The 55,926-nt window shown below is 67.5% G+C and carries 59 protein-coding genes, 2 tRNA genes and 1 pseudogene (2 of these 62 cut by a window edge); 15 read left to right on the top strand and 47 right to left on the bottom strand.

The window, feature by feature from the left end; genetic code table 11:
• Nucleotides 1-565 carry the 3' portion of a TetR/AcrR family transcriptional regulator gene (locus ASF96_RS16455; RefSeq protein ID WP_327037377.1) on the top strand. It extends 173 nt beyond the left edge of the window, so 565 of the gene's 738 nt are visible here — the last part of the coding sequence; its start codon lies beyond the left edge, outside the window; it ends in the stop codon at nucleotides 563-565.
• Nucleotides 566-580: 15 nt separating this feature from the next.
• Here the strand turns inward: ASF96_RS16455 and ASF96_RS06785 are convergent, their stop codons facing one another.
• Genes ASF96_RS06785 through ASF96_RS06775 form a run of 3 tightly spaced genes read right to left on the bottom strand, consistent with a single transcriptional unit; the run spans nucleotide 581 to nucleotide 3,593 of the window.
• A complete protein-coding gene (locus ASF96_RS06785; RefSeq protein ID WP_082509333.1) occupies nucleotides 581-1,450 on the bottom strand; it encodes a carbohydrate ABC transporter permease in 870 nt (289 codons plus the stop codon).
• Nucleotides 1,447-2,334, bottom strand: a complete 888-nt coding sequence (locus ASF96_RS06780) for a carbohydrate ABC transporter permease (RefSeq protein ID WP_055937220.1) — start codon at nucleotides 2,332-2,334, stop codon at nucleotides 1,447-1,449. Before ASF96_RS06780 ends, ASF96_RS06785 begins: the two co-directional genes overlap by 4 nt.
• Complete coding sequence (locus tag ASF96_RS06775) at nucleotides 2,331-3,593, bottom strand: sugar ABC transporter substrate-binding protein (RefSeq protein ID WP_162239409.1); 1,263 nt, start codon at nucleotides 3,591-3,593, stop codon at nucleotides 2,331-2,333. The genes ASF96_RS06780 and ASF96_RS06775 overlap by 4 nt, the downstream gene beginning before the upstream one ends.
• A gap of 203 nt (nucleotides 3,594-3,796) precedes the next feature.
• On the opposite strand from ASF96_RS06775, the gene arfA reads away from it, so the two are divergent.
• Complete coding sequence (gene arfA / locus ASF96_RS06770) at nucleotides 3,797-5,335, top strand: arabinosylfuranosidase ArfA (protein WP_235560538.1); 1,539 nt, start codon at nucleotides 3,797-3,799, stop codon at nucleotides 5,333-5,335.
• 20 nt (nucleotides 5,336-5,355) lie between these two features.
• The gene (locus ASF96_RS06765; RefSeq protein ID WP_055937215.1) at nucleotides 5,356-6,378 is read left to right on the top strand and encodes a LacI family DNA-binding transcriptional regulator; all 1,023 of its coding nucleotides are present in this window, start codon (nucleotides 5,356-5,358) and stop codon (nucleotides 6,376-6,378) included.
• A 44-nt stretch (nucleotides 6,379-6,422) separates the two neighbouring features.
• Here the strand turns inward: ASF96_RS06765 and ASF96_RS06760 are convergent, their stop codons facing one another.
• Nucleotides 6,423-6,914 (bottom strand): VOC family protein, encoded by a 492-nt coding sequence (locus tag ASF96_RS06760; RefSeq protein ID WP_055937213.1) that lies wholly within the window; start codon nucleotides 6,912-6,914, stop codon nucleotides 6,423-6,425.
• Entirely contained in the window at nucleotides 6,853-7,290 is a 438-nt protein-coding gene (locus tag ASF96_RS16450) for a MerR family transcriptional regulator (protein WP_082509329.1), read from the bottom strand. The genes ASF96_RS06760 and ASF96_RS16450 overlap by 62 nt, the downstream gene beginning before the upstream one ends.
• A 71-nt stretch (nucleotides 7,291-7,361) precedes the next feature.
• Here ASF96_RS16450 and ASF96_RS06750 point away from each other — a divergent pair, with 71 nt between their 5' ends.
• Complete coding sequence (locus ASF96_RS06750; protein WP_235560537.1) at nucleotides 7,362-7,742, top strand: tyrosine-type recombinase/integrase; 381 nt, start codon at nucleotides 7,362-7,364, stop codon at nucleotides 7,740-7,742.
• Nucleotides 7,743-7,933: 191 nt separating this feature from the next.
• On the opposite strand, the gene ASF96_RS16830 is transcribed toward ASF96_RS06750, so the two are convergent.
• From ASF96_RS16830 to ASF96_RS06735, 8 genes are all read right to left on the bottom strand, one after another.
• Nucleotides 7,934-8,032: transfer RNA gene (locus tag ASF96_RS16830), tRNA-Leu, on the bottom strand.
• A gap of 140 nt (nucleotides 8,033-8,172) precedes the next feature.
• Nucleotides 8,173-8,808, bottom strand: coding sequence for a TIR domain-containing protein (locus tag ASF96_RS16445; protein ID WP_082509327.1), 636 nt, complete (start codon nucleotides 8,806-8,808; stop codon nucleotides 8,173-8,175).
• 8 nt (nucleotides 8,809-8,816) lie between these two features.
• Entirely contained in the window at nucleotides 8,817-10,760 is a 1,944-nt protein-coding gene (locus ASF96_RS16825; protein ID WP_156458753.1) for a TRAFs-binding domain-containing protein, read from the bottom strand.
• 370 nt (nucleotides 10,761-11,130) lie between these two features.
• A complete protein-coding gene (locus tag ASF96_RS06740) occupies nucleotides 11,131-11,715 on the bottom strand; it encodes a TIR domain-containing protein (RefSeq protein ID WP_055937208.1) in 585 nt (194 codons plus the stop codon).
• Nucleotides 11,716-11,731: 16 nt separating this feature from the next.
• Nucleotides 11,732-12,637: a DUF4231 domain-containing protein gene (locus ASF96_RS16440; RefSeq protein WP_162239407.1), complete on the bottom strand. Its 906-nt coding sequence runs from the start codon at nucleotides 12,635-12,637 to the stop codon at nucleotides 11,732-11,734.
• A 17-nt stretch (nucleotides 12,638-12,654) separates the two neighbouring features.
• Entirely contained in the window at nucleotides 12,655-13,104 is a 450-nt protein-coding gene (locus ASF96_RS16435) for a TIR domain-containing protein (protein ID WP_200934076.1), read from the bottom strand.
• Between the two features lie 8 nt (nucleotides 13,105-13,112).
• Entirely contained in the window at nucleotides 13,113-13,922 is an 810-nt protein-coding gene (locus ASF96_RS17145; protein WP_162239406.1) for a hypothetical protein, read from the bottom strand.
• A 534-nt stretch (nucleotides 13,923-14,456) separates the two neighbouring features.
• Entirely contained in the window at nucleotides 14,457-14,945 is a 489-nt protein-coding gene (locus tag ASF96_RS06735) for a MarR family winged helix-turn-helix transcriptional regulator (RefSeq protein WP_055937205.1), read from the bottom strand.
• 123 nt (nucleotides 14,946-15,068) lie between these two features.
• Here ASF96_RS06735 and ASF96_RS06730 point away from each other — a divergent pair, with 123 nt between their 5' ends.
• The 3 genes from ASF96_RS06730 (at nucleotide 15,069) to ASF96_RS06720 (ending at nucleotide 17,053) form a co-directional block, all read left to right on the top strand.
• Complete coding sequence (locus ASF96_RS06730; protein WP_327037376.1) at nucleotides 15,069-15,647, top strand: NADPH-dependent F420 reductase; 579 nt, start codon at nucleotides 15,069-15,071, stop codon at nucleotides 15,645-15,647.
• A 40-nt stretch (nucleotides 15,648-15,687) separates the two neighbouring features.
• Nucleotides 15,688-16,053: a DoxX family protein gene (locus tag ASF96_RS06725; RefSeq protein ID WP_055937202.1), complete on the top strand. Its 366-nt coding sequence runs from the start codon at nucleotides 15,688-15,690 to the stop codon at nucleotides 16,051-16,053.
• 85 nt (nucleotides 16,054-16,138) lie between these two features.
• Entirely contained in the window at nucleotides 16,139-17,053 is a 915-nt protein-coding gene (locus tag ASF96_RS06720) for a VOC family protein (protein WP_055937199.1), read from the top strand.
• Between the two features lie 53 nt (nucleotides 17,054-17,106).
• Here the strand turns inward: ASF96_RS06720 and ASF96_RS17370 are convergent.
• Nucleotides 17,107-17,281, bottom strand: a pseudogene (locus ASF96_RS17370) (IS481 family transposase); the annotation flags it as partial.
• 558 nt (nucleotides 17,282-17,839) lie between these two features.
• Here ASF96_RS17370 and ASF96_RS16430 point away from each other — a divergent pair.
• Nucleotides 17,840-18,121, top strand: a complete 282-nt coding sequence (locus tag ASF96_RS16430) for a tyrosine-type recombinase/integrase (protein WP_327037383.1) — start codon at nucleotides 17,840-17,842, stop codon at nucleotides 18,119-18,121.
• A gap of 206 nt (nucleotides 18,122-18,327) precedes the next feature.
• Here ASF96_RS16430 and ASF96_RS06715 read toward each other — a convergent pair.
• A tRNA-Pro gene (locus ASF96_RS06715) sits at nucleotides 18,328-18,401 on the bottom strand.
• 236 nt (nucleotides 18,402-18,637) lie between these two features.
• On the opposite strand from ASF96_RS06715, the gene ASF96_RS06710 reads away from it, so the two are divergent.
• Nucleotides 18,638-19,216 (top strand): GNAT family N-acetyltransferase, encoded by a 579-nt coding sequence (locus ASF96_RS06710; protein WP_055937196.1) that lies wholly within the window; start codon nucleotides 18,638-18,640, stop codon nucleotides 19,214-19,216.
• Between the two features lie 164 nt (nucleotides 19,217-19,380).
• Nucleotides 19,381-19,764, top strand: a complete 384-nt coding sequence (locus ASF96_RS06705) for an RNA-binding S4 domain-containing protein (protein WP_055937193.1) — start codon at nucleotides 19,381-19,383, stop codon at nucleotides 19,762-19,764.
• A 178-nt stretch (nucleotides 19,765-19,942) separates the two neighbouring features.
• On the opposite strand, the gene ASF96_RS06700 is transcribed toward ASF96_RS06705, so the two are convergent.
• The 20 genes from ASF96_RS06700 to argC all read right to left on the bottom strand — a co-directional run bounded on the left by ASF96_RS06700 (nucleotide 19,943) and on the right by argC (nucleotide 40,035).
• Entirely contained in the window at nucleotides 19,943-20,845 is a 903-nt protein-coding gene (locus ASF96_RS06700; protein WP_055937190.1) for an NUDIX domain-containing protein, read from the bottom strand.
• Nucleotides 20,846-20,979: 134 nt separating this feature from the next.
• Nucleotides 20,980-21,426, bottom strand: coding sequence for a DUF805 domain-containing protein (locus ASF96_RS06695; RefSeq protein ID WP_055937187.1), 447 nt, complete (start codon nucleotides 21,424-21,426; stop codon nucleotides 20,980-20,982).
• A 196-nt stretch (nucleotides 21,427-21,622) separates the two neighbouring features.
• Entirely contained in the window at nucleotides 21,623-23,146 is a 1,524-nt protein-coding gene (der, locus tag ASF96_RS06690; protein ID WP_055835296.1) for a ribosome biogenesis GTPase Der, read from the bottom strand.
• A complete protein-coding gene (cmk, locus tag ASF96_RS06685; protein ID WP_055937184.1) occupies nucleotides 23,136-23,861 on the bottom strand; it encodes a (d)CMP kinase in 726 nt (241 codons plus the stop codon). Before cmk ends, der begins: the two co-directional genes overlap by 11 nt.
• Nucleotides 23,854-24,987, bottom strand: a complete 1,134-nt coding sequence (locus tag ASF96_RS06680; protein WP_055937181.1) for a prephenate dehydrogenase — start codon at nucleotides 24,985-24,987, stop codon at nucleotides 23,854-23,856. The genes cmk and ASF96_RS06680 overlap by 8 nt, the downstream gene beginning before the upstream one ends.
• A 54-nt stretch (nucleotides 24,988-25,041) precedes the next feature.
• On the bottom strand, nucleotides 25,042-25,848 hold the full coding sequence (locus ASF96_RS06675; protein ID WP_055937178.1) for a pseudouridine synthase: 807 nt from the start codon (nucleotides 25,846-25,848) through the stop codon (nucleotides 25,042-25,044).
• Entirely contained in the window at nucleotides 25,845-26,510 is a 666-nt protein-coding gene (scpB, locus tag ASF96_RS06670; RefSeq protein ID WP_055937175.1) for an SMC-Scp complex subunit ScpB, read from the bottom strand. Before scpB ends, ASF96_RS06675 begins: the two co-directional genes overlap by 4 nt.
• Nucleotides 26,500-27,327: a segregation and condensation protein A gene (locus ASF96_RS06665; RefSeq protein ID WP_055937760.1), complete on the bottom strand. Its 828-nt coding sequence runs from the start codon at nucleotides 27,325-27,327 to the stop codon at nucleotides 26,500-26,502. The genes scpB and ASF96_RS06665 overlap by 11 nt, the downstream gene beginning before the upstream one ends.
• Nucleotides 27,328-27,409: 82 nt before the next feature.
• Nucleotides 27,410-28,312 (bottom strand): ParA family protein, encoded by a 903-nt coding sequence (locus tag ASF96_RS06660; protein WP_082509317.1) that lies wholly within the window; start codon nucleotides 28,310-28,312, stop codon nucleotides 27,410-27,412.
• Between the two features lie 296 nt (nucleotides 28,313-28,608).
• On the bottom strand, nucleotides 28,609-29,397 hold the full coding sequence (locus tag ASF96_RS06655) for a DUF4184 family protein (protein WP_055937172.1): 789 nt from the start codon (nucleotides 29,395-29,397) through the stop codon (nucleotides 28,609-28,611).
• A 1-nt stretch (nucleotide 29,398) separates the two neighbouring features.
• Nucleotides 29,399-30,712 carry a tyrosine--tRNA ligase gene (tyrS, locus tag ASF96_RS06650; RefSeq protein ID WP_055937169.1) on the bottom strand — a complete coding sequence of 438 codons (1,314 nt, stop codon included), beginning with the start codon at nucleotides 30,710-30,712 and terminating at the stop codon, nucleotides 29,399-29,401.
• Between the two features lie 124 nt (nucleotides 30,713-30,836).
• Nucleotides 30,837-31,547, bottom strand: coding sequence for a hypothetical protein (locus ASF96_RS06645; protein WP_055937166.1), 711 nt, complete (start codon nucleotides 31,545-31,547; stop codon nucleotides 30,837-30,839).
• Entirely contained in the window at nucleotides 31,544-32,191 is a 648-nt protein-coding gene (locus ASF96_RS06640) for a SatD family protein (protein WP_055937163.1), read from the bottom strand. The genes ASF96_RS06645 and ASF96_RS06640 overlap by 4 nt, the downstream gene beginning before the upstream one ends.
• Before the next feature lie 51 nt (nucleotides 32,192-32,242).
• Nucleotides 32,243-33,673: an argininosuccinate lyase gene (gene argH / locus ASF96_RS06635; RefSeq protein ID WP_055937160.1), complete on the bottom strand. Its 1,431-nt coding sequence runs from the start codon at nucleotides 33,671-33,673 to the stop codon at nucleotides 32,243-32,245.
• 22 nt (nucleotides 33,674-33,695) lie between these two features.
• Nucleotides 33,696-34,820: a heparan-alpha-glucosaminide N-acetyltransferase domain-containing protein gene (locus tag ASF96_RS06630; protein ID WP_082509315.1), complete on the bottom strand. Its 1,125-nt coding sequence runs from the start codon at nucleotides 34,818-34,820 to the stop codon at nucleotides 33,696-33,698.
• Nucleotides 34,799-35,722 (bottom strand): ornithine carbamoyltransferase, encoded by a 924-nt coding sequence (gene argF / locus ASF96_RS06625; RefSeq protein ID WP_055835270.1) that lies wholly within the window; start codon nucleotides 35,720-35,722, stop codon nucleotides 34,799-34,801. The genes ASF96_RS06630 and argF overlap by 22 nt, the downstream gene beginning before the upstream one ends.
• Complete coding sequence (locus tag ASF96_RS06620; RefSeq protein ID WP_055937157.1) at nucleotides 35,719-36,936, bottom strand: acetylornithine transaminase; 1,218 nt, start codon at nucleotides 36,934-36,936, stop codon at nucleotides 35,719-35,721. Before ASF96_RS06620 ends, argF begins: the two co-directional genes overlap by 4 nt.
• On the bottom strand, nucleotides 36,933-37,835 hold the full coding sequence (gene argB / locus ASF96_RS06615) for an acetylglutamate kinase (RefSeq protein WP_055937154.1): 903 nt from the start codon (nucleotides 37,833-37,835) through the stop codon (nucleotides 36,933-36,935). Before argB ends, ASF96_RS06620 begins: the two co-directional genes overlap by 4 nt.
• On the bottom strand, nucleotides 37,832-38,989 hold the full coding sequence (gene argJ / locus ASF96_RS06610) for a bifunctional glutamate N-acetyltransferase/amino-acid acetyltransferase ArgJ (RefSeq protein WP_055937151.1): 1,158 nt from the start codon (nucleotides 38,987-38,989) through the stop codon (nucleotides 37,832-37,834). Before argJ ends, argB begins: the two co-directional genes overlap by 4 nt.
• Nucleotides 38,986-40,035, bottom strand: a complete 1,050-nt coding sequence (gene argC / locus ASF96_RS06605) for an N-acetyl-gamma-glutamyl-phosphate reductase (RefSeq protein WP_055937147.1) — start codon at nucleotides 40,033-40,035, stop codon at nucleotides 38,986-38,988. Before argC ends, argJ begins: the two co-directional genes overlap by 4 nt.
• A gap of 1,514 nt (nucleotides 40,036-41,549) precedes the next feature.
• Between argC and ASF96_RS17360 the strand changes: the two genes are divergently transcribed.
• The 4 genes from ASF96_RS17360 to ASF96_RS06580 form a co-directional block, all read left to right on the top strand.
• On the top strand, nucleotides 41,550-41,996 hold a 447-nt coding region (locus tag ASF96_RS17360), incomplete at its 5' end, for a hypothetical protein (protein WP_235560536.1).
• The gene (locus ASF96_RS16805; protein WP_055937142.1) at nucleotides 41,971-42,843 is read left to right on the top strand and encodes an LPXTG cell wall anchor domain-containing protein; all 873 of its coding nucleotides are present in this window, start codon (nucleotides 41,971-41,973) and stop codon (nucleotides 42,841-42,843) included. The genes ASF96_RS17360 and ASF96_RS16805, both read left to right, overlap by 26 nt.
• 1 nt (nucleotide 42,844) lies before the next feature.
• Nucleotides 42,845-43,678, top strand: a complete 834-nt coding sequence (locus ASF96_RS06585; RefSeq protein ID WP_055937139.1) for a DUF5819 family protein — start codon at nucleotides 42,845-42,847, stop codon at nucleotides 43,676-43,678.
• On the top strand, nucleotides 43,675-44,745 hold the full coding sequence (locus ASF96_RS06580) for an HTTM domain-containing protein (protein WP_055937135.1): 1,071 nt from the start codon (nucleotides 43,675-43,677) through the stop codon (nucleotides 44,743-44,745). Before ASF96_RS06585 ends, ASF96_RS06580 begins: the two co-directional genes overlap by 4 nt.
• Nucleotides 44,746-44,773: 28 nt before the next feature.
• Here the strand turns inward: ASF96_RS06580 and pheT are convergent, their stop codons facing one another.
• From pheT to infC, 10 genes are all read right to left on the bottom strand, one after another.
• Nucleotides 44,774-47,284 (bottom strand): phenylalanine--tRNA ligase subunit beta, encoded by a 2,511-nt coding sequence (gene pheT / locus ASF96_RS06575; RefSeq protein WP_055937132.1) that lies wholly within the window; start codon nucleotides 47,282-47,284, stop codon nucleotides 44,774-44,776.
• Nucleotides 47,284-48,324, bottom strand: coding sequence for a phenylalanine--tRNA ligase subunit alpha (gene pheS, locus ASF96_RS06570; RefSeq protein ID WP_055835237.1), 1,041 nt, complete (start codon nucleotides 48,322-48,324; stop codon nucleotides 47,284-47,286). The genes pheT and pheS overlap by 1 nt, the downstream gene beginning before the upstream one ends.
• Before the next feature lie 55 nt (nucleotides 48,325-48,379).
• A complete protein-coding gene (locus ASF96_RS06565; RefSeq protein ID WP_055937753.1) occupies nucleotides 48,380-49,279 on the bottom strand; it encodes an amino acid ABC transporter permease in 900 nt (299 codons plus the stop codon).
• Nucleotides 49,276-49,932: an amino acid ABC transporter permease gene (locus ASF96_RS06560; protein WP_055835234.1), complete on the bottom strand. Its 657-nt coding sequence runs from the start codon at nucleotides 49,930-49,932 to the stop codon at nucleotides 49,276-49,278. Before ASF96_RS06560 ends, ASF96_RS06565 begins: the two co-directional genes overlap by 4 nt.
• A 60-nt stretch (nucleotides 49,933-49,992) precedes the next feature.
• Complete coding sequence (locus ASF96_RS06555) at nucleotides 49,993-50,892, bottom strand: glutamate ABC transporter substrate-binding protein (protein WP_055937129.1); 900 nt, start codon at nucleotides 50,890-50,892, stop codon at nucleotides 49,993-49,995.
• A gap of 134 nt (nucleotides 50,893-51,026) precedes the next feature.
• Nucleotides 51,027-51,785: an amino acid ABC transporter ATP-binding protein gene (locus ASF96_RS06550; RefSeq protein WP_055835228.1), complete on the bottom strand. Its 759-nt coding sequence runs from the start codon at nucleotides 51,783-51,785 to the stop codon at nucleotides 51,027-51,029.
• Nucleotides 51,786-51,861: 76 nt separating this feature from the next.
• Nucleotides 51,862-52,659, bottom strand: coding sequence for a TrmH family RNA methyltransferase (locus ASF96_RS06545; RefSeq protein WP_055835225.1), 798 nt, complete (start codon nucleotides 52,657-52,659; stop codon nucleotides 51,862-51,864).
• 102 nt (nucleotides 52,660-52,761) lie between these two features.
• A complete protein-coding gene (rplT, locus tag ASF96_RS06540) occupies nucleotides 52,762-53,145 on the bottom strand; it encodes a 50S ribosomal protein L20 (RefSeq protein ID WP_055835222.1) in 384 nt (127 codons plus the stop codon).
• Nucleotides 53,146-53,174: 29 nt separating this feature from the next.
• Nucleotides 53,175-53,369, bottom strand: a complete 195-nt coding sequence (rpmI, locus tag ASF96_RS06535; protein WP_055835219.1) for a 50S ribosomal protein L35 — start codon at nucleotides 53,367-53,369, stop codon at nucleotides 53,175-53,177.
• A 47-nt stretch (nucleotides 53,370-53,416) separates the two neighbouring features.
• On the bottom strand, nucleotides 53,417-54,067 hold the full coding sequence (gene infC / locus ASF96_RS06530) for a translation initiation factor IF-3 (protein WP_374754282.1): 651 nt from the start codon (nucleotides 54,065-54,067) through the stop codon (nucleotides 53,417-53,419).
• 245 nt (nucleotides 54,068-54,312) lie between these two features.
• On the opposite strand from infC, the gene ASF96_RS06525 reads away from it, so the two are divergent.
• On the top strand, nucleotides 54,313-54,738 hold the full coding sequence (locus ASF96_RS06525; RefSeq protein ID WP_374754276.1) for a DUF1844 domain-containing protein: 426 nt from the start codon (nucleotides 54,313-54,315) through the stop codon (nucleotides 54,736-54,738).
• A 312-nt stretch (nucleotides 54,739-55,050) separates the two neighbouring features.
• Here the strand turns inward: ASF96_RS06525 and ASF96_RS06520 are convergent, their stop codons facing one another.
• Entirely contained in the window at nucleotides 55,051-55,905 is an 855-nt protein-coding gene (locus ASF96_RS06520; RefSeq protein ID WP_055937126.1) for an SseB family protein, read from the bottom strand.
• Nucleotides 55,889-55,926 carry the 3' end of a bifunctional 1-(5-phosphoribosyl)-5-((5-phosphoribosylamino)methylideneamino)imidazole-4-carboxamide isomerase/phosphoribosylanthranilate isomerase PriA gene (gene priA / locus ASF96_RS06515; protein WP_055835208.1) on the bottom strand. Its footprint extends 709 nt past the window's final position, so 38 of the gene's 747 nt are visible here — the last part of the coding sequence; the start codon falls outside the window, past its right edge; its stop codon occupies nucleotides 55,889-55,891. Before priA ends, ASF96_RS06520 begins: the two co-directional genes overlap by 17 nt.

Below are 55,926 nucleotides of genomic sequence, written 5' to 3'. Positions count from 1 at the left end.
ACTGCTTGATGCCATAGCGGAGCACCACCTAGAGATGTTCTTCGCTGAAAAGGGTGCTTCAACCGAGCCGAACGAAGACCCACTTCTGGCCTTTCGGCGCAGCTGGGATGCTCAGATACAGTTTGGGCTGGCAAACCCGGAAGTCTTCAGCCTTCTGTCCGATCCGACTCGAGCCGCGGGTGAATCGGCTCGTGAAGTGGGCACACGCGCACTGACTAAGCGCGTTCGCTATCTGGCTCAATCAGGTTACCTGCGGGTACCGGAACAACGTGCCATCGGACTCATCCTCGCCGCAGGGACAGGGGTCGTCACCACGCTCCTCTCAGCCACGCCTGAATTGCGTGACACCGGCCTCGCCACCGCAGCCCTGGACGGACTGCTCCAGCAAATCCTGGTCGACCAAGCCCCGCCTGCCGAAGACAGTCCTCTACCGGCGCTCATCGCACTCCGCGCGTCAATACCCCGCCTCACAGACCTTACTCCGACCGAGCGAGCCCTCCTTCACGACTGGATAGACCGGGTGATCGCAGGCGGCGTGAATCTGGCCCCACCAGACGGAAAGTAGCTCCGTCCTTGCCCCTCACTTGACCGATCCGACGGTCAGTCCTTCCCGGAGGAGCCGGAAGGAGAAGACGTAGACGACCAGGAGCGGCACGCTCGAGATCACGGCGAACGACATCAGTGCGGGCCAATCGACTCCGTAGCCCGAGGTCTGCTGCGCGATCAGCGCGCTCATCGGGTAGTTCACGGGCGACACGAACAGGTTGATGGCGTAGAGGAACTCGCCCCACGCGACGAGGAAGATGAGGGAACCCACGGTGGCGATGCCGTTGCGGACGATCGGGAGGATGACGGCGAGGAAGGTGCGGATCCGTCCGGCGCCGTCGATCGCCGCGGCCTCTTCGATCGCGTCCGGCACCGCGGCGAAGAACGGCCGCAGCAGCAGCGTCGCCCAGGGCAGGAGCATCGCCGTGTCGGCGAGCACCAGGCTGACGGTGCTGTCGAGCAGGTGCAGGCGGCTGAAGACAGTGAACAGCGGGATGATGTTCGAGGTCTGCGGCACCATCTGCAGGAAGATGAGCACCCCGAGCACGATGCCCGCGGTCCAGCCGTTCACCCGGGCGAGCGCGTAGGCGAACGGGGTGGCCAGCAAAAGCACCAGCAGGGTCGTGCCGATGGCGATCTGCGCGGACTGGAGAAGCGCCGTCGGCAGCTGAGGGTTGGCCAGAGCATCCTGGTACGCGGCCAGGGTCGGTGTGAACAGCAAACCGTCGCCGCCGAGCACGTCGCCCTGCTGCTTGATCGAGGTGAGCAGGATCCAGAGCAGCGGCAGACCGTAGATGACGTACAGGGCGATGCGGATGCCCGCCGCCACCGGTTCACGGCGACGGCCGCGCCGGGGCGGCCGACCGCTCCGGAGCCTGGGCGGGACGACTGCGGTGGAGGTCATGCCTCCTCCTTCCGGGTGGAGCGCACGTACACAACGGCGAGCACCGCGACGATGAGAAGCGAGAGGGCGCCGGTCGCGGAGCCGATTCCGTAGTCGTGCTGCACGAATGCCTGCGAGTAGCTGAGGAAAGGCAGCGTGGTGGTGGAGCTGCCGGGGCCGCCGGAGGTCATCACGTAGATGAAGTCGAAGCTGCGGAACGCGTACACGACGGTGAGGATCGCGAGCACGACGGCGGTCGGTCGAGCGCTCGGGATGAGGATCGAGCGGATCTCCTGGAACCTCGACGCGCCGTCCATGGACGCCGCCTCGAGCACCTCGGGATCGATGGCGAGCAGCGCGGAGCGGAAGACCAGGGCATTGAACGGGATGACGGCCCAGGAGTTCACGAGGGCGACCGAGATCAGCGCGAAATGGCTGTCGTAGAGGAAGGGCAGCCCGTCGCCGAGACCCAGTGCCCGGATGCCCGAATTGAGCAGGCCCTGGTCGGCGAGGAGGAATTTCCAGATGCTGCCGTTCACGACGGGCGGCAGGGCCCAGATGAAGACCATCATGCCGAGGAGGAACGCGCTGCCGATCGTGGAGGAGCGCAGCACGATGGCCACGCCCAGACCACCGACGACGCCGACGACGGTGACGACGGCGACGAAGACGACGGTGTTCAGCGTGGCGTTGCCGAGGTCGCTGCCCGTCCAGAGCGCGGCGAAGTTGTCGAGCCCGACGAAGGGCCACGGCTTGTTGAGCGTGCCGGAGCTGACCTCGCTCACGCTCATCGACACCAGCAGGTAGATCGGGTAGAGCGACAGGAGGGCGAGGAACGCGCCCCCGGGCAGGGCGAAGCCGAGTCGGCTGCGCCCTGCCCGATGGTGCCGGATGCTCGAGGTCACTTGCTCGCCAGCAGCGGGTCGAGCTGCGTCATGAGGTCGGAGCTGATCTCCTCCGGGGTGCCGGTGCCGGCCACCGCCGAGCTCCAATGCTCGCCGACGACCTGGAGCACCTTCGCCACGCTCGCCGACGGGATGGCCCGGTCGGGCGAGGCGTGGCCGTTCTTGGCGACGATGTCGGCGAACTGCGAGAGGATCGGGTTGCCGCTGACCTTCTCGTCGGCGGCCGCGTCGGCGCGGGCCGGGATGGAACCGAAGGCGTCGAGGAGGGTCAGCTCGCCCGCCTTCGAGAAGAACTCCTGCTCCAGGTACTCCTGGGCGAGCTCCTTGTTCTTGGAGAAGGCTCCGATGTTCTGGGCCTCGCCGCCGAGGTAGACCGAGCCCTTGTCGCCGACGGGGATCGGCACGACGCCGTAGTCAAACTTCGCGTCGTTCGCCGCCGAGGTGATCTGCCAGTTGCCGTTCACCGCGAAGGCGGTGTTGCCCGCCTCCCACTGCTGGAACGGGACGGTCTGGTCCCAGGTCGAGGCCTCCTTCGTCAGGTACCCCTTCGCGGTCCAGTCCTGCACCATGGCGAAAGCGTCCGTCAGCGGCTGCTGCTCGGGCTTCGCGTAGTCCCAGCCCGCACGCGAGAGCCAGGGGAAGGCCTGCCACTCGCCCTCGGAGTTGGGCTTGCCGGTGAGGGTGATGCCGTCCTTGCCGGCCGCCTTGGCTGCGGCCATGGTGCTCTCGAGCTCGTCGAAGGTGGTCGGGGGCTGGACCCCGAGGCCGTCGAGGATGTCCTTGTTGTACCAGAGGCCGATCAGGTTGACGAAGCCCTGCACGCCGAGCACGTCGTCCCCGACCTTCTGCACGACCGCGTCGGGGAACTGGTCCTTGTCGGCGTACGCGTCCCACCAGTCGTTCATCGGCTCGATCGCGCCGGCCTGCTGCAGCGTGTACGTGTCGGCGGCGTTGAAGACGACGACGTCGGGCCCGGTCTGCGTGCCGGCCGACTGCACGAGCTTGTTGGTGAGCTGGTCGAACGGAACGTAGACGTTCGTGACCGTCACGCCGTCATGGGTCGATTCGAAGTCCTTGCCCAGAGCGTCGAGACCGGCGGTCTGGCCGTCGACGGAGTAGTAGTGCCAGACGGTGAGCTCCTTGGAGCCGGACGAGTCGCCCTGGCCCGCGGTGCCGGCGGACGGGGTGCAGCCGGCCAGCAGGGCCGCGACGGCGGCCACTGCCGCGATGGTGATGATTCGGGTCTTGCTACGCCTCACGACGCGCCTCGCTTTCGGGATGTCTTCGTTGACTGCCTGACCTTCATCTACAGTTCATCGATGAAATGCCGAGGCGGATTGCTGAACAGAAGCGATAGTACGCACGAATTCGCTTAGCGGTCAAGCAGATGAGGCGAGGACGGCGCGAGTTGACCGTAAGCCGTTTCCCAGCTAGTTTCATCGATGAACTGATTGGACGTAGAATGACAACTGGACACCTGCGCAGAGCCGCGATCGTGGTGCACCCCGCCTACACCGTCGCCGACATCGATCGGAGGCTCTTCGGCTCGTTCGTCGAGCACCTGGGCCGAGGCGTCTACGGCGGGATCTTCGACCCCCACCACCCCCTGTCGGACGGGAACGGGTTCCGGCGGGACGTGCTCGATCTGGTTCAGGAACTCGGCGTCACCACGGTTCGCTATCCCGGCGGCAACTTCGTCTCCGCCTACGACTGGCGCGACGGTGTCGGCCCGCGCGCGGAGCGACCGACCCGCCTCGACCCCGCCTGGCACAGCGTCGAGACGAACGCCTTCGGGCTCGACGAGTTCGTCGCCTGGTGTCGCGCTGCGCACGTCGAGCCCATGCTCGCCGTGAACCTCGGCACCGCGGGCATCCGCTCGGCCCTACAGCAGCTCGAGTACGCGAACCACCCGTCCGGAACCACCCTCTCCGACGAGCGTCGCGCCAACGGGGCGGACGAGCCCCACGACATCACCCTGTGGTGCCTCGGCAACGAGATGGACGGCCCCTGGCAGATCGGGCACATGGACGCCATCGCCTACGGCAAGCTCGCCGCGGCCACCGGGGCCGCAATGCGGGCGATCGATCCCCGCCTAGAGCTGGTCGTCTGCGGCAGCTCGAATGATCGGATGGACACCTTCGCCACCTGGGAACGCGAGGTGCTGACGCAGACCATCGATCTCGTCGACTACATCTCCTGCCACCAGTACTTCCGGAACGACGGCGACCTCGACGCCTTCCTCGCCTCCGGTGTGGCGATGGACCGCTTCATCGACACCGTCTCCGCAACCATCGCGCACGTGAAGGCGGCCACCGGATCGACCCGCGACGTCGCGATCTCGTTCGATGAGTGGAACGTCTGGGACTACGTCGCGCACGACGAGATCGCCGCCCGGGGTCTCGCGTGGGACACCGCCCCTGCTCTCCTCGAGGACCGATACACCGTGGCCGACGCGGTCGTCGTGGGCGACATGCTGATCAGTCTCCTGAACCACTCCGACGTCGTGCGCGCCGCCAGCCTCGCTCAGCTGGTCAACGTGATCGGCCCCATCGTCGCCCCGGAGGAGGGCGACGCCTGGCGCCAGACCACCTTCTGGCCCTTCGCCGACGCCCGGGTCGCCGCCGGCCGAACCGCACTCCGGGTCGCTGTCGAAGCCGACGGCTGCACCAGCGCGATCGGAGCCGGCGAGCCCGTGCCCGTCGTCGCGGCGGCGGCCGCCTGGGACGAGCGCACCGGAAAGCTCTCGGTGTTCCTGGTGAACCGCTCCATCGACGCACCCACGACCGTTCGAGTCGATCTGTCCGCCTTCGTTGGCGTCGCGCTGGTCGCCGCTCGCACGCTCACCCACGACGACCCGCTTGCCGGCAACACCGACGACCAGCCGAACCGGGTGGCGCCGGCCGAGCTGCCCGCGGCCGTCGTCGATGGAGTGCTCGAGCTGCTCGCCCCTGCGGTGTCGTGGTGCGTCGTTCACCTTATGGTGGACGTGCACGGTCGATGAGCACCTTCAGGAGTCAGCGGATGGGACGACAGAACAACCGGCCCGTCACCATGGCCGACGTCGGGGCGGCCGCGGGAGTGACCGCCCGAACGGTCTCGAACGTGCTGAGCGGCAACGCGAACGTCCGCCCGGAGACCCGGGACAGCGTCATGCGCGCCGTTCACGAGCTCGGCTACCAGCTCAACGTGTCGGCCAGAGGGCTCCGCACCGGCCAGACCGGTCTGATCACCCTCGCCATCCCCGACCTCGGCATCGAGTACTTCGGCGAGCTGGCGACCTCCATCATGAACGAGGCCGACCGACACGGCTGGACCGTCATCATCCAGCAGACCGGCGCCCGGCGGGACGTCGAGCTCGCCGTGCTCTCCGGAGCGAGCCGCCAGCTCTCCGACGGCCTCATCTTCCAACCCCACGCCCTCGGGCAGGGCGACGAGCGAGCGCTGGTGGGCGATCGCCCGCTCGTGCTGCTCGGCGACCGCATCTTCGACGGCCCGGTCGATCACGTCACCATGGCCAACACCGCGGCCGCGGCCGCGGCCACCCAGTACCTGATCGACCGGCAGCGGCGTCACATCGCGGTGATCGGCGCGAACCCCTCGGGCGGTTCGATCAGCGCCGCGGCCCTGCGCCTCGACGGCTACCTCGGCACCCTCGAGGCGAACGGCATCCCCTTCGACGAACGCCGCGTCGCCATCGCCACCGAGTGGCACCAATCCGACGGCGCCGTGGCGATGAGCCAGCTCCTCGACTCGCGAGTCCCCCTCGACGCCGTCTTCTGCTTCAACGACACCCTCGCCCTCGGAGCACTCCACGTGCTCGCCAACCGCGGCATGCGGGTCCCCGAGGACATCGCCGTCATCGGCTTCGACGACGTGACGGCCGCCGCCTACGCCGTCCCCTCACTCACCACAATCGACCCGGGGCGCCGCCAGATTGCGAAGACCGCCGTCGACCTGCTCGCGCGGCGCGTCAAGAGCGGGCCGGCAGAGCATCCCAGTGAGATCGTCGCCGACTTCGCGCTCATCGCCCGACGCAGTGCCTGAGGGACTCCGACTGCACAACCCAGCACTCGCATGCCCCGCCGGCGTCACACGGGCGGCCTGGGAACATCGCTTTCGCGCGAGCGCCGGTCGTCCGTCTCGAAGCCCTCGCGGGACTGCCGAAGCTCCAGCGTCTCGAGCTCTTGGAAGAAGGTGATCTGCCACCCGGCCGGACCCTGGACCCGGGCATTGATCGTCCGGAACGGCGTCTCCGTCGGACTCGCCACGACGGCGGCACCTGTTTCCGCAGCGACCGCGACCGCTTCGTCGGTATCGGCCACCTCCAGCGCCAGGCGGAGAGTCGGCCCTTCCGGCGTGGGGGCGTTCTCTATCGCGTCGATCGCGCGCACATGGGTTCGCGTGGCCAACTCGATCGTCGCGATCCCGGCATGCAGGATCGACACCCGATCATCGCCGGTCGTGGCGAAAGCCGGCTGCTCGGGCATTCCCAGCACGTCGCGGTAGAACCGCACCGCCTCATCGAAGTCGTCTGTCTCGATGATCAAACGGAGCTGGCGCGGTGGCTGCTGAAGAGTCATGGGCACCACCCTGCACGCTGACATGGGTGTCAGGTGCAAGCCCCAACCGTGACCGGAGGGAGTGCAGCGCCGACAGCTCAGCCTCGATCGACTCCTTCTCGCTGATCAGCCTGGCCGCCGCCGCAGCGAAGGCCTCGTCGAGGGCTTCGCGATCCGGCTCGGGCGAGCCGAGTGCCGGCAGCAGCTGCTGGATCACCGAGCTGCAGAAGCCCGCCTGGAACAACTCCTGGATCTGGACGACGAGAGCCAGGTGTTGCGGTGAGTACACGCGCTGGCCTCCCGCCGTTCGCGTCGGCGCGAGGAGCCTCTGCGCTTCGTAGTAACGAAGCGACCGGGCGCTGACTCCGCTTCGCGCCGCGAGCTCACCGATCCTCATCCCTCGATTCTCACCCATCCGGTGCTCACGGAAGGCTCCGACGCGTCCCCATCCTGCAAGCGCTCACCCCCGTGCTTGAGCGCCTCACCGCAGGCCGTGAGCCTGACGAACGGCTACTGACCGGACCCCGCGGCGGCGTGCTCACTACCGCCTCCGTCAGGGACGCGACGAAATGGGATCAGCTCGTCACCGATCTTGAACTGACGAGCCTCACCCGGCACGGGCTCCGCCACACCGGAGCAACCTGGCTCGCCGACGCCGGCATCCCCCTCCATGTCCTCCAAGGCATCCTCGGGCACAAGTCCATCGAAACCACCCGCGGCTACCTACACCCCGACACCCGACACCTCACCGACGCCGCCGCCCGCGCGAACGCGTTCCTCGACGGACAAGAAACCCCCACCCAGGAGGCTCTTATCAAGACACGTCGGGCAGCAGCACCCGGGCGATGAAAACGGACGCAGATCGCAGTGAAAACGGGCTCCAGGTCCCGGCCAGGTCCCGACTCGTCGTAACGTCCGCAGTTGAAGCATCTCGATGGACATCGGCAGCCACGGTGGGATGCTTCCATAAACCCCTCCAAAGGGGATCACGGAAACGACGAAGCCCAGGCGAGAAAAATGCTCTCACCTGGGCTTTTCTGTCGGGATGACAGGATTTGAACCTGCGACCCCCTGACCCCCAGGCGTCCAAACGGCTCGAATCAAGCTAGGAACCGCGTAGTTCCGCGGATCACATCACGCAGGACACGTCACGCGATGCATGGTTTGCATGATTCTGGTCCCCTTCTGGTCCCCCCTGGAAGCAAGTTCCAGTTATGCGCTGAAGTCAGCACACAGTCGTGTCACCATGAGGCACCACACCCGTGGTGTGCAACGACATTCACTGCGGTTCGCACGGCGAGTTTCGCTCGCGCAACTTGCCACCGACCTTGAGCAGGGACGAACGAGAGGTCCGTCCATCGAAGGCGCGCTGAATCCAGTTTCTCAGGGAATTTTGACTCGCGGGCGGGACGTAGTAATTCGCATAACCAGTCTCGTTCTTCGGCGCAAGATTGGTGGACAGCCGCGCTAAGATGCTGGGGCTGGACCCGGCCACGGACGGCAGCTGAACGGCTAGCAGACCGTTCGGCGTGGGGTCGGAACGCAGGCTCGTGTATATCTCCCAATCCACATACTTTCGAGCCCAGGTGCATTCACCAATCGCAACGAGAGTCACAGTCGAGTCTCGCAGGTACTTGGTCTTGATCGTCTGACGGATGTACCCGACGTTTGTCGAATCTATGATGTCAGAGCCGTCTTCTTCCAGGCCGACAGCGCGAGGTATGAAAACATCCGTGTTCTCCTCGATAAAATCCAGGACCTCCACCGCATCCACTGCGTGATAGCTTACGAACACCTTGTGACGACTCGGCGACGAGGTGGTCTTGCGATCTCCTTCCGCAACGCCTTGGTACTGCCGTGTTATCGCAGCCAGTTCCCGCAATGCGCCCTGAGTGCGCGAGCTATACGTGACCATAGTTTCCCCTAACGAGCTTGATCTAACACTGAATTGAGTCGTTCGATCACGTCTTGTGGGTCGCCGTACCTAGCCAAGAACCTCAACTGGTACTTCGTGGATCGAACCTGATCGGCGTTGCCATACCGAGCCGCCTCTGCATACTGCTCCGCAGCCACGTCAACAGGCTGACCGTTCTCAAGACACTCGTGCAGCGTCAGCTCAGCACGTGTTGCAAGGGCCCAATAGTCGGTGGGCTCGTCCGCGATCGCCAGCCTGTTGAGGAAACGGGAAACAGTCAGGAACTCGTTAAACTCCTCACGGAAGGACTCGTCCTTTTCCCGTCCGCTGAGGCGGAGTGCCATAAGCAAGTTGACTCCGGTGTAGTAACTGGGATCGCTTTCGAACCCAGCACGATACTTCTCTGCCATCTCACGGAAAAGGCTCGCCGCAACGGCTGGGTCTCCGCTGTCGAGCTGGTTCTCCAGTTCTCGTTTAATGAGCCCGCCCCAGCTGCCGTATGTCTCAGAGTCCGCGTAGCCCGCAATCTCGGCATCTTTGAGATACTGACGAGCCGTCCGCCAGAGTTCCTGCCGGGTTACAGGGTTTTGCGCGTCCTCCCCTAGGCGTCGATAGACCATGACGCTCTCCTGTAGCCAGATCCGATGTAGCGGATCATCAAGGCTTGGTTGAGCGAGTTCTAGTAGGGCTCGCGCGTCCTCGTAGGCTTCCTCCGCGTGCAATCCAATAGCGACTTCGATCCGGAGGCTGCGACGCAGCCCTTCATGAACCTCGGTCGTGGAGCCCACCCACTCCGCAGCGGCGTTCATCTCGGCAGCGTCGGATGACTTGATTGCCGCACTGATCCTGTCGCGTGCCCTGTTCTGAGCTGTAAGCGCGTCGGCGACCTCTGATAGCTGGGCGTAGGGCCTCTTCACTGCGGCCAAGTCGAACCAACTATGCGCTGGGCTATCGACTTCGAGTTCACTGGTTACCCGTTGGACGACAGGACGAAGTGCTCGTATTGCTTCCTCGGCTTGCACATCCGAAATCGTCTGCCCACGAGTGAATGAATGAATACGAATCATGTTGATATCGAAGGGTGGTGCATGGCGTGCATGTCCCTCGATGTGTGGGTTGATCAGAACTGTGGCTCGGTCTGCGAATATGTGCCTGACACCGAGTTCATACGCAACATTAAAGTTGGTTGCGGTGAGGTCAACTAAAGCGAGATCAGAGTTCGCTAAAGCCGCAAGCATTCCCGAGTGTATGATTCCGCTGTCTGTCTCCAGGTCTGCCCTTTTCCAGCTGATATCTGCGTCTTCTAACAGCGGACGATAGACCCTATGGAAGGCCGGATCGCAGTCCACCTTCTTACCGGTTCGAACGTCCTTCTTAACTCCACCAGGCATGACGATGAACGCCGAGACTTGTTCATGAGTAGGGGCTAGGTCGAATGTAAAATGGCCCCTCTCCTCAGCTCGTAGTATAAGGTTGTCGGTGACTGTTGGCGCACAGGGGTCGGGCATCGGCCGGATGGCTACGACCCACACGCGTTCGTCCGTGCCTTCGACTAATGCGCGCGCGTCGTCGAGCATCGCGAGGTTGTGTACGTTGAACGCCTCCGCGGTCTCTTGGACGGGGCAATCCCTTTCAACCAAATCGACGGCCGCGTCGCCAACTATCCGATCAAAATGTGCGAGCCAACGTTCTCCTCGTGCCTCGACACTGGTTCTCCTGAACTCGCCCTTCGCGAAGGGAAGGACGACCCGTAGAGGGATGCCCTCTAGCAGGGCCGCGCGCGCAAAGAGAATGTCCGAGCCCGAGGCGAGCGCTCCGACCAAGCGCCTTGGTTGGAGCGATTGGAAGAGCCCTCTGAGTCGTGTCAGAAGCTCGTTCTCGGAGCTTTCAGGCAACCGTGCTGGTGCTCGCCCGACCTCATCGGCTTGCACCCCGGCGTAGAGAATGAGCACTCAACCACCTCACTTTTGGGCTGCAACGATATGCGCGCCTGCTGAGCTACCGCTCCAATCACCCAGACCTACTCGACATTTTAGTCAACATACTCTCGGCCCGATCACTGGCAGCCATCGCTGGTTCGAACTGGTTCACGCCAGACGGTTCGTCCCGGTCGAGAAACCTTGCGTCGCATCCCGTCAAGCAGGCCCGAGCTGCGGCACCCGGGCCGATTCTCATGCAAACCGTTCCCCTGCTCTGATGCCTTCTCCGCTGGACCTCTTGTGACCCGCTCGGTTCGGGCGGTTCCCTCTCCGACTCGCACGACCAGATTACTGAGCTTGCTCCCTCCCTACTCCAAGAGATACCCCGTCCAGGCGGAGATTCTTAAGGCCGAACCCTCGTCTTGGCAGCGATCGGTTCGGCACGCTTCGCAAATGCGCGCTCAATTGCGGCCTCCGGATCGTGTCTGAAGTCATCCCACGTCGTCAGGACGCAGTACCGATCTTCCTCTGTATGCGCGCACTTTCCATTGGGGATGTAGTAGTTGTAGCTGAACTCCTTGACAACTGTGCTGTCGTTGATCGAGACGAGGTTGTGGCTGCCTCCGCAGTTCGAACAGCTGTATGTTCCACCAAAAACCCGATCGGTTGAGCCCGGAAGGACGATACCTAAAATTCCATTCTTGGAATGAGCCGCCGAGCTGTACAACGATGCTTGAAGTTCGCGCTTGATGAACCTCTGTTCGTAGCTACCAGCGTCTTCAGCACTGAAATTACCGATGAGGAAAATGGTGACCGTCGAGTCATACAGGTAGTCAGATCTGATCTTCTGCATGATGTAGTCCTCATCGACAGAATTGATCGGATCATTCAACGACTTGTCGACATAGTCGAGGTTCTCCATCGTCTGAATTGCCGTTTTGTAGTCGGCGTCCTCGGTCTTGAACGAGATATAGATTTTTCTACCCAATATTTTCTCTCTTCATTTAGGTCTTCGCGAGGGGTTCTTCGCCGCGGGAGGCGAGCCACATTGTGTGTTCGCGACTGATCGCTTCCTCTGCGTCGGCAACCGCTTGGGGCCACTTCTTCTCTTCGACAGATTCGAGGAGGCTCTCTTGGATCGCGAGTTCTGCAGCGGCAACTCGATAGGCGGAGGTAATTTGTGAGTGCTGTTTTATCGCCAGCCAGGCGGCACCGGAGGCAACGAGTGCAGCTACTATTCCCGCGAAGTCAAAGGGGTTTCCTCGGCCAAGGGTCAGCGCGGCGGCGACCACGGCGAGGATCTCGCCCGAGAGCAAGACGTATCTCCAGGTTCGAGCACGAACCCTGTTCTTCTTCGCGTTCGTTGAGTACCACTGCCGTTGGTCGCTGGTACGGAACGTGAGATAGGTAGCTCGTCGTTGCTCCAAATCGGCTGCTCTGAGAAGACGCATTGACTCAGTAACAACGGCTGGTCCAGTTCCCACGTCAAGACGATCTTTGCCTTTCGCGAGCACTTCACTGATCCGTTGTCTCAATAGAGACTCTGCCTGATCTAAGGTCAAATTCGGTCCGAATGGTTTGCCTTGTACTGCGAACCTCCATGCGATTGTTTTCGTCGATTCAGCAACAGCGCGCCCTGAATACCAGTCACGCTCCGGCTGGAAAATAATCAGAGAAAGCTCTGAAACAGCAGCCACAACAAAGGCGGCGAGCAGAATCAGCCCGAACACATCGAATCCCAGTGTGATGAATCCAAGTGCGCCAGCGATGGCGGCTATGAGCAACGAGATCAGTCTCATCGCACTTAGCAGGAGGTAAACCTTTTGCCCGCGCCCCGATCCCTCGTTGGCTGTGTCATGCACTACCGGGAGATCGATATTCGTAGGCGACCACGGGGTAACGCCAGCCATAGCCTGATCGTCCGAACTCATCGTGTACAGGTGCTGTAGGTGTTTGTTGGCATGTTGCGAGCACGAGACGTCGCGGCAATTGCCCGTTCGATCGCGTCGTCGAACTGCTGGACGTCGTCTGGTTTGAACCAATCTAGGATTTCCGCACCGCAGTCGACCAGCGCGTCAGGAACGGATGCGTCTGGATCGATACGGATTCCTATGACGCCTTTACCAGCTTCACGACTCCATTCGATCTCTTTGTCCACCCAGGCGCTGTCGGCTTTCTGCGCCCCGATAAGCACGATCGTGGCGGAGCTCCCTTTGATTTTCTCCTTGATCTTCTGGCCGATGTAGTCAGGATTATGGCTCTTGACGGGATCAAGGAGATGGCGCCCGGTGAAGTCGACGTTGACGTTCTTGTTGTAAGTCATGAGATTCAGGCCGTGGGCTTTCATAAGATCCGCGTGTTGGTAGCTGATGAACACGCGCCGAGTCATGCTGCGACCTCTGTGTCGGGGACGAGGGTCGCTGCCTTCTTACACAAGGGACACTTTTTGAGGAGTGCACCACTTTTGATGACAAAGCCGCATTCACGGCAGCGCCATTTTTTGTTCTTCGAGCTATTGGGCACCTTCGAGAGGTCATCGTCGGTCTGGTAATACTCGGGGGCATCGGCCCAAGTGAAGCCGCCGTCTCTACCCCATGATGGATACGAAAGCTCGGTCTGTGAATATGCGAAGCGCTCGACTCTTGAGACTTCCGAGAGGTACTCTTCGGTTCGGTCTTCGGCGCTGTCGCAGATGGCTCGAAGTGCGCGTGTCGCGTCAACGTCGGTTGGTCTGATCTGTCTGAACGGCACCGAACAGAATGCGGCGAGCGGTTCTGGAAGTGAACCAACTGGTATGGGTTCGATGAATCGCATTAAGTCTGCCGCAAGGGCGAAATCTCGGTTGACTGCGCCTTGGGTGCCCTCCGTGAAGTGGCCGACGTGATAGTAGCCGGACAGCACCCGACCGTTTCCAGGTTTATGCGTCGTGATGAAGAAAATCGTTGCTGCGCCATCTTGAACGATGCGATTGCGCATGCTCGGCTCACAGGTAGAGAAGAGCCCATAGGTCCCCGTCTCGATGTTGGGATCGCTCTTATTGTCCCCACGGCGGGTGATCTCCCGAACCGGCCACCTTGCCATCTGTTCGCTGAAGTAGACAGACAAGTAGCCTCGCCCAGTATCCGTCAGGGGACGCCACGGCTCACCCGGCGGGCGCGTGCTCGCGCCTCCGCTGGTTTCGTCGTTTTCTACCATACGTTGAGACTAGCTGCGACCACCGACACCGCCGGGGACAACGCGCAGCGCGCAAGGGGGCACGTCGTGAAAAACTCTCAGTTGACACTTAGTCAAGGAAGTACGGTCGTCTTCGAAGGCTTGGACCGAACCGGGAAGTCCACACAGCTACAGATGCTCGCGGGTGTGTTGGACGGCTCGCAAACTGTCTTCGCTCACATGCCCTCTGGGTTCACCCCCTTCACGAACCGTGTCTACCAAGCATCAACCACCATCCGAGATTCTCATGCGTCGAATCCACATCTTAGAACACAAGTGACAGTGAGCACGCTGATGTTGACCGCCAGGCCAGCAGCGGGCTGACAACTCAAAACCGTCACCCAGACGCACTCTTCTAGGCACTCAAATGACCATTCGCAACCCCGAGCGGGAATATACACGAATCAGCGCTTCGAGAATTCGGAGACAATCCTTGGCTTATCGGAGGACGCTCATCCCATGACCCTGTCGGATGGCATCCCGCCCGCGGTCCTGGGGAGCCCACGGCCTGTTCCGCTAACCGATTCTGTCGGCGCAGGCACCGTCTGTTCCGATTGTGGCTGACAGCTTGGTTACGATCGCGCCGAGTTGGTCTACTTCGGTTGGCGTGAGCTGGTCGAAGATCAGTTCCCTCACGCGCTCGACGTGCCCGGGCGCTGCCGCGACGACCTTCTCCCAACCTGCCTCAGTCAGGGTGGCAAGGGTACTGCGGCCATCTTCAGGATCAGGGTGTCTCTCAACCCAACCCTGAGTCGAGAGGCGATTGACCACCTTGGAAAGGCGAGAAAGGGTGCTGTTAGCGAATCGGGCGAGTTCGCTGAGTCGCCTCGTGCGACCCTCGCCCATCGAGAGCGCGGACAAAACCCCGTACTCGTAGTGGCTGATGCCGGCATCGCGAAGGAGTTGGGTATCCAGAGCTGAGGGCAACCACATCATCGTCGTTACCAGCGGCACCCACGCTGCCGCTTCTGCCTCGTTCAACCAACGGACCTCACTATCGCTCATGGCATGATTCTAGACCACTTCGCTTGACATGGAAAGCTTTCCACGGCATGCTCTTACTTGCCGCGGCAATTGAGTGCTGGCGGCGTCGGCAGATGGCACCGTCCTGGTGTCAGGAGAAAGGGCATGATCATGACAAAGGCAACGATTTTCGGCAAGGGCAACATGGGTGGCGCTATCGCAGGCATCCTCGCTGCGGGTGGCACCGACGTGGAGCACATCAACACGTCGAGCGAGAACGCCATCGTGAACGGCGACCTCGTGATCCTCGCCGTCCCCTACACGGCCTTGTCGGACATCGCGGGTAAGTACGGTGACCAGCTCGCCGGCAAAATCGTGGTCGACATCACCAACCCGGTCGACTTCACCACCTTTCAACTCGCCGTCCCGGCAGATCGCTCTGCCGCGTCCGAGCTTGCCGCTGCGCTGCCAGCGTCGATCGTGCTGAAGGCGTTCAACACCAACTTCGCCGGTTCCCTCGTGAGCAAGAGCGTCGGCCAGAACCCCACCACCGTGCTGATTGCCGGTGACGACGAGGCCGCCAAGGCGACCCTGGCTGCCGTGGTCACCGCAGGTGGAATCGACGCCATCGACGCCGGGTCCCTCGCCGTGGCTCGTGAACTCGAAGCGATCGGGTACCTCCAGCTTCAGCTCGCGGTCGCTCAGAAGATCAGCTTCACCGGCGGCTTCACCGTCACCAAGTAACCCGAGACAGAACGACACGCGTAACGACCAGGAGCTCTCCGTGATCATCGCTTTCTCTATCGCCGCTGGCCTCGCCGCGCTCGTGTTCCTCGGCGCCGGCTTGATGAAAGTCGCCCGCCCCAAGCCCGCTCTGAAACAGAACGGGATGGGTTGGGTCGAGGACTTCTCCGCCCCGACCGTGAAGCTCATCGGCCTCGCTGAAGCCCTGGGTGGTCTTGGCTTGATTCTCCCGGTGCTCACCGGGATCGTCCCGGTCCTGTCCCCGATCGCCGGCATCGCACTGGCCGTGATCATGATCGGAGCGATCGTGGTCCACGTACGACGCAAGGAACCCGTCGTGCCCCCACTGGTGCTGGCTGTGCTCGCGATCGCCGCAACCATCCTCGGGTTCATCGTCATCTCCTAAGCGCCGTGGTCCGGCCACCCACACAGGTGGCCGGACCACGGCACCCCCGACTTCCCCTATCCGCAATGCCTCGAAGGAGGACCCCATGTCCCTCGAATCTTCCACCGCGGGCGTTGTGCCCGCGGTCACTGACCCCCGTGCCCGCGAGGTTGCGACCTTTGGCGCCGTTCACCTCGAGGTCACCGATCTCGGCCGCTCCACCGCATTCTGGCAAGAGATCGTCGGCCTCGCCATCCGCTCCGAACAGCCCCACGAAGTGCAGCTCGGCACAGTCACCGATACCCTCGTTACCCTCCACCCCGGTGCGGAAACGGGTTTCCTCAACCGTCACAGCGGCCTGTACCACCTCGCGATCCACCCGCCCACGGCCGCCGACTTCGCCCGTATCCTGCTGCGCATGATCCGCGCCGGCTGGGAAATCTCACCCACCGACCACATCATGTCCAAAGCGATCTACCTCCTGGACCCGGACGGCATCACCATCGAGATCACCCTCGAGACCCCGGAGCGGATGCTCGAAACGATTCTCGACGACGACGTGCCCTACATCATCCGCCGAGACGGCACCCGCTCCAACGGCCGCGAACCCCTCGACATCCGACGAGCCCTCGACGCCCTCCCAGACGACGACACAACCATCCCGGTTCCTGTGGGTACGAAGATCGGGCACGTGCACCTCTACGTCGGCGACCTCGACGCCGCCTACACCTTCTACAAAGCTCTCGGCTTCAACCAGGCCGTCTGGGCACCCCGCTACCACTTTGGTGACCTGGGCGGCGGCGGCGCATTCAACCACCGTATCGCCGTCAACACCTGGCAAGGCGTGAACGCCCCCCAATCGCCGGCCGGCACGGCCCGGATGCGAAACTTCACCCTCCACCTGGACACCACCGAACGCCTCGACCACGTCCTCGGCACCCTCTCCCACCCCGTCACCGAAACCGAAAACGGGTTCCTGCTCCGCGACCCCTCGCTGAACACCCTCATCCTCAGCGCCTAAGACGCCCATCTCTAGAAAAACAGAGAAAAATAGGGTCTAGGTGCACTGAGCCATCAGGTTGGTGACACTCGGGCTGCGGGCGTGAACTCGTGGCTAATGTGGATGCACTCATTGTTGTAGCGAGCGAGCCAGCCAGGGGGCAAGGGCTTCGTTGCTGGCAAATGGTTGTCGGGAGGCCCACGCGGCTCCGAGGGTCCGGTTAAAGCGTTCGCCTTTGCCTTTCTGCCAGGAGAGTAGCTACTGAAGCGGTCACACGCTACCTCGTAGCTCGCAACTCCCACTCAGTAGCACCGGCGTAGATGCCTCGTGATACCTCTCATTAGCGTCGAGGGTCCTCCACGAACATGACAACCGCGCCAAGTTGAGCCTTCATTATCACGTGGGAGTGCACACCAGCCGATGAACGGTCGGTGGCCGCAGAGCAGTGACTACAGGTAGTCCCGCGCGGCGTAGATCGCACTCTGTAACGACCTTATTGTGAAGTCGAGGTGAGCGTAGGACAGTCGACGCACTCTATGCCGCCGCATTAGTTGGTCGCGTCGTCGAAAACGCGCTCTAGCACTCGTCGGATAGTCGGCTCTGCCCATTCATCCCTGGGCCGGCGAGTCGTTGTTGTGAACCGTGGAACTAGGTGGCGTGCTTTTGACGGTGGTATCTGTCGCGGTGTTGTGCCGACCCGCGCTCGGAGGGTGTAGCTCTGCGCTCCTAGCGCTTCAGTGAGATGTCGCAAGGACGGCGCGCAAGGAACGGAGCGTGGCGGTGTGCTCACCACGGCGACTGTCCGGGATGCCACCAATTAGGACACGATCGTCGCAGGACTCGGCATGCCCGATCTCACCCGTCACGGACTCCGCCACACGGGTAGCAACGTGGATGGCTGACGCTGGCGTGCCTGTGCACGTGCTTCAGGAGATTCTTGAGCACGCGTCCATGGAAACCACTCGCGGGTATGTGCATCCCGATGACTGGCACCTAGCCTCTGCGGCGGAGCAGGCCAACGCGTTCCTCTCCGCCTCCGGGCAGAGGCGCCAGGCCTCACGAGGCAGCGCTTCAACGCGAGGCCTCTGATGCCTTGTCAGATGCCGACGGATCGGCTGGGAGCAGTTTTGGTCCCCTTTTGGTCCCCTTATCCACAGGGAGGGCATCGCGCGGCGTTCCGTTATCCACAGCCTCATCCCGCCAAGAGGTCGAGGGGGACCAGAAAGGGACCAAAAAATCCGGCGTCCGGAACAACAAAACCCTGATGAAAATAAATCCTCATCAGGGTTTTTCTGTCGGGCTGACAGGATTTGAACCTGCGACCCCCTGACCCCCAGTCAGGTGCGCTACCAAGCTGCGCCACAGCCCGTGGCATTCAATTTTCAGTTATTCGGGCCGTCCGGGAGGGGTGAACCCCTTGACCCCCAGTCAAGTGCGCTACCAAGCTGCGCCACATCCCGTTACCCGCGAGCGGGCAACTCCCCTATATTAGCCCCTCCCCGACCCTGCCGCGAACCAGCGCACGCCCCGGGCGTGTGGGGCTCGGCGGCCCATTCTTGCGCGCGAAGGATTGTCGATGTCGGAGCCCCTCGCTACCGTCGCGTCATGACCATCGAGATCCTCCCCGCGGCCGGCGACCGCTTCGACGACGCCGAGACGGCACTCGACAGCGGTGACGGCCCCGAGTGCCAATGCCAGTGGTGGCTGCTGCCGAACGGCCCCTGGAAGGAAGCCTCCGTCGATCAGCGCACCGACCTGTTCCGCGCCGAGCTCGACGGTCCCCGTCCGCCAGGCCTCATCGCCTACGTCGACGGCGAGCCCGCCGGATGGGTGCGCGTCGGCCCCCGTGTCGCGCAGGCCCGTCTGCTGCGCACACGCGACGTGACCTCGTCGACCGCCGAGAGCCTCGACGCCGATGATGTCTGGGCGGTCTCGTGCTTCGTCGTGCGCACGCAGCACCGCGGGCGGGGCCTCGCGGCGAAGCTGCTGGATGCCGCGATCTCCACCGCCCGAGAAGCCGGCGCCCGGGTGGTCGAGGGGTATCCCCTCGACCCGAAAGCGGCGAAGCGCTCGTCGAACCAGCTCTTCCGCGGCACGGTGTCGGTGTTCGAAGATGCGGGGTTCACCGTCGTCGACCGGCCGAAGCCCGACCGCGCGCTCGTCTCACTCACCCTGCGGGACTGACCCACGCGCGCCCTCGGTCACGCCAGCGCCCGTGCCCGTGCCCGTGCCCGTATGAGCCCCCGCGCCGTACGCCAGCAGCACCGACCCGTGTCGGTAACGGCGCCCGAGACGCCCACCCGCAGCACCCCACTTACGATGGGAGTTCCCCCGACGAGAGACCTGACATGACCGACGCCCCCACTAGCGCCCGCGTCGACGCGTGGCTGTGGGCGGTGCGCGTCTACAAGACCCGGTCGGCCGCGACGACCGCCTGCCGCGCGGGTCACGTGCGCGTCAACGGCGACCGGGCCAAGGCGGCGCAGCCGGTGCGTCCGGGCGACGAGTTGCGGGTGCGCGTTCAGGGCTTCGACCGAATCCTGGTGGTGAAGAAGACCATCGCCAAGCGCGTGGGAGCAGCCCTCGTCGCTGAGTCGGTCGATGACCGCACTCCCCCACCGCCCCCGCGCGGGAGCGTGCCGTTCGTTCCCGTCCGCGACCGGGGAGCCGGTCGGCCGACCAAGCGTGATCGCCGCGACATCGAGAAACTGCGCGGCCGAGACGGCGAGTGAGGCATCAGCCGCCACGACCCGGCGGTCGCAACCCCGCGCACAACCTCCGCGATGCGCACAACCTCAGCCACCCACCCCTGAATCGAACAGAGGTTGCGCGCATCGCTGAGCGTGCGCCGCGCCACGACCCCAGCGACAACCCCGCAGCGCCGAAAACGAGCCCGACGCACGCGCGAGCTCAGTCCAACTGCTCCTGCAGCCACCGCGTGCCCTGTACGACGGCGCCAATCTCCTGCACTCGCGCCGCGAGGCCCCGATCGCTCGTCACGACGATCACCGGGCTGTGCAGCGCGACCAGCTCGCGTGTGACGGCGACGATCTCATCGTCTCCGGAACCCTCCGCGATGCGCACCGAGACGCCGGCCCCGTCGACGGCGGCGGAGCGCGCCTGGCCCTCCAGCACCGCGGTGACCGGCGGGAACCAGCGCGTCGCCGAGAGGCCGAGGGTGTCGGCATCCATTCCCGCCTCAGCCCTCGCCGAGACACGCGCGAGCAGTCGCGATGCTGCTCCCGCGCGATCCTTCCACCAGCCGTCGGGCACCGACCCGACGACGTTGGCGACGTCGACGACCACCGCGGGGCGCGTCGACAGCTCGGTGCGCAGCGCGGGCCACGCCGAGGCGAAGCCCGGATGCAGGGGCAGAGCGTCGACCCGGTCGACGGCGACCCACTCGAGGGCCACGCTCTCGGGGTCGCTGATCACGGGCTCGAACGGCACCGTGACGTCGGCGACGAGGGTCGAGTACGACCAGATCCCGAGGTCGAGGACGCTCTCGAAACGTGCCCGCACGGCATCCGCCGGCACTCCGGCCTCTTCGCCCGACTCGCGCAGGGCGCCGTCGAGGGCCGATTCGTTCTCGTGGCGCGCACCCCCGGGCAGAGCCCAGGTGTCGCCGAAGTGACTCCACGAGACCCGGTGCTGCAGCAGCACGCCCCGCCGCGGATCGAGCGCGAGCAGACCCGCCGCGCCGAAACGACCCCAGTACTTCTCGCCCGTCGGGGCGACCACCCAGGCATCGCCGGGGTCGCGGGGCCCATGCGGGCGCCGCGGTTCGCCCGGGGCGGGAGGCTGGATCGTCATCCTCCCCAGCCTGACACACCCCGGCCGCGCGTGGACCCTCGGTCGTCATACGGCGCCGTCATCGGCCGGCTTTCCTCCGCAAACGCCACGCGCCCCGGCTCCACGAGGGAACCGGGGCGCGATGAGAGCGAGGATCAGCGGTCGAAACGCGCACCCTCGGGCTTCGGGCCCATCAGCATGAACACCAAGAGCACGATGCCACCGACCAACGGGACCAGACCGATGAAGATCCAGAAGCCGCTCTTGTCGGAGTCGTGCAGGCGACGCACGACCAGGGCCAGGTACGGCACGATCGTCGCGAGCGACCAGATGATGTAGACGATGTAGAAGACGAGGCCGACGCCCGAGGGAGTGGCCATCATTCCGTACTCGTCGACCGTGCCGGCGCCGCCGGTGGCCGCGGCGAGCACGTTCAGGACGCCGCCGACGATGAACATGACCAGCACCCACCACCAGAACTCGCTGCGGCTGGCGCGGCCCGAGAAGGTGGCGTACTTCTTGAAGAAGCGCTTGACGGCGGCGCCGATCGGCGCCCCGTAGTACGGCTGAGCCAGAGGCGGCTCGATCGTGGAATTGCTCATGGTTCCCCCAGGCTGAAGTTTCGATCACGACGGTGCGGGCGGGTATTGCACCGCCGCGAATGAACCTTATCGAACCTGAGTGTTGGCTGTGCACACGACACATGTGTGCTGCATGCCGCTCCCGTGTGCCCAGGCCATGCCCGCAGACGCCGAATGCCCCGATCCCGCGCGGGGACCGGGGCATTCGACACGCGCGTCAGCGCTGGCGCTTCTCGCGGATGCGCATGTTCAGCACGATCGGGGTGCCGTCGAAGCCGTAGATCTCGCGCAGGCGACGCTGGATGAAGCGGCGGTAGCCCGGGTCGAGGAATCCGGTCGTGAACAGCACGAATGTCGGCGGACGCGTCGCCGCCTGGGTGCCGAACAGGATGCGGGGCTGCTTGCCGCCGCGCAGCGGGTGCGGGTGCTCGGCCACGAGCTCCGACAGGAACGCGTTGAACTTGCCGGTCGGAATGCGGGTGTCCCACGATTCCAGCGCCGTCTCGAGCGCCGGCACCAGCTTGTCGAGGTGGCGGCCGGTGCGGGCCGAGATGTTCACGCGCGGGGCCCACGCGACGTGCGCGAGGTCCTGCTCGATCTCGCGCTCGAGGTACCGACGACGGTCCTGGTTCTCCATGTCGTCGTCGTTCAGACGGTCCCACTTGTTGAACGCCAGCACGAGCGCGCGGCCCGATTCGAGCACCAGGTCGATGATGTTCAGGTCCTGCACGCTGATCGGCTGCGAGACGTCGATCACGACGACGGCGACCTCCGACTTCTCCAGCGCCGTGGAGGTGCGCAGCGACGCGTAGAAGTCGGCACCCTGCTGAAGGTGCACGCGACGACGGATGCCGGCGGTGTCGACCAGCGTCCAGAGCTTGCCGCCGAGCTCGACGACCTCGTCGACGGGGTCGCGGGTGGTGCCCGCGAGCTCGTTGACGACGACGCGCTCTTCGCCCGCCGCCTTGTTGAGCAGCGACGACTTGCCGACGTTGGGGCGTCCCAGGATCGCGACGCGACGCGGGCCGCCGATCTCGTACCGTGCCACGGCCGAGACCTCGGGAAGCACCTTCATGATCTCGTCGAGCAGGTCGGCCACGCCGCGGCCGTGGATGGCCGAGACGGGGTGCGGCTCACCCAGACCCAGGTTCCAGAGGGCTGCGGCCTCGGGCTCGTGGCGGGCGTCGTCGACCTTGTTCGCGATGAGGAACACCGGCTTGCCGCTCTTGCGCAGCAGCTTCACGACGTGCTCGTCGGTCGAGGTCGCCCCCACCGTGGCATCCACCACGAACAGCACGATGTCGGCGAGGTCGATCGCGACCTCGGCTTGCGCGGCCACCGAACGGTCGATACCGCGCGCGTCGGGCTCCCAGCCGCCGGTGTCGACGAGCGAGAACCGCCGGTCGAGCCACTCGGCCTTGTAGGTGACGCGGTCGCGGGTGACACCGGGGGTGTCCTCGACGACCGCCTCACGGCGCCCGAGGATGCGGTTCACCAACGCCGACTTGCCGACGTTCGGACGGCCGACGATCGCGACGACCGGCAGCGCCGGCAGGAACTCGATGGCTCCTTCGCCCGACGCGAGGCCCGCGAGCAGCGCGGCATCCTCTTCGTCGAGGTCGAAGTCCTCGAGTCCCGCGCGCAACGCTTCGGCCCGCTGTTCGGCGAGCACCTCGTCGAGCTGCTCCATCTTTTCGGCGAGCTGGTCGGGCCCGCCTTCGTACTCGTCTTCAACGCCCATCGCGGGCTCCCATCGTGGAGTCGACGACGCTCAGCACGGCGTCGACGGTCTGTTCGAAATCGAGGTGGGTCGAATCGACGACCTGCACGCCGGGGGCGGCGGTGAGGAAGTCGACGACCGTGGAATCTGCGGCGTCGCGCTGGTGCAGAGCTGCGGCGACCTTGGCGGCGTCGTGCCCTGTCAGCTCGGCGCTGCGACGCGCGGCGCGCACCTCGGGCGCCGCGGTCAGAAGAATGCGCACGGGCGCGTCGGGGAAGACGACCGTGGTGATGTCGCGGCCCTCGACGACGACACCACGAAGACCCGCGGATGCCACAAGCCGGCGGAACAGCTCGTTCACCGCGTGCCGCACGGTGGCCACCCGCGCGACGCCGCTGACGGCGTCGGTCACGCGGGGTTCGCGGATCGCGGCGGTCACGTCGGTGCCACCGACGCGCACCCAGCGGTCGGACGCGTCGAGCGAGATCGCGTAGTCGAAGTCGCCGAACACCTCGACCACGGCCGTGGCGTCGGAGGTGTCGATCCCGTGCTGCAGCGCGTGCCAGGCGAGCGCGCGGTAGGCGGCGCCGGTGTCGAGGAAGCCGTACCCGAGGCGGGTCGCGGCGGCCTTCGACACGCTCGACTTCCCGCTGCCGGCCGGGCCGTCGACGGCCACGACGACGGGAGCTGCTGCTCCCGCGGGCGTCGTGGTCAGCGAGGGGGTGGAATCAGTCATGGGTGGTGCTCGCAATCCGCCATCCGCGCTGCTGGAGTCCGTCGACGGCACGGCGGACCGCGTCGGGGACGACGCTGATCTCGGCCAAGCCGAAGGGGGCACCGGGCGAGTGCTCGAGGCGTAGGTCTTCGACGTTGACGTCGAGGTCACCGAGTTCGCCGAACAGGCGACCCAGCTGGCCGGAGGTGTCGTCGACCATGACGACGAAAGTATCGAAGCGGCGGTTCTGGCCGTGCTTGCCGGGCAGGCGTTCGACGCCCTCATTGCCCCGGCGGATCGTGTCGGCGACCGTGCGGCGGGCTCCCGGCACGTCGGGGTCGCGCAGGGCGTCGGCGACGTCACCGAGGTCGGCGGCGAGCTGGTCGAGCACCTCGACCACGGGGGCCGCGTTCGCGCCCAGGATCTGCACCCACAGCTCGGGGGCCGATGCTGCGATGCGCGTCGTGTCGCGCACGCCCTGGCCCGCGAGCCGCAGCGAGCCGTCGGGGGCCTCGATGAAGCGCCCGGCGAGCAGGCTCGCCACCAGCTGCGGCACGTGCGACATGAGCGCGACGGACTCGTCGTGTTCTTCGGGCGTCATCTCGATGAGCGTCGCGCCGAGGTCGAGCGCGAGCCCTTCAACGAGCGACAGGTCGTGAGCCGAGGTCTCGCCGTCGCGGCAGACCACCCACGGACGCCCCACGAAGATGTCGGCGCGGGCCGAGATGGCTCCCCCGCGCTCGCGCCCGGCCATGGGATGCGAGCCGATGTAGTGCGTGAGGTCGACGCCGCGCTCGCGCAGGGTGCGCAGCGGCTCGAGCTTCACGCTCGCGACGTCGGTGATCACGGCAGCGGGGAACGCCGCGAGCTCGCGCTGCACGACGTCGGCGACGACGTCGGGAGGCGTGGCGACGACGATGAGCGAGGGCGCGTCATCGGCGCGCTCGGCGCGGCCGGCGCCGTAGTCGATGGCCAGACGCAGCTGCGACGGAGACGCGTCGACGAGCACGACGTCGACGCCGCGGGCCGTGAGCGCGTGACCGATGCTCGCGCCGAGGAGTCCGGAGCCGACGATGCGGACGGTGCCGCTCGTGCGGGTCGCCAAAGGCCCGGCCGCGCGCGCGGACGTTTCCTTCGGTTCGGTCATCGGGTCTCCTGCTGCCCTGGGCGGCGCCGCTCGCACCGCGAGACGCGCCGGACGTCACTCAGCCGGATCGGCCGAGGTGTCGCCGTCTCGACGAGACAGCGTGAGAAGCGCGCCGCGTTCTACTGTAGTCAACTCGCGTGCCTTGCCCACCGGGAGAGTTCCCAGGTGGAGGGGACCGAACTGCCGCCGCACGAGTTCGATGACCGGGTGTCCGACCTCGTCCAACATGCGCCGCACGATGCGGTTCTTCCCCGAGTGCAGCGTGAGCTCGACCAGGCTCTCGCCCCGCGACGCGTCGAGCAGGCGTGCCTTGTCGGCGGCGATCCGCCCGTCCTCGAGGTCGACGCCCCGGGTCAGCTTCGCGATGGTCTGCGGCGTGACGAGCCCCTCGACCTTGGCGATGTACACCTTCGTCACCCCGAACGAGGGGTGGGCGAGCACGTGGGCGAGGTCGCCGTCGTTGGTCAGCACGAGCAGGCCGCTCGTGTCGGCATCCAGTCGTCCGACGTTGTAGAGGCGTTCCTCCCACTCGTCGGCCCACTCCCGCAGGTCGGGGCGACCGCGGTCGTCGTTCATCGAGCTGACGACACCGGTCGGCTTGTTCAGCACCACGTAGCGCTTGGACTCGTCGAGCTGGATGGCGACGCCGTCGACGTCGACCAGGTCGGTCTCGGGGTGGATACGCGAGCCCAGCTCGGTGACGGTCTCGCCGTTCACGCGCACGCGGCCCTCGACGATCATGTTCTCGGCCACGCGCCGCGAGGCCACGCCCGCATTGGCGAGCACCTTCTGCAGGCGGATGCCCTCGTCGCTCGCGGAGCCTGCGCCCCCGGTCGCTGCGCCTGTCGAAGCGTCGCTCATTTCAGTACCTCTCCGTCGAATCCGTCGGCGCCGTCGTCGAGCAACGGCGAGATGTGCGGCAGCTCGTCGAGCGAGTTGATGCCGAGGTTGACCAGCAGCTGGTCGGTGGTCCCGTAGTGGATGGCGCCCGTGTCGGGGTCGGTGAAGACCTCGGCGATCAGCCCCCGCGACAGCAGGGTGCGAACGACCGAGTCGACGTTCACCGCGCGGATGGATGCCACCTGCCCGCGCGTGACGGGCTGCTTGTACGCGATGACGGCCAGGGTCTCGAGCGCCGCCTGCGACAGGCGCGAGGGTGCCTGGGTGTTGACGAACTCGCCGACGACGTCGTCGTACTCCTCGCGCACGTACAACCGCCATCCCCCGCCCACCTCGCGCAGTTCGAAGCCGCGCACGGGTCCGCCGGTCTCTCCGTCGTAGTCGGCGACGAGGCCCGCGACGGCCTGGCGCACCGCGGGCACGGGAGCGGCGACCGCGGCGGCCAGACTCACGAGGCTCTGCGGCTCGTCGAGCACGAGCAGGATCGCCTCGAGGCGACGGGCGACGGACGCCGGATCGGTCGGGCGGGCGACGGGCGCCGGTTGCTCCGCGGCCGCGGCGGCGTCGACGGGGGTCGCCGCGGCGTCGACGGCGACGGCGACGGCGGGGGGATCAACGGTCATAGTCGGCTCCGAGGGCGGCGAGGTTCTCTTCCGACCACCGTTCGGCGGTCCAGCGCAGCGTCAATTCTCCCAGGGGTTCGAGCTGCTCGAACGACAGGGCGGCGTGGCGGTACAGCTCGAGGATCGACAGGAAGCGTGCCACGACGACCCCGGTCTCGGTGACCCCGGCCACGAGGTCGCGGAAGTTCAGGGTACCGGCGGAGCGCAGCAGGGTCACGACGATGGCGGCCTGCTCGCGGATGCTCACGAGCGGGGCGTGCAGGTGATCGAGGCCGACGGTGGGGATCTGCTTCGGGGCGAGCGCCACGACCGCCAGCGCCGCGAAGTCCGCGGCGTTCAGCGTCCACTTCAGCTCCGGCACGGCGCTGCGGTACTTCTCATCGAGGCGCACGGCACGCGTATGGCGGCGGTCCTCACGCTGCAGGCAGCGGGCGAACCACGCAGACACCTCTTTGAACGCCCGGTACTGCAGCAGGCGGGCGAACAGCAGGTCGCGTGCCTCCAGCAGCGCCACGGACTCGGCATCCACCAGCTCGCCCTGCGGCAGCAGACCCGCGATCTTCATGTCGAGCAGGGTCGCGGCGACCACCAGGAACTCCGACGCCTCATCGAGATCGCCGTCGGGCCCCATCGCGCGCAGGTAGGCGATGAACTCGTCGGTCACGCGGCTGAGGGCGACCTCGGTGATGTCGAGCTCGGCCCGCGAGATGAGCGTGAGCAGCAGGTCGAAGGGACCGTCGAAATCGGGGAGGATGACGCGGAAGCCCGCGGGCTCGGGGGCCGAGGCGGGCTCGGTCACCGGCGCGGGCTCGGGCACCGACGCCGGCCGGGAGTCCGAGGCCGGAGCATCGAGCGTCGCGGCGGGGGCGCCGTCCTGCGGCGCGGCGGAGGCGGTGTCGTCAGGCGACGGCGCCACGGGCGACCAGTTCCCGCGCCAACCGCAGGTAGGCCTGGGCTGCGGCGTGCTCGGGTGCGAACTCCGTGATCGGCATGCCCGACACCGAGGCGTCGGGGAACTTGACCGTGCGGCCGATGACCGTCTCGAGCACATCGTTGCCGAACGCCTCGACCACACGCTCGAGCACCTCGCGCGAGTGCAGCGTGCGGGGGTCGTACATCGTCGCCAGCACGCCGTCGAGCTCGATCGCCGGGTTGAGGCGGTCGCGCACCTTGTCGATCGTCTCGACCAGCAGTGCGACGCCGCGCAGGGCGAAGAACTCGCACTCGAGCGGGATCAGCACGCCGTGCGCCGCGGTCAGCGCGTTGACGGTGAGCAGGCCGAGCGAGGGCTGGCAGTCGATGAGGATGACGTCGTAGTCGGCCGCGACCTTGCGCAGCACGCGCGCCAGGATCGTCTCGCGGGCGACCTCGTTGACGAGGTGCACCTCGGCCGCCGACAGGTCGATGTTGGCCGGCAGGATGTCGAGGCCCTCGACGCGCGTCGCCACGATGACCTCGCGCGGGTCGCGCTTGGTGTCGAGCAGCAGGTCGTAGATGGTCGGCACGTCGTGGGTCTGGATGCCGAGACCCGCCGACAGCGCACCCTGCGGGTCGAAGTCGATGGCGAGCACGCGGCGCCCGTAGCCCGCGAGGGCGGCGGCCAGGTTGATGGTGGTGGTCGTCTTACCGACGCCACCCTTCTGGTTGCACAGCGCGATGATGCGCGCCGGACCGTGACTGTCGAGGGCGGCCGGAGTGGGGAACCCTTGGTAGGGGCGACCGGTGGGTCCGAGGATGACCTCGTCCGCGACCGTCTTCTTGCCCTTCGTGCTCGCCGACACCGAGTCTCCCGCCTTCGTCATAACGCCCCCGAGTCTAACCGCCGCCCGCTCCCCCGCCCGGTGCACGCGCCGGACGCCGACCCGGTCGGTGCCGAGACCGCATGGAGGCCGCTGGACGGGCCGCAGGGGGCGGCCGTCGGGCGGGGGCGTGCCGCCGGACGCGGGCGTGCCGCCGGACGCGGGCGAAGCCGCCGAAGACGCACGCGATTGACGAGGACGCACGGGATGGGCGTCGAAGCCGTGCGGCCTCGACAATCGCATGCGGTCTCGGCGCCGGGCGGTGCCGGGCGCGCGGGCGCGGGGTCGCCGGGCGCGGGTCAGCGGCTGCGACGCACCGCGGCGCCGCGGGCCTGCACGGCGAGCGCGAGCACCAGCGTCGCCGCTCCCCAGGCGGCGGCGACCTTCACCAGCACACCGTAGATGAGGTGGGTCGGGGTGTAGCCCGCGTCGAAGCCGCCCGCGACAGCGAGCGCAACGATGGACGCGACGACCAGGGCGGCCGGCAGCGACAGCCACCACGCGACGCGCACGGCATCCGGAAGCACGCGGCGCACGGGCGTCGCCGCGCGCCGCGACCACCACCACAGCCCGAACGCCGCCAGACCCGCCAGCCCGAACACCCCCGAGCCGTACTGCAGCCACTTCACGCCGAGCAGCGGCCCCCACTGCTGCTCCAGCACGGGCAGCAGCGCCTCGCCCGCCCGTCCCTCGTGCGTGAAGAAGTCCCAGACGACGTGCGTGACCACACCGATCGTGAGCGAGAGCACGAGCCACACGATGCCGCGCACTCCCCCGCTCAGCGTCTCGCGGGCGGCGGCGCGAGCCCCGACATCCCACCCGTCGGGGAGACGGTCCGCGACGACGCGGGGAGTCAGCTCCCGCGTCGCGGGACGCAGGACGCACCTCCACACCAGCAGCAGCACGAACGCCATGACCACCGTCACCGGTAGCCACGCGAGATCGTGCGTCACCGCGTACGGGGGCACGATCCCGCGCAGGAACAGCGGAAGGTCGGGCGTCATCGCGCCGATCGCGATGGCCGCCGGCACGAGCGGTGTGCGCAGGAACGGCAGCGCGACGACGGCGTGACTGACCGTGAACGGCATGTCAGTCGAGGAACAGGCCGGCGAGCGTCTTCTTGCCGCGGCGCAGCACCGACACTCCACCCGGGAGGGTCCCCTCGACGACCGCGTCGTCGGAGGTCACCTTCTGGCCGTCGAGCGACACCCCGCCCTGCGCGATCGCGCGGCGGGCCTCGCTGAGGCTGCCCGACAGCTCGGTGGCGGTGAGCGCCTCGACCACGGTCGTGCCCCGGGCGACGGTCGCGTGTGGCAGCTCCTCGAGCGCGGTGCGCAGCACGGCGGCGTCGAGGGCCGTCACGTCGCCCTGACCGAACAGGGCCTCGGTGGCGGCGATGACGGCCTCGGTCGCCTCGGCGCCGTGCACGGTCGTGACGACCTCGCGGGCGAGACGCTTCTGCGCCGCGCGCCGGAAGGGCTCGGCCTCCACCTGGGCGGCGTACTCCTCGATCTCGGCACGCGTGAGGAACGTGAACACCTTGAGGCGCTCGAGCACGTCGCGGTCGTCGGTGTTGAGCCAGAACTGGTACATCGCCCACGGGCTGCACATCTCGGCATCCAGCCAGATGGCGTTGCCCTCGCTCTTGCCGAACTTCGTGCCGTCGCTGTTGGTGATCAGCGGCGTGCCGATCGCGTGCACCGAGGCGCCCTCGGCGCGCCGCACCAGGTCGGTGCCGCTGGTGAGGTTTCCCCACTGGTCGCTGCCGCCGGTCTGCAGCACGCAGCCGTAGGCGCGGTACAGCTCGAGGTAGTCGAGCCCCTGCAGGATCTGGTAGCTGAACTCGGTGTAGCTGATACCCGCCTCGGAGTTCAGGCGCGCGCTCACCGCGTCTTTCTTGAGCATCGTGCCGACGCGGAAGTACTTGCCGATCTCGCGCAGGAAATCGATGGCGCTCAGCGGCGCCGTCCAGTCGAGGTTGTTGACGATGCGGGCGGCGCTGTCGCCCTCGAAGCTCAGGAAGCGCTCGACCTGCGCCCGCAGGCTGGCGACCCACTCGGCGACGGTCTCGCGCGTATTGAGCGTGCGCTCGGCCGTGGGGCGCGGGTCGCCCACCAGACCGGTGGAGCCGCCGACGAGGCCCAGCGGGCGGTGACCGGCGAGCTGCAGGCGACGCATCGTGAGCAGCTGCACGAGGTTGCCCAGGTGCAGGCTCGGCGCGGTCGGGTCGAAGCCGCAGTAGAACACGATCGGGTCTCCGCCGAGCAGTTCGCGCAGCTCGCCCTCGTCGGTCGACACGTGGATCAGCCCCCGATAGACCAGCTCGTCCCAGACGTTGTCGAAGGTCGGGTCGTTGGCGGGGGTGAGGGCGCTCACGGGCGCCGCGTCGATCGGTGCAGACACCGGCCCAGGGTATCAGCGGGGTCGTGGGCCTCCGGATGCCGAGACCCCGCCGCCGACGCGCTCGCCCCGCGTGCCGCGCGATCGCCCCCTGCCGCTCGGTCGCACGCGCGGCCGCACACTGCCGTCAGCCCGCGTGCACGCCCCACCACACGAGGAACGCCGCCGCCAACGACGTCACCCAGCTCACGAGGCTGCCGATCAGGAAGTACTCCGCGCGGTCTCCCCCGTCGCCGTCGCGCGAGATCTCGGGGAAGCGCACGATGCCCTTCGCGGCGAGCACCGCGGCGATGAGCGTGTACGCCCCGGCGAGCGTCAGCACGAAGACCAGGATGCGCTCCAGCGGTCCGATGAGGCGTCCGCCCTTGAGCGTCGGCGTCGCCGTCTCGTCGGGGGCGACGCGGCCACCCATCTCGGAGCGGAGCGCGATGCGCACGACCGCGTTGCCGGACTCGAGCAGGAAGACCAGGCACCCGACGACCAGCACGATCACGTCGACCGACACGGCGTCGGTCGGTCGGTAGGTGGTCCACATCTCGCCCAGCATGCCGGGGCGGACGCGGCCCGGGGCGATGACCACGCAGGCCGCCGCGGCGAGCGCCAGCAGGGCCACGGGCCAGAGGCCCGCGCGCGCAGGACCGTGCTCGGGCACGACCCACGTCCAGATCGCGGCGACGGCGACGGCGAGCAGGCCCGCGATCACGGCATCCAGTCCCGCCGACACCACGACGAGCGCCACCGCCACCGCAGCGAAGGCGATCCAGCGGCGGGATCGGATCATCTGGCGCAGCAGGTCGACCGACCCGACGGCCAGCAGCAGGAGTCCCGCGGCGATCACGAGCGCGCTCCGCGGGTGAGGGCGGCGAAGCCCTCGACGATCGCGGCGGAGCCGGCGGAGGCCAGGGCCTGCGAGACGGCCGACTGGCTGACGCCCTCGGTCTCGGCAAGTTCCCGCTGCGAGCGACCCAGGCAACGGCCGTAGGTGAGGCGGCGCGTGCGTTCGCTCATCGTCGAGACCAGTTGGTCGCGGCTGAGCGCGTAGGCGTTGGCGAGCGAGATGGTGTCGACCATGGCGGCATCCTCTCCCTCGGCGGCCTCGATCCACGTGCGCGCGAACGGCGCGGCGCGTTGCTGCAGTCGCGCGGTTCTCTCGATCGCGGCTCGGGCTGCCCACCAGGCCGGCCCCTCGGGCACGGTGCGTCCGTCGAGCTCGATGGGTCGCACCGCGCCGACTCCCACGCCGAAGCGGCAGTCGATCCCGTCGGGGAGCGCCAGACGCACGAGCAGCAGCGACGCGAGCGCGTCGCCGAGTCGGTCGTACTCCCCCTGCAGTTCATCGCCCACGACGGCCGCGAGGGGCTGCTTCGCGACCGGCAGGTCGCGGTCGGCGTCGCCGACGACCCGCGCGATGCGTCGCTGTGCGGCGGCGCGGTCGGCGAGCTGCCTCGAGGCGACGATGTCGGCGATCACGGCGATACTCATGACATAAGCGTATCGCTTATCTTTACCGTTTGATAAGCGAAAAGCTGATACTCAGTCGACGAGTGCGCGAGCGGCGGCCTGCGCCCGCGAGACGAGCTCGTGACGCTGCTCGCTCACGCGTGCGGGCGCCGTTCCGCCTGCGCCCGTGCGGCTCGACACCGACCCCTCGATCGAGAGCACCTCGCGCACCGCCGGAGTGAGACGGGGCGAGACCGAGGCCAGCAGAGCGTCATCGGCGTCTTCGAGGCCGATCTCGCGCTCCTCGCAGGCGCGCACGAGCTCCCCCGAGATCTCATGCGCGTCGCGGAAGGCCACGCCCTGACGCACGAGCCACTCAGCCACGTCGGTCGCGAGCGAGAACCCCTGGGGGGCGAGCTCGGCCATGCGCTCGGTGTGGAACCGCAGCGTCGCGATCATGCCCGAGAAGGCCGGCAGCACGAGCTCGAGCGTGCGCACCGAGTCGAACACGGGCTCCTTGTCTTCTTGCAGGTCGCGGTTGTACGCGAGCGGAAGACCCTTGAGAGTGGCCAGCAGGCCCGACAGGTTGCCGATCATGCGGCCGGCCTTGCCGCGCGCGAGCTCGGCGATGTCGGGGTTCTTCTTCTGCGGCATGATGCTCGAGCCCGTCGAGTAGGCGTCGTCGAGCGTGACGAAGCCGAACTCGCGCGTGTTCCACAGGATGACGTCTTCGGACAGCCGCGACAGGTCGACGCCGATCATGGCGGTGATGAACGCGAACTCGGCCACGACGTCGCGCGACGCGGTGCCGTCGAGGGAGTTCTCGGCCGGTCGGGCCAGGCCCAGGTGATCGGCGACCAGCTGCGGGTCGAGGCCCAGGGTGGCGCCGGCGAGCGCCCCGCCGCCGTAGGGCGACACCGACGCGCGCACCGACCAGTCGCGGAGGCGTTCGATGCCGCGCGTGAAGGCCCAACCGTAGGCCTGCAGGTGGTGGGCCAGCAGCACCGGCTGCGCGTGCTGCAGGTGGGTGCGGCCCGGCATGATCGCGGTGTCGTGCGCCTCGGCCTGGGCGACGAGCGCGTCGATGAGGCGCAGCACCTCGCGGGTGATCGTGCGTGCGTGGTCGAGCAGGTACAGCCGCACGAGGGTGGCGATCTGGTCGTTACGGCTGCGGCCGGCGCGGAGCTTGCCCCCGAGCGCGGGCCCCACGGTCTCGATCAGCACGCGTTCGAGGGCGCCGTGCACGTCTTCGTCGCCGGGAGCGGCGACCAGGGTGCCCGCGCGCAGGCGCGCGGCCAGGTCGTCGAGACCGGCGTGCATGGCCGCGGCCTCATCGGCGTCGAGGTAGCCCGCCGCCTCGAGGGCGGCGGTGTGCGCGTGCGAGCCCGCGATGTCGTACAGGGCGAGGTCCCAGTCGAAGTGCGTGGAACGGCTGAGGGCCGCCAGCTCGGGAGAGGGGCCGCCCGAGAAACGGGCCCCCCACAGGGCGCCCTCGTTCGTCGACTGACCGCTCTCGTGACTCATGCCCCCAGCCTACCGAGGCGTCTCAGCGAACCGCGGCCGGGGTCGCGGCATCCCGGCCCACGACGAAGCGCACCACGGCGTCGATCAGCGCCTCGAGGGGCCCGCGCCCCACCGTCAGCGCCCACGCGGTGCAGCCGACGACCAGGCCGAGGGTCAGCGGCCCGAAGAGGCCCAGGGCGCGGATGCCCCACAGGTCCGACGTGTCGCCCAGCACCGCGAGCGCGACGAACGCCCACACGACCAGCTGCAGCACGTAGGCCGTGAGCGGTATGGAACCGACCGCGCGGAGAGGGATCGCGAGCCACCGCACCGGCGTCCGGCACAGCAGCAGGCACAGTCCGATCGTCGCGATCGCGAAACCGCCCGATCCGATGACCTCCCACAGCCCCGCCGAGTGGTCCTCGGCGGTGAGGACGGTGGACAGGTACCGATCGTCGGCGACGGCGGGTTCCGTCACCAGGGCCAGGCCGTAACCCGCGAGCATGAGGGCGCCACCCGACAGCAGCATCAGGGTCTGCTCGGGCAGCAGACGCAGGTCGAGGCGTCCGAGCCCCATGCCCGCCAGCAGGAACGCGATCCACACCGGGAACGGGTAGTTCCAGCCGAGCGCGGCGGAGATCTCTTCGCCGAACCGGCCGCTCCAGAGGGGGGCCGCATCGAGCACGGGTTGGATCCACGGCATGACGAGGGCGACGGCCCCCGCCGTGAGGAACAGCCCGCGCGGACGCATTCCCAGAAACGGCAGCGACAGCGCGAACAGCAGCGCGTACGCGGGAAGGATCACGTACACCGGCACCCCGGTGAACACCAGCAGCATGCCGATCACCCACAGCAGCGCCCCGCGCAGTGCCAATCGCGCGGCCGCGCGAGCGCGCCGGGGTCCCTCGAGCGGACGGGGACCGCCGGTCACCAGCGCGATCGACACGCCCGCCAGCACCGCAAAGAGGATGGACGAGCGCCCGTTGACCACGTCGAGCCACGACGACGGGTCGCGCGCGACGAAGTCCTCGGTGTCGAGCAGGTGCGCGGCCAGCATGCCCAGGACCGCGAGGCCCCGGGCCAGGTCGACACCGATCAGCCGCCCCGGCCCGTCGAAGCGGGTCCAGGTGCGGCCGATCCGCGTGGTCAGCCCTGGCGCAGAAGCCACACCAGCAACGCCTTCTGGGCGTGGAGCCGGTTCTCGGCCTCGTCCCACACCACGCTCTGGCGACCGTCGATGACCTCGGCGTCGACCTCGTAGCCGCGGTCGGCGGGCAGGCAGTGGATGAAGATCGCCCCCTCGTCGGCGCGCGTCATGAGCTCGCTCGTGACCTTGAAGTCGCCCAGGTCGCGGATGCGCGCGAGCTTCTCTTCTTCTTTGCCCATCGACACCCACGTGTCGGTGACGACGACGTCGGCTCCGGATGCCGCGGCCTCGGGGTCGCTGGTGAGAGTCACCGATCCGCCGGTGGTGGCGGCGATGCGCTCGGCATCGGCGATGACGTCGGCGCGGGGCGCGTAGTCGGCGGGAGCTGCGACACGGACGTGCATTCCGGCTGTGACGCCGGCGAGCACGTACGAGTGGGCCATGTTGCTCTGCCCGTCGCCGAAGAACGACAGCGTCAGCCCCGCGAGCTCGCCCTTGTGCTCACGGATCGTCAGCAGGTCGGCGAGCAGCTGGCACGGGTGGAAATCGTCGCTCAGCGCGTTGACGACGGGAACGCGCGTGCCGCGCGCCATCTCTTCGAGGCCCGCCTGCGCGTACGTGCGCCAGACGATCGCCGCGACCTGCCGCTCCAGCACGCGGGCGGTGTCGGAGGGGGTCTCCTTGCCGCCGAGCTGGCTGTTGGCCGTCGAGATGATGAGCGGCGAGCCGCCCAGGTCGGCGATGCCCACGGCGAACGACACGCGCGTGCGGGTCGACGATTTGTCGAAGATCACCGCGACGGTCTGAGGGCCGGCGAGCGGCTTCTGCGCCCAGCGGTCCTTCTTCAGCTCGATGGCGAGGTCGAGGATCTCGGCCTGTTCGGCCGGGCTCAGGTCGTCGTCGCGCAGCAGGTGGCGGGTCACGCGGGGGCTCCTTCGAGGATGAGGGCGTCGGAAACGGTGGCGAGCGCGGCGCCGAAGAGCGAGAGGAACTCGGCCACTTCGGCATCGCCGATCGTGAGGGGCGGCGCGATGCGGATGGTGTCGTCGTTCGCCGCGTTGATGATGAGCCCGTGCTGCTGGGCCGCGGCGACGACGGCCTTCGCGACGGGGCTGGTGAGACCGATGCCGAGCAGCAGGCCGCGCCCGCGGACGCCGGCGACCAGGGGCGAGTTGAGCCCGGCGATACCCTCGCGCAGCTCGGTCTCGCGGCGGGCGGCGTTCTCGACGAGGCCGGACGACTCGATCTCGTGCAGCACGGCGCCGCCGACGGCGGTCCCCAGCGCGTTGCCGCCGAAGGTCGAGCCGTGCGTACCGGGGAAGAACAGATCGCTGGCCGCCCCGAAGGTGATGAGCGCGCCGATCGGGAAGCCGCCGCCGATGCCCTTGGCCACGGTGATGGCATCCGGCACGATCCCGGAGTGCTGGAAGCCGAACCAGGCACCGGTGCGGCCGGCGCCCGTCTGGATCTCGTCGATGATCAGCAGCGCGCCGTGGCGGGCGGTGATCTCGCGGGCCGCCTGCAGGTAGCCCTCGGGCAGCTCCACGACCCCGGCCTCGCCCTGGATGGGCTCGACGAGCAGGGCTGCGACACGGTCATCGACAGCGCTCTCCAGCGCCTCGATCGTGGCGTCGATGTGCTCGACCCCCGGGACCATGGGCAGGAAGTCGGCCTGCAGCGCGGGCTTGCCGGTGAGCGCGAGGGCGCCCATGGTGCGCCCGTGGAAGCCGCCCTTGAGCGTCAGGATCCGAGTGCGCTCGGTGCCGCGACCATGCAGACGCGCGAGCTTGAGCGCCGCCTCGTTCGCCTCGGCACCCGAGTTGCCGAAGTACACCCGGCCCGATTCGCCCGTGCCCGCGAGACGCTTCAGACGCGCGGCGAGCGCGAGCTGCGGCGGCGTGGCGAAGTAGTTCGACACGTGCGCCAGGGTGGATGCCTGGGCGGTCAGCGCCTCGACGAAGGTGGGGTGCGCGTGACCGAGGGCATTGACGGCGATTCCGGCCAGGAAGTCGAGGTACTTCGTGTCGTCGGCGTCCCAGACGTAGGCCCCCTCGCCGCGCACGAACAGTGCCATGCGGTCGCCGAAGCTGCGGACGAGGTCGCGTCCGGCGTCTTCCTGCCAGGTTGCGGTGGTCATGCCACCACCTCCGTTCCGATTCCCTTGCTGGTGAACAGTTCGACGAGCACCGAGTGCGGCACACGACCGTCGATGATGGCCGCGGAGGGCACTCCCCCGTCGACCGCGTCGAGGCAGGCCTGCATCTTGGGGATCATGCCCGATTCCAGACGCGGCACCATCTCGCGCAGCTCGGTCGAGGTCAGGTGCGACACGAGCGAGTCGCGATTGGGCCAGTCGGCGTAGAGACCGGGCACGTCGGTCAGCACCACGAGCTTCATGGCGTTCAACGCCACCGCGAGCGCCGCGGCCGCGGCATCCGCGTTCACGTTCAACGACGCGCCGGGGTGGTCGAGGTCGGGCGCGATGCTCGAGACGATGGGCACGCGGCCCGCGGCGAGGTGATCGAGCACCGGCTGCGGGTCGACCGTGACGACATCGCCCACGCGGCCCAGGTCGTGCTCGACGCCGTCGACGACCACACCGCGACGACGACCGCCGAACAGGCCGGCATCCTCACCGCTCAGTCCCGTGGCCAGCGGACCGTGGGCGTTGACCTTCGCGACGAGCTGCGGGTTGATCTGTCCCGTGAGCACCATGCGCACGACGCCGATGGCCTCGGTGGAGGTCACGCGGTAGCCGCCGCGGAACTCGCTCGGAATGTCGAGGCGGTCGAGCATCGACGAGATCTGAGGTCCGCCACCGTGCACGACGACCGGCTTCACCCCGACGTAACGCAGGTAGGCGATGTCGGCCGCGAAAGCGTCCTGCAGCTCGTCGCTGACCATCGCGTTTCCGCCGTACTTCACCACCACGACCTGGTCGCGGTACTTGCGCACCCACGGCAGCGACTCGACGAGCGTGACCGCCCGGTCACTGGCCTGGGCGGGATCGGTGTCTTGAAGGTCGATGTGTGTCATGAGGAGTAGGCGCTGTTCTCGTGGACGTAATCGTGCGTCAGGTCGTTGGTGCGGATCGTGGCCTCGGCCGAGCCGGCACGGAGGTCGACGACGAGGTCGAGCGCGCGCGGAGTGAGGTCGACGTCTTCGCGAGGGCGGTCGGGGCCACCCGCGGTGCACACGCGCACGCCGTTCATCCAGACGTCGACGTCGTACGGGTCGAACCGGGCCGAGGTCGTGCCGATCGCCGCGAGGACCCGCCCCCAGTTGGGATCGTTGCCGAACACGGCGGCCTTGAACAGGTTGTTGCGCGCGATGGAGCGGCCCACCTCGACGGCCTCGTCCTCGGAGGCGGCCTGGGTCACCCGGATCGTGATGTCGTGACTCGCCCCCTCGGCGTCGCCCTGCAGCTGCGCGGCGAGGTCGTCGCACACCGCGGCCAGCGCCGTGGCGAACTGATCGGCGGGCACACGGATGCCACTGGCCCCGCTGGCGAGCAGCGTCACCTGGTCGTTGGTCGACATGCAGCCGTCGGAATCCAGACGATCGAAGCTCACGCGCGTGGCCGCCCGCAGAGCCGCGTCGGCTTCGTCGGCGTCGAGCACGACGTCGGTGGTGACGACGACGAGCATGGTGGCGAGGCCCGGAGCCAGCATGCCGGCGCCCTTCGCCATCGCGCCGATGCTCCATCCGTCGCCGACGTGCACGGCGCGCTTGGGGCGGGAGTCGGTGGTCATGATCGCCAGCGACGCGTCTTCTCCCCCGTCGGTCGAGAGAGTGGCGATACCCGTGTCGACACCGGCGAGCACCTTGGCGCGGAAGACCTCGTCGCCCGTGCCGATCAACCCGGTCGAGCAGACCACCACGTCCCCGGCGCCGACACCCAGCAACTCGGCGGCACGCTCGGCGGTCTGGTGCGTCGTCTGGAACCCGAATGCGCCCGTGAAGCAGTTCGCCCCGCCCGAATTGAGCACGACGGCCTCGATGACGCCGTCCTTCACGACCTGCTCCGACCAGAGGATCGGATTGGCCTTGGCACGGTTCGACGTGAAGACGGCCGCACCGACCTTGAGAGGGCCGCGGTTCACGACGACGGCGACATCGCGCGCACCGGTCGACTTCAGGCCCACGGCGACTCCGGCCGCCTCGAATCCTGCGGGGACGGTCACGCTCACGGGGCGACTCCGTTCAAGGGGAGGGCGGTGGTCTCGGTGAGGCCCAGCGCGATGTTCATGGATTGCACGGCGGCACCGGCAGTGCCCTTGACGAGGTTGTCGACGGCGGCGACCACGACCACGCGGTTCGCCGCGCGGTCGATGGCGAGACCCAGCGAGGCGACGTTGGCGCCGAGCACGTCGGCGGTGCGCGGGAACACACCCTCGGGAAGCAGCTCGACGAAGGGCTCGTCGGCATAGGCCTGCTCCCACGCGGCGCGGATCTCGGCATCCGAGACCCCCTCACGGATCGGGGCCGACGACGTCGCGAGGATCCCGCGCGCCATGGGAACCAGGACGGGGGTGAACGAGATGCGGATGCCGGCGGCGGGCGTCCCCGCGGCGGCCAGCGCCTGGCGGATCTCGGGGATGTGACGATGTGTGCCGCCGACGGCATATGGGTTGGCGGTCCCGAGGATCTCGCTCGCGAGGAGGTTCGTCTTGGCCGACTTTCCTGCCCCGCTCGGGCCCACCGCGAGCACCGAGACGATGTCGCCGGGCTCGATGACCCCCGCCGCGATCCCCGGCGCGAGCGAGAGGGCGACGGTCGAGGCATTGCATCCCGGAGCGGCGATACGTGCGGCGCCCCGCAGCAGCTCACGCTGCTTGCGGCGCCCGACGGGCAGCTCGGGAACGCCGTAGGCCCACGGCTCGGGGTGCGCTCCGCCATAGAACTCCGCCCAGTCGTCCGGCGAGGTCAGGCGGTGGTCGGCACCCGCGTCGATGACGAGCGGGGTGTCGGCCAGCGCGTCGGTGTACTGCGCGGACTGGCCGTGCGGGAGGGCGAGGAAGACGACGTCGTGACCGGCGAGCACCTCGGGTGTCGTCGGCTTCAGTTCGAGATGCGCGAGAGAGCGCAGGTGCGGCTGATGGGCGACGAGGGGCTGGCCGGCACTGGAGTGCGCCGTGACCGTTCGCACCTGGACGTCGGGATGATCGGCCAGCAGACGGAGGATCTCGCCGCCCGCGTAGCCGGAAGCGCCGGAAACGGCGACCGAGAGGGTCATGTGTCCACCTTAGGAGTCGGGGCTGGTGCTGAACTCAGCGATAACCGGGGCGGCGACGCCCGCATGCCCGACCGTCGGCGGGTTACGAGGTCGCCGAAACTCGGCGTGCGACCCGACGTCGACGCACGGCAACGGGGCTCACGGAGAGCTCCTCGGTGCACACGACGGTCGACGACATGTGGCGAGGTTATCCGCCGCGCCCGGGCGAGGGCAAATCAGCGACCGTATCCACGCCCGCGTGATATCAGCGAATGACCGGCCACACAAAGGCATGGCCTTCACCGCCAGGGGTCTTACGCTGATCCGCGCTGCCCCCATCGCCGTGCACTTCCCCGTGCTCCCCTTACCGGCGATGGGGGCATCGTCACGCCCACCGGTGGACGAGATCGACGCACCGTTCGCCCCGCGAATCGCGAACTATGACGGGTGCCGACGGCGGAGTCAACCACCCCCGCATGATCCATAAAGCTCTCTAGCTTCGACCACGTGGTGCTTAGGGGGGCCTAGGTAACCAGAGGATTCTTGTGCTTCGCACGAACTTTCACGGAGTTCGCGCATCTCGCACGATGCGAGTGCGCCGGACCATCATCAAGACGACAGCTGTGCTCGCTCTGAGCGCACTCGCAGCATTCGGAGCGCCGCTGAGCGCTTCGGCTCTCGGGGAATCGGTCACGGAGGAGTCGTCAGCGGCGACGATCGAGCCGCAGACCACCGACGGGTCGCACACCGACGGCACAACGGGCGGCACCACCGATGGGCACACCGACGGCACGACCGACGGCACCACCGACGGGCACACCGACGGAACGACCGACGGTCACGTGGACGGAACGACCGACGGGCACACCGACGGCACGACCGACGGAACGACCGACGGTCACGTGGACGGCACGACCGACGGCACCACGGACGGCCACTCCGACGGCACGACCGACGGTCACGTGGACGGAACCACCGACGGCCACACGGACACGAGCGTCGACGGCAAGGATTCCACGGACTCGCATGACGTGACCGACTCCAAGGACTCCACCGACTCCACCGACTCCAAGGACTCGAAAGACTCCCAGGACATGACCGACTCCAAGGACTCGACTGACTCTTGGGACTCGAAAGACTCCAAGGACATGACCGACTCCAAGGACTCCACCGACTCCTGGGACTCCACTGACTCCAAGGACTCNGACTCCACCGACTCCAAGGACTCGACTGACTCTTGGGACTCGAAAGACTCCAAGGACATGACCGACTCCAAGGACTCCACCGACTCCTGGGACTCCACTGACTCCAAGGACTCGAAAGACTCCAAGGACTCGAAAGACTCCACCGACTCCAAGGACTCCACCGACTCCAAGGACTCGACTGACTCTTGGGACTCGAAAGACTCTAAGGACATGACCGACTCCAAGGACTCCACCGACTCCAAGGACTCGACTGACTCTTGGGACTCGAAAGACTCCAAGGACATGACCGACTCCAAGGACTCCACCGACTCCTGGGACTCCACTGACTCNGACTCCACCGACTCCAAGGACTCGACTGACTCTTGGGACTCGAAAGACTCCAAGGACATGACCGACTCCAAGGACTCCACCGACTCCTGGGACTCCACTGACTCCAAGGACTCCACCGACTCCTGGGACTCCACTGACTCCAAGGACTCGAAAGACTCCAAGGACTCGCACGACGCAACCGACTCCAAGGACTCGACCGACTCCAAGGACTCCACCGACTCCAAGGACTCGACTGACTCCTGGGACTCGAAAGACTCTAAGGACATGACCGACTCCAAGGACTCSACYGAYTCCAAGGACTCGACTGATTCCAAGGACTCGAAAGACTCCAAGGACATGACCGACTCCAAGGACTCGACTGACTCGAAGGACTCCACCGACTCCAAGGACTCGACTGAAGGACTCGAAAGACTCCAAGGACATGACCGACTCCAAGGACTCGACTGACTCGAAGGACTCCACCGACTCCAAGGACTCGACTGATTCCAAGGACTCGAAAGACTCCAAGGACTCGACTGATTCCAAGGACTCGAAAGACTCCAAGGACTCGACTGACTCCACCGACTCCACCGACTCGAAAGACTCCACCGACTCCACCGACTCCAAGGACTCGAAAGACTCCACCGACTCCACCGACTCGAAAGACTCCACCGACTCCACCGACTCCACCGACTCCACCGACTCCACGGACTCGAAAGACTCCACCGACTCCACCGACTCCAAGGACTCGCACGACGCAACCGACTCCAAGGACTCCACCGACTCCTGGGACGCCAAGGACTCGACCGACTCCAAGGACATGACCGACTCGGCCGACGCCACCGACTCCACCGACTCGGCTGACTCCACGGACTCCACGGACTCCCGCGACGCCACGGACTCCACCGACTCCTCGAACCGCTCCGGCACCCCTGCCGGATACGCCGCTCCCACGACCGGCTCGCACCTCGCCATCACGGGTTCCGACACAGGAACCAGCGCCGCGTCGTTCTCGCTCCTCGCCGGTGCGTTGCTGATCGCCGGCCTGGCGCTGATGTCGGCTCGCCGACGTGGTTCCTCGGCTCGCCCCGCGATGTCGTCGGCATCGGCCGCCGCACCTTCGGCACCGACCGCCGTCGCCGCGACGACGCATCGCTCGGACGGCCGAGTGCACCGAGTCGCTGAGAGGGGGATGCCGCGAGCGCAGGCGCCGACGGCATCCCGAGCCCGAGAGGGACTCCGACCAGACAGTCCCCGACGCGGTGACGGTGGACGTCCCGCGGACGGGACCGACTCGGAATCGCTGAGCGGCTGAGATGACCTCGAAGAAGACAGGGGTCGGCCGCACCACGCGGCCGGCCCCGGCCTCCGGTTCATCGCAGGCGGCGCCGCGCCGCCTGGCGCCCACGATCGCGACGGTCGCGGCCGTGGCGGTCGTCGGGGCCTACGTGTTCGTGAGTGCGGCGTTCACGGCGCCGCCCTCCCCCGCCCGCGCCGCCGTCAGCGACGGCTTCGCTCCGTACTTCTCGCAACGGTGGGACGTCTTCGCCCCCAACCTCCTGCGCGTCAACAGCGCGCTCCAGGTGCAGGCGCAGTGGCGCGACGACGACGGAGAACTCGTCACCAGCGACTGGGTCGACGTCACCGATATGGAGCTGGCCGCCGTCCGCGGCATCCCTGCCCCGTCTCGCATTTCGAAGAACAGCATCAACGCGCTGAGTTCCTACATCGAGCGCTACGACGAGCTGTCCGACGCGCAGCAGGAACGCGTGCAGGACTCGTTCATCGAGCGCACCGCCGAGGGGAGCTTCTCGGCGATTCCGGATGCCGAGCTGCTCGACGATCTGGAGTCGCTCGGCGACACGGATGACAGCGGCGCGGCCGTGCCCTTCGTGCGCTACGACTACATGATGAACCGCTACTCGACGGTCTTCACCGAGGCCTACTTCGGCCGCGACGTCGAACGCGTGCGGTGGCAGGCGCAGTTCGACCGCCCCAACGAGTTCCTGCATCGCTTCGACGACGAGCGGCAGTTCCCGCTGTCGCAGCTCACCTTCGGGTGGCGTCAGGCCGAGCAACCCGATGACGCATCCGTGCGCGACGTCTTCGCCGACGTGCAGACGCGCTACACCGGCGAGGAGCGGCCATGACCCTTCAGTTCACCCGACGCGCCGGCTGGCGCGAGCGCCTCAGCCCGGTGCGAGCGTGGAACGGCTTCCAGTCGTGGCTGACCTCCGCGCCCCACGCCACCATCGGCTTCTCGCTGCTGCGCATCATCTTCGCCGTGGCGATGTTGCTGGTGCTGCTTCCGAGCTTCGCGGACCGGCACTACCTGTGGGGCGCCGGTTCATGGTGGGTCGAACCCGAAGCGCGCCGGCGCGGGTGGTGGGAACCATTCCGCCTGATCTTCTCGAAGAACGACCCGGTGCTGTTCGACGTGGCGTACTTCGTGCTCATCGCCCTCGCGCTGCTCTTGCTCGTCGGGTTCAAGACCCGGTGGGTCACACCGGTCCTGCTGCTCTTCTGGGTCGGCCTGTCGACGAACACCACGCTGCTGACCAACGGCGGCGACACCCTCATGCGGATCGTGCTCGTGTTCGCGCTCGTCGCCGACCTCAGCCGCCACCTCTCCGTCGACGCCTGGCTGCGACGCCGTCGGGGTGATCGCGCGGGTCGGTTCGACGGCATCCGTCGACGCCTGCCCGAGTGGTTGTCGCCGCTGCTGCACAACACCGCGTTGATCCTGTGCTGCTACCAGATCCTGCTCGTTTACCTCGTCTCGTCGATCCTGAAGCTCCAGGGCGAGGAATGGATCGCGGGAACAGCGCTCTACTACGCGCTGTCAATCACCGAGTTCCAAGTGCTCCCGGCGCTCGGGCAGGCGGTCTGGCAGGTGACGCCGTTCGTCATGCTCGGCACCTGGTTCGCCGTGGTCGTGCAGTTGACGTTCCCGGTGGCGTTGCTGTGGAAGCCCACCCGCTACATCGCCGTCGCCGGCCTCGCCCTCACGCACTTCGGCATCGGTCTGCTGCTCGGCTTGTGGCCGTTCTCGCTCGCGATGATCGCGCTCGATCTGCTGCTCGTGCGCGACCAGTCGTGGCTGCGCGTGCAGGCCGTGGGCCGCGCGGTCCTCTCGCGTGCGCGCCGCACGATCGCCACGGCGCGCGCCAGTGTCGCCGACCCGCCCGCCGAGACGACGAAGCGCCGCGCGGCATGAGCCGGCGGCGCTCCGTTCGATCAGGGCGTCAGTCGCGAATGGCCGCGCCGAAGCGCTCCGCGGCCACCGCGACGCCGGCGAGCTTGGCCTCCGTCGCCTCGGCGGCGGTCAGGGTGCGGTCGTCGGCGCGGAAGCGCAGGGCGAACGTCAGGCTCTTCGTGCCATCGGTCACCCCGGGGCCGCGGTAGTCGTCGACCAGACGCGCCCCCTCGAGCAGCGGGGCTCCACCCTCGATGAGGGCGGCACGCACCGATCCCGCCGACACCTCGACCGGGACCGTCAGCGAGACGTCCTGCGTCGCCGCCGGGAAGCCCGAGAGCGATGCCGCGACCACGCGCGCCTGCGCCAGCTCGAGCATCGCGTCGAGATCGAGTTCGGCCACGAGCACCCGGCCCGGCAGGTCGGCGTCGGCCGAGACGGCGGGCAGCAGCTCGCCGACGTAGCCGATGTCCTGCCCCGCGGCCAGGACGCGTGCGGTGCGGCCGGGGTGCAGGGCTGCGCGCTGAGCCTGCACGAGCTCGATGTCGAGGCCCGCCGCCGAGGCCAGCACGCGCACGGCGTCGACCGCATCGGCCAGGTCGGCCGCGACGGCCGGCTGCCCGGGCTGCTTGGCGACGGTGTTCCCGGCCAGCAGTACGGCGACGTGTCGGCGCTGCGGCGGGATCGAAGCGTCCAGAGCGGTGAGGGTCGCGGCATCCGGTCGCACCGCCAGCGGCGGAACCGACGCCGTGCCGTACTGCACGCCCGGCTTCGGCAGGAAGACGGTGCCCATCTCGAACAGCGCGAGATCGACGATGCCGCGCGAGACGTTGCGGTGTGCGACCTGCAGCAGCGCGGGCACGAGCGAGCGGCGCAGGTACGGCGCGAGACCGTCGAGCGGATTGGCGAGCTTCACGCTCGGCAGCGCGTCGCCCGAGGGCGAGCCGTGCAGGGCGTTCTGCTCGTCGGTGGTGAACGGGAACGACGGCGTCTCGACGAAACCGGCCGCGGCCAGCGCGTTCGTCACCCGACGACGACCCTGCTGCGCGGCGGTGAGGCCCCGGCCCGAGGGAGGCGTCGGCAGCACCGAGGGGATGCGGTGGTATCCCTCGATGCGGGCGACCTCTTCGGCCAGCGTCCACTTGTCGGTGAGGTCGTGGCGCCACGAGGGGGCGACGACCGACCAGCCCGACTCGCGCTCGTCGACGGTGCATCCGATGAGCCGGAGCGCCGAGACGATCTCGTCGTCGGTGTACTCGACGCCGATCAGGCCCGAGACGAACCCGGCCGGCAGGGTGATCGCGTCGCGACGGTACGCCGACGAGAGCGACCCACCGAGCTCGGTGTCGAGCGTGCCGCCGGCGAGCTCGACCATCAGCGACGCGACGCGCTCCGCGGCGACGTAGGGCACGAGCGGGTCGACGCCGCGCTCGAAACGCCGCGACGCTTCCGAGGGCAGCTTGTGCCGCCGCGCGGTACGCGCGATCGAGACCTGGTCGAACGTCGCCGCCTCGATCAGCACGTTGCGGGTGGCGTCGCTCATCTCGGTGGGGCCACCGCCCATGACACCGGCCAGGCCGATGGGGCCCGACTCGTCGGTGATGAGCAGATCTTCGGCGTTCAGGGTGCGCACCTGGCCGTCGAGGGTCTCGAGCTTCTCGCCCGCCGTGGCGCGCCGCACCGTGATGCCGCCCTGCAGGCGGTCGAGGTCGTAGCCGTGGATCGGCTGGCCGAGCTCGAGCATGACGTAGTTCGTGATGTCGACCAGCACGCCGAGCGAGCGGATACCGGCGAGCGAGAGCCGCGTGATCATCCACGGCGGAGTCGGACGCGAAGGGTCGACGTCGCGCACGATGCGCGCCACGAACTCGGTGGCGCCGTGACGACCGCGGATCGGCGCCTGATCGTCGACGGTGATCGCGAAGCCCGAGGGCGTGCGGGAGACGGCCTCGTCGTGACCGGCACCGGGGTCACGGAAGTCGGCACCCGTGGCGTGCGAGTACTCGCGGGCGACCCCGCGCAGCGACAGGGCGTAGCCGCGGTCGGGAGTGACGTTGATCTCGACCGCGAGGTCGTCGAGCCCCAGCAGCGCGATGGCATCCGTTCCCACGGGCGCGTCGATGCCGAGGTCGATCAGACGCAGGATGCCGGAGTGCTCGCTGCCGAGACCCAGCTCCTTCGCCGAGGCGATCATGCCGTCGGAGACGTGGCCGTAGGTCTTGCGCGCGGCGATGGGGAACGGGCCGGGCAGCACCGAACCGGGCAGGGTCACCACGACCTTGTCGCCCTCGAAGAAGTTGCCGGCACCGCAGACGACGCCGCGCACTCCCCCGTTGTCGGCACCGACGTCGACCTGGCACCAGCGGATGGTCTTGCCGTTGGACTGCGGTTCGGCGGTGAACTCCTTCACCTCGCCGACGACGATCGGGCCCGACAGTTCGAAGCGGTGCACGTCTTCTTCTTCGAATCCGACCGAGACCAACGCCGCGAGGACGTCTTCGGGCGTGGCCGTCGCGGGTACGTCGACGTACTCGCGCAACCAGGAGAGCGGGACGCGCATCAGACCACCATTCCGAACTGCTCGCTGAAGCGCACATCGCCCTCGGCCATGTCGCGCATGTCCTGCACGTCGCTGCGGAACATGAGCGTGCGCTCGATGCCCATGCCGAAGGCGAAGCCCGAGTACTCCTCGGGGTCGATGCCGGCGGCGCGCAGCACATTGGGGTTCACCATTCCGCACCCGCCCCACTCGATCCAGCGCGCCCCGCCCTTGAAGGTGGGGTGCCACAGGTCGAGCTCGGCGCTCGGCTCGGTGAACGGGAAGAAGTTCGCGCGGAAACGCGTCTTGGCCTCGGGCCCGAACAGCACGCGCGCGGCGTGGTCGAGGGTGCCCTTGAGGTGGGCCATCGTGATGCCCTTGTCGATGACGAGGCCCTCGAACTGCGTGAACACCGGCAGGTGCGTCGCGTCGAACTCATCGGTGCGGTACACGCGGCCGGGGCACAGCACGTAGATCGGCAGATCGCGCTCGAGCATGGAGCGCACCTGCACGGGGCTCGTGTGCGTGCGCAGCACCAAGTGCCGCGCGACCGGGTCGACGAAGAACGTGTCCTGCATCTGGCGCGCCGGGTGGTCGACGTCGAAGTTGAGGGCGTCGAAGTTGAACCACTCGTGCTCGAGCTCGGGCCCCTCGGCGATCTCCCATCCCATGCCGACGAAGATGTCCGACACCTGCTCCTGCAGGAGCGAGATCGGATGCCGTGCCCCCACGCGCGCGCGCTGCGGCAGCGCCGTCACGTCGATGCGCTCGGCTTCGAGCTGGGCGGCGGTCTCGGCTTCGGCCAGCTCGGCCTCGCGGGCGGCGAGCGCCTGAGTGACCTGGCCGCGGGCCTGACCCACGAGCTTGCCGAAGGCGGCCTTGTGCTCGGGGGCGACGGCGCGCATCTGGGCGTTCAGTCGCGCGAGGGAGGATTGCTCCCCCGTGTGCGCGGAGCGGGCGGCTTTCAGGTCGGCCGTGGTCGCGGCCGCGGCGATGGCCGCGAGTGCGGCTTCGACGGCGGAGGCGACGGCCTCGGGGGTGATCTCGGGTGCGTCGGACACGAGATGAGAGTCTACCGACGGGCGGGGACACTCCCCCGCCCGTCGGCGGATTCGATCAGATCCCCGACCCGCCGCGCTGGGCGACGATGAGCGCCGTGTCGGTGCCGCCCTGCTGCGGGGGCTGCACGGGGGCGGCCACCTGGCCGACGCGCGGCGACCGGCGCAGACGCTTCTCGACCAGGGTCGCCACGTAAGACAGCAGCAGGCAGAGCGCGATGTAGATCGCACCGACGATGATCGTCGCCGGGATGATGGGCGAGCCCACGCTCGGCTGCGCACCGATGTACTTCGCGTAGAACAGCAGCTCGGGGTACGTGATGATGAAGCCGAGAGCCGTGTCCTTCAGGGTCACGACGAGCTGGGCGATGATGACGGGCATCATCGCGCGGATCGCCTGCGGCAGCAGCACGAGGCGCATGACCCCGGCCTTGCGCAGGCCCACGGCGTAGCCCGCCTCGGCCTGGCCGCTGGGCAGCGACTCCACACCCGCGCGGATGACCTCGGCGAGCACCGAGCCGTTGTAGCAGATGAGGGCGATGACGACGGCCCAGTACGGCTCCATGCGGATGCCGAGGACGGGGAAGCCGTAGTAGAGCAGGAACATGAACACGAGCACCGGGATCGCGCGGAAGACCTCGATCACGGCGGTGAACGGCCAGCGCACCCACTTGTGATCGGACAGGCGGCCGATCGCGAGCACGAAGCCCAGGGCCAGCGCACCGAGGGCGGCCACGACGAAGGCGGCGATGGTACGCATCGTGGCCTCGCCGATCTGCGCCCACACGTTCGTGTAGGTGAACGCCGACCACTTCTGGGCAGTGAACTGACCGGTGTCGGCGAGACGCCAGACGAAGAATCCGATGATGCCGAGCACGACCAGGATCGTGACGACACCGAGGACGCGGTTGCGGGCGACGGCCTTGGGACCGGGGACGTCGTACAGGACGCTGCTCATCGTGCGACCCTCCATCGGTTCTCGAGCGTTCGCTGCAGCCATGACAGCAGCAGGACGAGCGCGACGAAGATGACCATCACCCACAGGATGACGACGAACGCGTTCTCTCCGCGCTCACTGAGGTAGTTGCGGACCGAACCCAGGTTCACGATCGAGAAGCCCGCGGCGACGGTCGTGTTCTTGAGCAGCGCGATGAACACGCTCATCATCGGGGGGATCACGGAACGGAACGCCTGCGGCAGCACGACGAGCGTCATGACCTGGCCGAAGCCCAGGCCGAGCGCTCGAGCGGCCTCGGCCTGACCGACGGGGACGGTGTTCACGCCCGACCGGATCGCCTCGGCGACGTACGTCGCCGTGTAGATGCCGAGGGCGCAGATCCCGAGCGTCAGCGAGACATCGCCCGTCAGACGCAGCCCCAGGAGCGGGGGCAGCGCGAACACGAACGCGAAGAAGACGAGCGTGAGGGGGGTGTTGCGGATCGCGCTCACATAGAACGTGCCGACACCGCGGGCGATCGGCACGGGCGAGACGCGCATGGCGCCCACGATGAGGCCGAGCACGAGGGCCAGCGCTCCGCCCGCGAAGAACAGCAGAAGGGTTCCGCCGAGCGCCTCGCTCCACACGTCGAGGTTGTCGGTGATGACGCCCATGCGTGCTCCTTATCTTGGTCGGGGGTTCGGGGGCGGTGCGGTGCACCGCCCCCGAACGGATCACTCGTCGGCGGTGGGCTGGTCGCCCTTGATATCGGCGGGCGCGAGGTTCTTCTCGAACAGCGCCGTCCAGACGTCGCCGCCGTCGTTGAACAGGGTGTTGATGTGGTCCTTCAGGACGGTGTCGCCCTTGGGCAGGCCGACGCCGTAGCGCTCCTCGCTGAAGGTGTCGCCAGCGATCTTGAACGCGTCGGGCTCCTGGGCGACGTAACCGGCGAGGATCGCCTGGTCGGTGGTCACCGCGTCGACCGAACCCGCGCGCAGCTGCTCGAGGCACTGCGTGTAGGTGTCGTACTCGACGGTGTCGCCGGGGGCGTACTCGTCGCGGATGCGCTGCAGCGGCGTCGAACCGGTGACCGAGCAGACGATCTTGCCGGCGAGGTCGTCGGGGCCGGTGATGTCTTCGTTGTCGGCGGCGACGAGCAGGCCCTGACCGGTGATCAGGTAGGGGCCGGCGAAGTCGATCTGCGCCTTGCGCTTGTCGGTGATCGAGTAGGTGCCGACGTAGTAGTCGACGTTGCCGTTCACGAGCTCCTGCTCGCGGTTGGCCGAGGGGATCGTCTTGTACTCGATCTGGTCCGCGTCGAAGCCGAGCGAGGCCGCGATCCACTGGGCGATCTCGACGTCGAAGCCGCCGCGCTCGTTGCTGACCGGGTCCTTGAAGCCGAGACCGGGCTGGTCTTCCTTCACACCGACGATGACCTTGTCGGCGGCGACCATGCGGTCGTAGGTGGGGCTGCCGTCGAGCGAGACGTCGGAGGCGACCTCCCACAGCTGCGTCGATTCGGTGCCGCCGTCGGCGCCGGGAGCCGCGCCCGGGGTGCCGCTGTTACAGGCCGTCAGGGCCAGAAGGCCGGCGGCGACGATGCTCGCGCCGGCGAGAAAACGTGTCTTACGCATGTGATGTCTCCTTGGTTACGTGTGCTGTGCGGATAGGGGTCGTCGGTGACGGCGCGCGAGATAGACCGGGGGGAACGGCAACCAGGCGGTCGGCGGGAGAACCTCCTCGTTCATCGCCGTCAAGGGGAAGAGCGTCAGTGGGTGATGAGCTTCGACAGGAAGTCCTTCGCCCGATCGGATTCGGGCTTCGTGAAGAACTGCTCGGGCGTCGCCTGCTCGACGATCTGCCCGTCGGCCATGAACACCACGCGGTTCGCGGCCTTGCGCGCGAAGCCCATCTCGTGCGTCACGACGATCATCGTCATGCCGTCCTTGGCGAGACCGACCATCACGTCGAGCACCTCGTTGATCATCTCGGGGTCGAGCGCCGAGGTGGGCTCGTCGAAGAGCATGACCTTGGGCTTCATGGCCAGAGCACGGGCGATCGCGACACGCTGCTGCTGACCGCCCGAGAGCTGGGCGGGGAGCTTGTCGGCCTGGTGACCGACGCCCACGCGTTCGAGGAGCGCGCGCGCCTCTTTCTCGGCATCCGCCTTCTTCATCTTGCGGACCTTGAGGGGGCCGAGCGTGACGTTCTCGAGGATCGTGAGATGGGCGAACAGGTTGAACGACTGGAACACCATGCCGACGTCGGCGCGCAGTTCGGCCAAGCCCTTCCCCTCTTTGGGAAGCTCCTTGCCGTCGATGGTGATCGTCCCGCTCGTGATGGTCTCGAGGCGGTTGATGGTGCGGCACAGCGTCGACTTGCCCGAACCCGAGGGTCCGATGACGACGACGACCTCGCCGCGGTCGACGGTGAGGTCGATGTCTTTCAGAGCCTGGAACTGTCCATAGTGCTTCTGGACGTCGCTGACGACGACCAGGGGCTCGGTCTTCGGGGGAACGGATGCCATGTCAACACCCTATGAGGATGCTGGGCGCCCGACCACATTCCGGCGCGCGCCTTAACCGATCTGTAACAGCAGGGATTCAGCGATCGCGCTGCGCGAACGCCGTCTCGTAGAGGCAGACGCTGGCCGCGGTGGCGAGGTTGAGCGACTCGGCCCGCCCGTAGATCGGCAACCGCAACGCGATGTCGGCGTGCGCCAACGCCTCGTCGTCGAGACCGCGCGCCTCGTTCCCGAACAGCCACGCCGTGGGTTCGGCGAGCATGTCGCGGGATGCCAGGAAGTCACCGCCTTCAACGTCGGCGGCCACCACCCGCATCCCCGCCTCGTGCACCCGCGCGACGACGTCGGCCAGCTCGAGGTCGACGGCGACGGGCAGGTGGAAGAGCGACCCCGTGGTCGAGCGGACCACCTTGGGGTTGTACGGGTCGACCGTCCGACCGGTCAGGATCACCGCGTCGGCTCCCGCCGCGTCGGCCGCGCGGATGATGGTGCCGAGGTTGCCGGGGTCGCGCACCTCCTCGCAGATGGCGATGAGGCGGGGGCCCGCTGCCAGAACGTCCTTCAGGGCGGTCGGCGACTGGCGGGCCACGGCGACGATGCCCTGCGGCGTGACGGTGTCGGCCATGGCATCCAGGACCGCTTCGGTCGTGTACTGCAGGTCGACGCCCGCGGCCTCGGCGGCCTCGCGCAGGTCGCCGTGCTTTTCGAGGGCTGTCGGGGTCGCGTACATCTCGATCACCGTCTCGGGTGCCCACGCCAACGCCTCGCGGGCCGCCTGCGGTCCCTCGAGGAGGAACAGACCGGTCTCTTGACGGGCGGCGCGCTTGCTGAGTTTTGCCACGGCGCGCACCCGGGGCGAACGGGGGTTCTCGAGCACGTACTCAGTGTATGGCGTCTGCGGTATGCGCTCCGGACGCCGCGCAGGAACGACGAACGGGCGCCCTCCGAAGAGGACGCCCGTTCGACGAGGAACTACGTATTACGCGGTCTTCGCGGCGTTGACGTCGCTGGGCAGCGCCGCCTTCGCGGTCGCGACGAGCGAGGCGAACACGGCCGGCTCGTTCACGGCGAGCTCGGCGAGCATACGACGGTCGACCTGCACACCCGCGAGGCCGAGGCCCTGGATGAAGCGGTTGTACGTCATGCCGTTCTGGCGGGACGCCGCGTTGATGCGCTGGATCCACAGACGACGGAAGTCGCCCTTGCGCTTGCGACGGTCACGGTACGCGTAGACGAGGGAGTGGGTGACCTGCTCCTTGGCCTTGCGGTACAGGCGCGAACGCTGACCGCGGTAACCGGACGCGCGCTCGAGGATGACGCGACGCTTCTTGTGGGCGTTTACTGCCCGCTTGACTCTAGCCATTTCTTCTTCTTCCTAACGTGCGTCGGCGCTCAGAGGCCGAGGAGCTTCTTGGCGACCTTGGCGTCACCCTTGGCCAGGACCTGCTCCTGGTTCAGGCGACGGGTGCGCTTGGACGCCTTGCCCTCGAGGTTGTGCCGCATGCCGGCCTGCTGCTTCATGAGCTTGCCGCTGCCGGTCAACTTGAAACGCTTCTTGGCACCGGAGTGGGTCTTCTGCTTCGGCATGTCTCTTCCTTCGTTGTGTTTCCCGCCGGGCGGGAGTCTGGGGGGCCTTACTCGGCGGGGGCCGAGGTGGGCTGGTCTGCGGGAGCCGCGGTGGGCTCACCCTCGGAGTCCGAGTCGCCGCGGGCGGCGCTGCGTGCTGCTTCACGGTTCGCCGTGCGCTGCGCGTTCTGCTCGGTCTTGACCTCGGACTTGTTCTTGTGAGGCGCGACCACCATGACCATGTTGCGACCGTCGATCGTGGGGCTGGACTCCACGGTGCCGAACTCGGCGACGTCTTCCGCGAACTTGCGGAGCAGACGCACGCCCTGGTCGGGACGCGACTGCTCGCGACCGCGGAACAGGATCATGGCCTTGACCTTGTCGCCCGCCTGGAGGAAGCCCTCGGCGCGCTTCAGCTTGGTTATGTAGTCGTGCGCTTCGATCTTCAGGCGGAACCGAACCTCTTTGAGCACGGTGTTGGCCTGGTTGCGGCGCGTCTCCTTGGCCTTCTGAGCGGCCTCGTACTTGAACTTGCCGTAATCCATGATCTTGACCACGGGCGGCTTCGAGCTCGGCGCAACCTCGACCAGGTCGAGGTCCGCTTCCTGGGCCAGGCGCAGCGCAGCTTCGATGCGGACGATGCCGACCTGCTCGCCGTTGGGTCCGACGAGACGGACCTCCGGGACTCGGATGCGCTCGTTGGTGCGGGGATCGCTGATGCGGAACTCCTCTTGTCTACGGATGACGGCCGCCGCGATTCGAGGGAATCGCGGGCGAAGAGGAGAAACACGCCACCCGGCACAGTGCTACCAGCACCGGCTTCTGCACCCAGACGACCCCGTGCGAAACGGAGCGGAGTGCGGGAACCCGGTAGCCTGGAGCGGCAAGCGCGGGTGGGATGTCATCCTCTTTCGTCCGGAGTGAAGCACTCCGAAGCCCGCCATAGTCTAGCAGAGAGATTCACGTGGACACGATCCCCCCCGACCAGCCCGCCGACGACAGCGCCGCACACCGCCACGGAGCCGAAGACGAGCGCCTCGCCCGCTGGGAAGAGCAGGAGCGCGCCTCCGCCTCCGCCACCCGCGACATCGCCGACGTCCCCGCCGTCGAAGTCATCACCACCGCCGCCGTGCACCTTATGAGCGCCGCCGCCGTGAAGACCGGCCTGGCCGATAACCCCGCGCAGCAGCTCGACCTCGACGAGGCCCGCAAGCTCATCAACTCCCTCGCCGGCCTCATCACCGCCGGAGCCCCCGAGATCAGCGACATGCACGCCCGCTCCCTGCGCGACGGCCTCCGCTCCCTGCAGCTCGCGTTCCGCGAGGCGTCGGTGATCCCCGACCCCATCGGTAAGGGGCCGGGCGAGAAGTGGACGGGGCCCGTCACGTAGGTCGTTCGTTCTGGGGGGGGTACCGGGCTCCGGAATGGCCCCTCCCCGGGGCAAGAGCAGGGCCCCTACCCCGATTGCCCCGGGGAGGGGCCATTCCTCCGCCCTCTGCCACCGCAGGCCGACTCCTCCGTGACACCCGTAGGGGTATGAGGTGGGGCCTGCCCCCGATTGCCCGGGAGGATGGCATCCCTGCGCTCTTTGCCGCAGGCCGACTGCACCGTGACACCCGTAGGGGTAGGGGGCAGTGGGCCCCTCCCCCGATGGACGACGCCGCCCACTCCCGGCAGGCGGGCTCCCGGAAGAACGCGCGACTCAGGCCTCGGTGCTGCGGTGCAGCTTGACCGTCAGGGAATCGACGAGCACGGCGATGCGGTCGTCGGCGGCCCAGCGGCGGGCGACGCGGGCGAGCACGGCATCCAGTTCCTCCTGCGCGAGACCCGACATCAGCTGCAGATGCACCACCAGCTCGGGACCGCGAAGGCGTCCGGTCGGGTCTCCCGCCTCGACGGCCAGGTCGAGAACGGCCAGCTCGCCCGAGATGCTCTCCTGCAGGCCGGTGAAGATCGTGGGCGACGTGTGCGCGGGCTCCCACGCCTCGCCCTGTGCGATCGCCCAGACGGCGGGGCGGCGGATGACGAACTCCGTCTCCGAGCCCGGATCGACGACGATGAGCTCGGTGTCCTCGGAGGCTGCGGCCAGGGCCGTGCGACGCCCGTCGGCGGGAACCGGTCGGGCCAGTGCGTCCCAGGTCTGCAGCGCCGTCACCGACGTGAACACCGGCAGGACCTTGCGGCCGTCGGGAGCGGCGACCGTCACGATCGACAGCTCCTGCGTCTTGTCGACCTCGAGGCCGTGCGCGCCGATGCCGTGGTCGCCCTTCTCGGCGACGAGCGGGATCAGCAGGCGCGCCTCGCTGTAGGCGTCGACCACCGCACGCGCGTCTCCCTCACCGGCGCGGAACGCCAGAAGAGCCGCGAGTAGGGCGGGGTCGGCAGAACCGTCGTCACCCGAGTGCGGGTTGGACTGGAAGCTGCGTCCCTCCCACGGGACGCCGGCGGAATCCGCGTTCGCGGCATCCGAATGGAGGGCGTCCGTGTGCGGAGCGTGCGCACGCTGGTCGTGCCCGTGCGCGCCATGGCCGTGCGGACCGTCAGTGTCCGGCGACATCCAGTGCCTCAGCGAGCGTGA

The organism is Microbacterium sp. Leaf179 (assembly GCF_001423785.1).
Taxonomy (GTDB): domain Bacteria; phylum Actinomycetota; class Actinomycetes; order Actinomycetales; family Microbacteriaceae; genus Microbacterium.
The sequence above is the reverse complement of the archived record's forward strand: the minus strand, read 5'-3'. Positions and strand labels throughout refer to the sequence as shown.

Bases quoted from the DNA above. Each gene is read 5' to 3' on its own strand.
- ASF96_RS06720 (WP_055937199.1), top strand. From the start codon at position 16,139: ATGTCCCTCGAATCTTCCACCGCGGGCGTTGTGCCCGCGGTCACTGAC.
- ASF96_RS06660 (WP_082509317.1), bottom strand. From the start codon at position 28,312: ATGACGAAGGCGGGAGACTCGGTGTCGGCGAGCACGAAGGGCAAGAAG.
- ASF96_RS06585 (WP_055937139.1), top strand. From the start codon at position 42,845: ATGACCTCGAAGAAGACAGGGGTCGGCCGCACCACGCGGCCGGCCCCG.
- argB (WP_055937154.1), bottom strand. From the start codon at position 37,835: ATGACACACATCGACCTTCAAGACACCGATCCCGCCCAGGCCAGTGAC.
- argH (WP_055937160.1), bottom strand. From the start codon at position 33,673: ATGAGTCACGAGAGCGGTCAGTCGACGAACGAGGGCGCCCTGTGGGGG.
- rplT (WP_055835222.1), bottom strand. From the start codon at position 53,145: ATGGCTAGAGTCAAGCGGGCAGTAAACGCCCACAAGAAGCGTCGCGTC.
- ASF96_RS16445 (WP_082509327.1), bottom strand. From the start codon at position 8,808: ATGGTCACGTATAGCTCGCGCACTCAGGGCGCATTGCGGGAACTGGCT.
- ASF96_RS06680 (WP_055937181.1), bottom strand. From the start codon at position 24,987: ATGACCGAACCGAAGGAAACGTCCGCGCGCGCGGCCGGGCCTTTGGCG.
- ASF96_RS06695 (WP_055937187.1), bottom strand. From the start codon at position 21,426: ATGAGCAATTCCACGATCGAGCCGCCTCTGGCTCAGCCGTACTACGGG.
- ASF96_RS06735 (WP_055937205.1), bottom strand. From the start codon at position 14,945: ATGAGCGATAGTGAGGTCCGTTGGTTGAACGAGGCAGAAGCGGCAGCG.
- ASF96_RS06520 (WP_055937126.1), bottom strand. From the start codon at position 55,905: ATGTCGCCGGACACTGACGGTCCGCACGGCCATGGCGCGCACGGGCAC.
- ASF96_RS06700 (WP_055937190.1), bottom strand. From the start codon at position 20,845: ATGACGATCCAGCCTCCCGCCCCGGGCGAACCGCGGCGCCCGCATGGG.
- ASF96_RS06620 (WP_055937157.1), bottom strand. From the start codon at position 36,936: ATGACCACCGCAACCTGGCAGGAAGACGCCGGACGCGACCTCGTCCGC.
- argC (WP_055937147.1), bottom strand. From the start codon at position 40,035: ATGACCCTCTCGGTCGCCGTTTCCGGCGCTTCCGGCTACGCGGGCGGC.
- ASF96_RS16440 (WP_162239407.1), bottom strand. From the start codon at position 12,637: ATGGCTGGCGTTACCCCGTGGTCGCCTACGAATATCGATCTCCCGGTA.
- pheT (WP_055937132.1), bottom strand. From the start codon at position 47,284: ATGCGCGTCCCGCTCTCCTGGTTGCGCGAGTACGTCGACGTACCCGCG.
- ASF96_RS06675 (WP_055937178.1), bottom strand. From the start codon at position 25,848: ATGAGCGACGCTTCGACAGGCGCAGCGACCGGGGGCGCAGGCTCCGCG.
- ASF96_RS06555 (WP_055937129.1), bottom strand. From the start codon at position 50,892: ATGCGTAAGACACGTTTTCTCGCCGGCGCGAGCATCGTCGCCGCCGGC.
- ASF96_RS06730 (WP_327037376.1), top strand. From the start codon at position 15,069: ATGATCATGACAAAGGCAACGATTTTCGGCAAGGGCAACATGGGTGGC.
- ASF96_RS06655 (WP_055937172.1), bottom strand. From the start codon at position 29,397: ATGCCGTTCACGGTCAGTCACGCCGTCGTCGCGCTGCCGTTCCTGCGC.
- ASF96_RS16430 (WP_327037383.1), top strand. From the start codon at position 17,840: ATGCCACCAATTAGGACACGATCGTCGCAGGACTCGGCATGCCCGATC.
- ASF96_RS06640 (WP_055937163.1), bottom strand. From the start codon at position 32,191: ATGAGTATCGCCGTGATCGCCGACATCGTCGCCTCGAGGCAGCTCGCC.
- ASF96_RS06765 (WP_055937215.1), top strand. From the start codon at position 5,356: ATGGGACGACAGAACAACCGGCCCGTCACCATGGCCGACGTCGGGGCG.
- arfA (WP_235560538.1), top strand. From the start codon at position 3,797: ATGACAACTGGACACCTGCGCAGAGCCGCGATCGTGGTGCACCCCGCC.
- ASF96_RS06785 (WP_082509333.1), bottom strand. From the start codon at position 1,450: ATGACCTCCACCGCAGTCGTCCCGCCCAGGCTCCGGAGCGGTCGGCCG.
- rpmI (WP_055835219.1), bottom strand. From the start codon at position 53,369: ATGCCGAAGCAGAAGACCCACTCCGGTGCCAAGAAGCGTTTCAAGTTG.
- cmk (WP_055937184.1), bottom strand. From the start codon at position 23,861: ATGACTGATTCCACCCCCTCGCTGACCACGACGCCCGCGGGAGCAGCA.
- ASF96_RS06710 (WP_055937196.1), top strand. From the start codon at position 18,638: ATGACCATCGAGATCCTCCCCGCGGCCGGCGACCGCTTCGACGACGCC.
- der (WP_055835296.1), bottom strand. From the start codon at position 23,146: ATGGGCGTTGAAGACGAGTACGAAGGCGGGCCCGACCAGCTCGCCGAA.
- ASF96_RS16450 (WP_082509329.1), bottom strand. From the start codon at position 7,290: ATGAGGATCGGTGAGCTCGCGGCGCGAAGCGGAGTCAGCGCCCGGTCG.
- ASF96_RS06760 (WP_055937213.1), bottom strand. From the start codon at position 6,914: ATGACTCTTCAGCAGCCACCGCGCCAGCTCCGTTTGATCATCGAGACA.
- ASF96_RS06550 (WP_055835228.1), bottom strand. From the start codon at position 51,785: ATGGCATCCGTTCCCCCGAAGACCGAGCCCCTGGTCGTCGTCAGCGAC.
- ASF96_RS06565 (WP_055937753.1), bottom strand. From the start codon at position 49,279: ATGAGCAGCGTCCTGTACGACGTCCCCGGTCCCAAGGCCGTCGCCCGC.
- ASF96_RS17145 (WP_162239406.1), bottom strand. From the start codon at position 13,922: ATGGTAGAAAACGACGAAACCAGCGGAGGCGCGAGCACGCGCCCGCCG.
- ASF96_RS06705 (WP_055937193.1), top strand. From the start codon at position 19,381: ATGACCGACGCCCCCACTAGCGCCCGCGTCGACGCGTGGCTGTGGGCG.
- scpB (WP_055937175.1), bottom strand. From the start codon at position 26,510: ATGACCGTTGATCCCCCCGCCGTCGCCGTCGCCGTCGACGCCGCGGCG.
- ASF96_RS06580 (WP_055937135.1), top strand. From the start codon at position 43,675: ATGACCCTTCAGTTCACCCGACGCGCCGGCTGGCGCGAGCGCCTCAGC.
- ASF96_RS06560 (WP_055835234.1), bottom strand. From the start codon at position 49,932: ATGGGCGTCATCACCGACAACCTCGACGTGTGGAGCGAGGCGCTCGGC.
- ASF96_RS16805 (WP_055937142.1), top strand. From the start codon at position 41,971: ATGACCGACTCCAAGGACTCGACTGACTCGAAGGACTCCACCGACTCC.